General features: G+C 63.8%; 40 protein-coding genes, 1 tRNA gene and 2 pseudogenes. 22 read left to right on the top strand and 21 right to left on the bottom strand.

Features of this window, described 5'->3' with window-relative positions; genetic code table 11:
- The 3 genes and pseudogenes from G1E_RS08015 to bglX form a co-directional block, all read right to left on the bottom strand.
- A pseudogene (locus tag G1E_RS08015) lies at positions 1-1049 on the bottom strand (sigma-54-dependent transcriptional regulator); the annotation flags it as partial.
- Positions 1034-2800 (bottom strand): ATP-binding protein, encoded by a 1767-nt coding sequence (locus G1E_RS08010; RefSeq protein WP_047149745.1) that lies wholly within the window; start codon positions 2798-2800, stop codon positions 1034-1036. The gene G1E_RS08010 and the pseudogene G1E_RS08015, both read right to left, overlap by 16 nt.
- A gap of 122 nt (positions 2801-2922) precedes the next feature.
- Positions 2923-5214 (bottom strand): beta-glucosidase BglX, encoded by a 2292-nt coding sequence (gene bglX / locus G1E_RS08005; protein ID WP_047149744.1) that lies wholly within the window; start codon positions 5212-5214, stop codon positions 2923-2925.
- A gap of 185 nt (positions 5215-5399) precedes the next feature.
- On the opposite strand from bglX, the gene G1E_RS08000 reads away from it, so the two are divergent.
- The 4 genes and pseudogenes from G1E_RS08000 (at position 5400) to G1E_RS07990 (ending at position 8555) form a co-directional block, all read left to right on the top strand.
- On the top strand, positions 5400-6017 hold the full coding sequence (locus G1E_RS08000; RefSeq protein WP_009683078.1) for a TPM domain-containing protein: 618 nt from the start codon (positions 5400-5402) through the stop codon (positions 6015-6017).
- 341 nt (positions 6018-6358) lie between these two features.
- On the top strand, positions 6359-7573 hold the full coding sequence (locus G1E_RS07995) for an SAM-dependent methyltransferase (RefSeq protein ID WP_009683077.1): 1215 nt from the start codon (positions 6359-6361) through the stop codon (positions 7571-7573).
- A 193-nt stretch (positions 7574-7766) separates the two neighbouring features.
- Positions 7767-8006: pseudogene (locus G1E_RS29320) on the top strand (hypothetical protein); the annotation flags it as partial.
- 30 nt (positions 8007-8036) lie between these two features.
- Positions 8037-8555 (top strand): AlpA family transcriptional regulator, encoded by a 519-nt coding sequence (locus G1E_RS07990; protein ID WP_009683076.1) that lies wholly within the window; start codon positions 8037-8039, stop codon positions 8553-8555.
- An 8-nt stretch (positions 8556-8563) separates the two neighbouring features.
- On the opposite strand, the gene G1E_RS07985 is transcribed toward G1E_RS07990, so the two are convergent.
- Positions 8564-9574 carry a DUF4917 family protein gene (locus G1E_RS07985; protein WP_009683075.1) on the bottom strand — a complete coding sequence of 337 codons (1011 nt, stop codon included), beginning with the start codon at positions 9572-9574 and terminating at the stop codon, positions 8564-8566.
- 63 nt (positions 9575-9637) lie between these two features.
- Complete coding sequence (locus G1E_RS07980; protein ID WP_009683074.1) at positions 9638-11344, bottom strand: SulP family inorganic anion transporter; 1707 nt, start codon at positions 11342-11344, stop codon at positions 9638-9640.
- Between G1E_RS07980 and G1E_RS07975 the strand changes: the two genes are divergently transcribed.
- On the top strand, positions 11343-11525 hold the full coding sequence (locus G1E_RS07975) for a hypothetical protein (protein ID WP_009683073.1): 183 nt from the start codon (positions 11343-11345) through the stop codon (positions 11523-11525). The two genes, G1E_RS07980 and G1E_RS07975, sit on opposite strands and share 2 nt — an antisense overlap.
- A gap of 2 nt (positions 11526-11527) precedes the next feature.
- On the opposite strand, the gene G1E_RS07970 is transcribed toward G1E_RS07975, so the two are convergent.
- The 5 genes from G1E_RS07970 to G1E_RS07950 form a co-directional block, all read right to left on the bottom strand.
- Positions 11528-11601: transfer RNA gene (locus G1E_RS07970), tRNA-Gly, on the bottom strand.
- Between the two features lie 110 nt (positions 11602-11711).
- Positions 11712-12599 carry an alpha/beta fold hydrolase gene (locus G1E_RS07965; protein ID WP_009683072.1) on the bottom strand — a complete coding sequence of 296 codons (888 nt, stop codon included), beginning with the start codon at positions 12597-12599 and terminating at the stop codon, positions 11712-11714.
- 459 nt (positions 12600-13058) lie between these two features.
- Positions 13059-13751, bottom strand: coding sequence for a pseudouridine synthase (locus G1E_RS07960; RefSeq protein WP_009683071.1), 693 nt, complete (start codon positions 13749-13751; stop codon positions 13059-13061).
- Between the two features lie 9 nt (positions 13752-13760).
- Positions 13761-13973 carry a cysteine-rich CWC family protein gene (locus tag G1E_RS07955; RefSeq protein ID WP_009683070.1) on the bottom strand — a complete coding sequence of 71 codons (213 nt, stop codon included), beginning with the start codon at positions 13971-13973 and terminating at the stop codon, positions 13761-13763.
- Entirely contained in the window at positions 13970-15445 is a 1476-nt protein-coding gene (locus G1E_RS07950; protein ID WP_047149743.1) for a sensor domain-containing diguanylate cyclase, read from the bottom strand. The genes G1E_RS07955 and G1E_RS07950 overlap by 4 nt, the downstream gene beginning before the upstream one ends.
- Positions 15446-15657: 212 nt before the next feature.
- Here G1E_RS07950 and G1E_RS07945 point away from each other — a divergent pair, with 212 nt between their 5' ends.
- Complete coding sequence (locus G1E_RS07945) at positions 15658-16116, top strand: hypothetical protein (protein WP_009683068.1); 459 nt, start codon at positions 15658-15660, stop codon at positions 16114-16116.
- Positions 16117-16128: 12 nt separating this feature from the next.
- On the opposite strand, the gene G1E_RS07940 is transcribed toward G1E_RS07945, so the two are convergent.
- Entirely contained in the window at positions 16129-17235 is a 1107-nt protein-coding gene (locus G1E_RS07940; RefSeq protein ID WP_009683067.1) for an enoyl-CoA hydratase/isomerase family protein, read from the bottom strand.
- A gap of 126 nt (positions 17236-17361) precedes the next feature.
- Here G1E_RS07940 and ung point away from each other — a divergent pair, with 126 nt between their 5' ends.
- Positions 17362-18054: a uracil-DNA glycosylase gene (ung, locus tag G1E_RS07935; protein WP_009683066.1), complete on the top strand. Its 693-nt coding sequence runs from the start codon at positions 17362-17364 to the stop codon at positions 18052-18054.
- Positions 18055-18111: 57 nt separating this feature from the next.
- Here the strand turns inward: ung and G1E_RS07930 are convergent, their stop codons facing one another.
- The 5 genes from G1E_RS07930 to G1E_RS07910 all read right to left on the bottom strand — a co-directional run bounded on the left by G1E_RS07930 (position 18112) and on the right by G1E_RS07910 (position 23612).
- Positions 18112-19143 carry an AbrB family transcriptional regulator gene (locus G1E_RS07930; RefSeq protein ID WP_047149748.1) on the bottom strand — a complete coding sequence of 344 codons (1032 nt, stop codon included), beginning with the start codon at positions 19141-19143 and terminating at the stop codon, positions 18112-18114.
- Positions 19136-20650, bottom strand: a complete 1515-nt coding sequence (locus G1E_RS07925) for a tripartite tricarboxylate transporter permease (RefSeq protein WP_009683064.1) — start codon at positions 20648-20650, stop codon at positions 19136-19138. The genes G1E_RS07930 and G1E_RS07925 overlap by 8 nt, the downstream gene beginning before the upstream one ends.
- A gap of 3 nt (positions 20651-20653) precedes the next feature.
- Positions 20654-21112, bottom strand: coding sequence for a tripartite tricarboxylate transporter TctB family protein (locus tag G1E_RS07920; RefSeq protein ID WP_009683063.1), 459 nt, complete (start codon positions 21110-21112; stop codon positions 20654-20656).
- Between the two features lie 184 nt (positions 21113-21296).
- Positions 21297-22277 carry a tripartite tricarboxylate transporter substrate binding protein gene (locus G1E_RS07915; RefSeq protein ID WP_009684776.1) on the bottom strand — a complete coding sequence of 327 codons (981 nt, stop codon included), beginning with the start codon at positions 22275-22277 and terminating at the stop codon, positions 21297-21299.
- A 45-nt stretch (positions 22278-22322) separates the two neighbouring features.
- Positions 22323-23612 (bottom strand): OprD family porin, encoded by a 1290-nt coding sequence (locus G1E_RS07910; protein WP_009684775.1) that lies wholly within the window; start codon positions 23610-23612, stop codon positions 22323-22325.
- Positions 23613-23809: 197 nt separating this feature from the next.
- Between G1E_RS07910 and G1E_RS07905 the strand changes: the two genes are divergently transcribed.
- Together G1E_RS07905 and G1E_RS07900 are read left to right on the top strand one after the other, a co-directional pair.
- On the top strand, positions 23810-24481 hold the full coding sequence (locus G1E_RS07905) for a response regulator (RefSeq protein ID WP_009684774.1): 672 nt from the start codon (positions 23810-23812) through the stop codon (positions 24479-24481).
- Complete coding sequence (locus G1E_RS07900) at positions 24474-25853, top strand: sensor histidine kinase (RefSeq protein ID WP_009684773.1); 1380 nt, start codon at positions 24474-24476, stop codon at positions 25851-25853. The genes G1E_RS07905 and G1E_RS07900 overlap by 8 nt, the downstream gene beginning before the upstream one ends.
- A 48-nt stretch (positions 25854-25901) precedes the next feature.
- On the opposite strand, the gene G1E_RS07895 is transcribed toward G1E_RS07900, so the two are convergent.
- Positions 25902-26708 carry an HDOD domain-containing protein gene (locus tag G1E_RS07895; RefSeq protein WP_009684772.1) on the bottom strand — a complete coding sequence of 269 codons (807 nt, stop codon included), beginning with the start codon at positions 26706-26708 and terminating at the stop codon, positions 25902-25904.
- A gap of 55 nt (positions 26709-26763) precedes the next feature.
- Positions 26764-27705 (bottom strand): folate-binding protein YgfZ, encoded by a 942-nt coding sequence (locus tag G1E_RS07890; protein WP_009684771.1) that lies wholly within the window; start codon positions 27703-27705, stop codon positions 26764-26766.
- 133 nt (positions 27706-27838) lie between these two features.
- Between G1E_RS07890 and G1E_RS07885 the strand changes: the two genes are divergently transcribed.
- Positions 27839-28093, top strand: coding sequence for a succinate dehydrogenase assembly factor 2 (locus G1E_RS07885; protein ID WP_009684770.1), 255 nt, complete (start codon positions 27839-27841; stop codon positions 28091-28093).
- Entirely contained in the window at positions 28077-28541 is a 465-nt protein-coding gene (locus tag G1E_RS07880) for a protein YgfX (protein ID WP_047149742.1), read from the top strand. The genes G1E_RS07885 and G1E_RS07880 overlap by 17 nt, the downstream gene beginning before the upstream one ends.
- On the opposite strand, the gene nadB is transcribed toward G1E_RS07880, so the two are convergent.
- Positions 28528-30132, bottom strand: a complete 1605-nt coding sequence (nadB, locus tag G1E_RS07875) for an L-aspartate oxidase (protein WP_047149741.1) — start codon at positions 30130-30132, stop codon at positions 28528-28530. The genes G1E_RS07880 and nadB overlap by 14 nt on opposite strands.
- Positions 30133-30564: 432 nt before the next feature.
- On the opposite strand from nadB, the gene rpoE reads away from it, so the two are divergent.
- From rpoE to pdxJ, 10 genes are all read left to right on the top strand, one after another.
- Entirely contained in the window at positions 30565-31146 is a 582-nt protein-coding gene (rpoE, locus tag G1E_RS07870; protein WP_003252049.1) for an RNA polymerase sigma factor RpoE, read from the top strand.
- Positions 31147-31177: 31 nt separating this feature from the next.
- Positions 31178-31768 carry a sigma-E factor negative regulatory protein gene (locus G1E_RS07865; RefSeq protein WP_009684766.1) on the top strand — a complete coding sequence of 197 codons (591 nt, stop codon included), beginning with the start codon at positions 31178-31180 and terminating at the stop codon, positions 31766-31768.
- Between the two features lie 12 nt (positions 31769-31780).
- A complete protein-coding gene (locus G1E_RS07860; RefSeq protein ID WP_009684765.1) occupies positions 31781-32746 on the top strand; it encodes a MucB/RseB C-terminal domain-containing protein in 966 nt (321 codons plus the stop codon).
- Positions 32747-32922: 176 nt separating this feature from the next.
- The gene (locus G1E_RS07855) at positions 32923-34356 is read left to right on the top strand and encodes a DegQ family serine endoprotease (protein ID WP_029886109.1); all 1434 of its coding nucleotides are present in this window, start codon (positions 32923-32925) and stop codon (positions 34354-34356) included.
- A 181-nt stretch (positions 34357-34537) separates the two neighbouring features.
- Positions 34538-36337, top strand: coding sequence for a translation elongation factor 4 (gene lepA / locus G1E_RS07850; protein ID WP_029886108.1), 1800 nt, complete (start codon positions 34538-34540; stop codon positions 36335-36337).
- Positions 36338-36342: 5 nt separating this feature from the next.
- Positions 36343-37197 (top strand): signal peptidase I, encoded by an 855-nt coding sequence (gene lepB / locus G1E_RS07845; RefSeq protein WP_009684762.1) that lies wholly within the window; start codon positions 36343-36345, stop codon positions 37195-37197.
- Positions 37198-37360: 163 nt separating this feature from the next.
- Positions 37361-38050 carry a ribonuclease III gene (gene rnc, locus G1E_RS07840; protein ID WP_009684761.1) on the top strand — a complete coding sequence of 230 codons (690 nt, stop codon included), beginning with the start codon at positions 37361-37363 and terminating at the stop codon, positions 38048-38050.
- Positions 38043-38945: a GTPase Era gene (gene era, locus G1E_RS07835; RefSeq protein ID WP_003252061.1), complete on the top strand. Its 903-nt coding sequence runs from the start codon at positions 38043-38045 to the stop codon at positions 38943-38945. The genes rnc and era overlap by 8 nt, the downstream gene beginning before the upstream one ends.
- 165 nt (positions 38946-39110) lie before the next feature.
- Positions 39111-39794 carry a DNA repair protein RecO gene (gene recO, locus G1E_RS07830; RefSeq protein WP_009684760.1) on the top strand — a complete coding sequence of 228 codons (684 nt, stop codon included), beginning with the start codon at positions 39111-39113 and terminating at the stop codon, positions 39792-39794.
- 61 nt (positions 39795-39855) lie between these two features.
- Positions 39856-40578 carry a pyridoxine 5'-phosphate synthase gene (gene pdxJ, locus G1E_RS07825; protein ID WP_220460431.1) on the top strand — a complete coding sequence of 241 codons (723 nt, stop codon included), beginning with the start codon at positions 39856-39858 and terminating at the stop codon, positions 40576-40578.
- 46 nt (positions 40579-40624) lie between these two features.
- Here the strand turns inward: pdxJ and G1E_RS07820 are convergent, their stop codons facing one another.
- The gene (locus G1E_RS07820; protein WP_009684758.1) at positions 40625-42007 is read right to left on the bottom strand and encodes a heavy metal sensor histidine kinase; all 1383 of its coding nucleotides are present in this window, start codon (positions 42005-42007) and stop codon (positions 40625-40627) included.
- Positions 42004-42678: a heavy metal response regulator transcription factor gene (locus G1E_RS07815; protein WP_009684757.1), complete on the bottom strand. Its 675-nt coding sequence runs from the start codon at positions 42676-42678 to the stop codon at positions 42004-42006. The genes G1E_RS07820 and G1E_RS07815 overlap by 4 nt, the downstream gene beginning before the upstream one ends.
- A gap of 261 nt (positions 42679-42939) precedes the next feature.
- Between G1E_RS07815 and G1E_RS07810 the strand changes: the two genes are divergently transcribed.
- Positions 42940-43143, top strand: a complete 204-nt coding sequence (locus tag G1E_RS07810) for a hypothetical protein (RefSeq protein ID WP_009684756.1) — start codon at positions 42940-42942, stop codon at positions 43141-43143.
- The last annotated feature ends 146 nt before the right edge of the window (positions 43144-43289 follow it).

The raw sequence follows: 43289 nt of genomic DNA, 5'->3' as shown, positions 1-43289 counted from the left end.
GGCGGCGCGGCGCGGCCAAGCCGGTCGGCAGCAGCGCGAGCGAAGTGGTCGAACAGCAGCGGAATGTCTTCGCGTCGTTCGCGCAAAGGCGCCAGGCGCAACTCGGCAACGTTCAGGCGGTAGGCAAGGTCTTCACGGAAGCGCCCGGCACGGGCCTCCTCCAGCAAGTCGGGCTTGGTTGCGGCGATGATGCGCAGGTCAACGTTGATACTCTGGTTCGCCCCCAGGCGCTCGAGCTTCTGCTCCTGGATCACCCGCAGCAGTTTGGCCTGCTGGGCCAGCGGCATGCTTTCGATTTCATCGAGAAACACCGTGCCGCCGTTGGCATATTCCAGCTTGCCGACGCGCTTGCCCTGGGCACCGGTGAAGGCGCCGCTCTCATGGCCGAACAGCTCGGCCTCGAACAATGCCTCAGGAATGGCCGCGCAATTGAGCGCCACGAATGGCTTGGCCGCGCGTGGCCCGAAATCGTGGAGGCAGCGGGCTACACGTTCTTTGCCGCTGCCTGTCTCACCGCGGATCAGCACATTGACCGGCAGGCTGGGGGGGNNGACCGGCGGGCTGGCCGGGTCCAGCCCCTGCCGCCGCAGCAGTTGCAGGCCCTGGGACATGCCCAGCAGCGTGCCTTCCAGGCGTGACTTGAGGTCGGCCTGCTCGTGCAGGCGGCGGTTCTCAAGCACCAACTGGCGTTTTTCCAGAGCCCGCCGCAGGCTGCCCAGCAGATGTTGCGGGGTGAAGGGTTTTTCCAGGAAGTCGTAGGCCCCGTTGCGCATGGCCTCCACGGCCATGGGGACATCGCCGTGGCCGGTCAGCAGGATCACAGGCAGGTCGGGGTCGTCCGCCTGCAGGCGTTCGAGCAGCTGCAGGCCACCCATGCCGGGCATGCGCACATCGCTGATGATCACACCCGGGAAATGCTTCGGCAACTGGCTCAGGCAGTCTTCGGCGCGGGCAAACAGCTGCACGTTGAAACCCGACAGGCTCAGCCATTGCTCGACCGCTGTGCGGATACTGGCTTCATCGTCGATGACGATCACTGAATTGAACATGCAGGCTCCAGATCTTGGGGCAGGGTAAGGCTCAGGCGCGCACCGCCAGACAGGTTCTCGGCCTGCAGCTGGCCGCCGACCTCATGGACGATACCGTAGGAGATCGCCAGGCCAAGGCCCAGCCCTTCGCCCACGGGCTTGGTGGTGAAGAAGGGGTCGAAGACCTTGGCCAGGTCGGCCTCGGCTATGCCGCCACCGGAGTCGAGCACACTCAGGCGCCACCGTGCGCCATCGGCTTCGATGCGGATCTCCAGGCGCTTGTAGCGTTTGTCGGCCATGGCGTCGAGGGCGTTGCGCAACAGGTTGATCAGCACCTGTTCCAGGCGGATGGCATCGCCCCGTACCCAGGCCGGGCGTGCGAGGTACAGCGCGACCTCGACCTCTTCGCTGCGGATACGCGTTTCCAGCAGGTGCAGTGCCTGATCGACCACGGTGGCCAGGTCCAGGCGCTCGCGCAAGCCCATCGGGCTGTTACGGGCGAAGGTCTTGAGGTGACTGGTGAGCGCGGCCATGCGCGTGAGCATCTGCTCCAGCGGCTCGAGTGCCTGCCGCGCTTCGGCAGGCCGGCCATTGTCGAGCAGCAGGCGCACGGTTTCCAGTTGCATGCGCTGGGTTGTCAGCGGTTGGTTGATTTCGTGGGCCATGGCCGCCGACATCTGGCCCAGCGCGGCCAGTTTGGCGGATTGCACCAGGCCCTCCTGGGCGGTACGCAGCTCGCGGGTACGTTCCTCGACCTGGCGCTTGAGCTCTTCCCGGCTGCGCTGGCGCAGCCGTGCCAGGCGCAGGCGCTGGCTGATGAACAACGCCGCGAACACCAGGCTCAACCATACGGCAGCAGCGCCGAGGGCGGCATTGCGGCCGTCTGCCGCCACCTGCGGCTTGCGCAGCAGGTGCAAGGTCCAGCCTTCGCCTGCCAGCGGCAGGCTTTCCCACAGGTACTCGGCGCTGCCGTCGGGGCCTTGCACGCGGCTGAGGGTGCTGTTGGCAGCGAAGCGCGTGAGCACCTGATGGTGCAGCGGCACCAGCGGCTGCTTGTCGTACTGGCGTGTTTCGGCGAGTTCGGCACGGTCGGCGCCGCTCAGTGGCTGCAGCTCGCGGTAGCGCCAGCCGTCCTGGTTGGCAATGAAGGTGATGCCGCGGGCATCGCTGACCAGCAGGATATCGCTGCCCTGGCGCCATTCGCGTTCCAGCTCCGGGAACTCCAGCTTGACCACCATGGCGCCGAGAAAACGGCCATGTTCGTCGTTGACTGCGCTGGCCAGAAAGTACCCCGGTACCCCGCTGGTCACGCCAACGGCATAGAAGCGGCCCGTACCCTGGCTGCGGGTTTGCTTGAAGTAGGGGCGAAAGCCGTAGTTGGAGCCGACGTAGGTGCTGGGTAGCCGCCAGTTGCTGGCTGCCACGGCCAGGCCGGTGTGGTCGAGCAGTTCGAGGGTCGAAGAGTTGGCCGCACCGTTGATACGTTCGAGCTTGCGGTTCAAGGCGCCTTGCACCGTCTCGCTGACCGGGCCGCGCAGGGCGTCGATCAGTTCCGGGTCCAGCGCCAGCACGGCTGGCAGGGCCCGGTAGCGGTCGATCAGCGTATGCAGGCTATTGGCGTACAAGCCCAGTTGCTGGTGGGCACGTTGTGCGTCGTTTTCCATGGCCTGGCGCTTGGCCTGGTGCATCGCCCAACCGGCACTGAGGGCAGTGCCTAGCAGGATCAGCAGGGTAATCAGCCCCAGCCGCAGGGCGCGAAAGGAAAAGGGCATGGCGCGGATCCGGGTCATTGGGGCATCGGGGCTGGCCCTTACCCGGGCTTGCCCGCCCCCACGTGTGAGTACCTGTGGGAGCGGGCAAGCCCGCGAAAGGGCCGGTACAGGCGACCGTTCAGTTACAGCAATTCAAAACTCTGCTGCTGCACCGCCTGGGAGTCGAGCCCGACCTGGACATTGAACTCCCCGGGCTCGGCAACCCGCTGCAACTGGCCATTGTAGAACTTCAGGTCTTCCTCGCTGATGCGGAAGCTCAAGGTGCGCGTCTCACCGGGCTTGAGCATCAGTTTCTGGAAGTTCTTCAGCTCTTTGACCGGGCGGCTCATCGATGCCGAGACATCCTGCAGGTACAACTGCACCACGGTCTCGCCTGCCAGCTTGCCGGTGTTCTTCACCGTGACCTTGGCTTGCAGCGTATCGCCGCGCTTGAGGTTGTTGGCCGACAGCGTCAGGCCCGACAGCTCGAAGCTGCTGTAGCTCAGGCCGTAGCCGAACGGGTACAGCGGGCCGTTGGGCTCTTCGAAGTACTGCGAGGTGTAGTTGCCGGGTTTGCCTGGCGTGAACGGCCGGCCGATACGGGTGTGGTTGTAGTACATCGGGATCTGCCCGACCGACCTCGGGAAGGTGATGGCCAGCTTGCCGGACGGGTTGTAGTCACCGAACAGCACGTCGGCAATGGCATTGCCGCCTTCGGTACCGGCGAACCAGGTTTCGAGAATGGCATCGGCCTGTTCACGTTCCCAACTGATCGACAGCGGGCGGCCGTTCATCAGCACCAGTACCAGTGGCTTGCCGGTCGCCTTCAAGGCCTTGATCAGTTCACGCTGGCTGGCAGGAATCTCCAGGGTGGTGCGGCTCGACGATTCGTGGGACATGCCGCGGGACTCGCCAACCACGGCCACTACCACATCGGCTTGTTGCGCTGCCTTGACCGCTTCATCGATGAGCACCGCAGGGGGGCGCGGGTCGTCGACGATTTCCGGGGCATCGAAGTTGAGGAAGTTCAGGTAGTCGAGGATGGCCTTGTCGCCGGTGATGTTGGAGCCTTTGGCGTAGACCAGTTTGGCCTTGCCTTCCACGGCGCGGCGCAGGCCTTCGCGCACGGTGACCGAATGCGCCGGTTTGCCGTCGGCGGCCCAGCTGCCCATCATGTCGATCGGGGCATCGGCCAGGGGCCCGACCAGCGCGAGGGTGCCGGTTTTTTTCAGTGGTAGGGTCTGGTTGTGGTTTTCCAGCAGCACCAGGCTACGACGCGCCACGTCACGGGCGGCTTCGCGGTGCAGGCGGTCGCTGCCGTAGTAGTCTTTCAGGTCGGTTTCGGCCTTGCCGATGCGCACGTACGGGTCCTTGAACAGGCCCATGTCGTATTTGGCCCCCAGCACTTCGCGCACGGCCTGGTCCAGTTCGTGCTGGCTCACCTCGCCAGACTTCAGCAGGCCTGGCAGTTCCTGGCCGTACAGGGTGTCGTTCATGCTCATGTCGATGCCGGCCTTGATAGCCAGCTTGGCGGCTTCGCGGCCGTCGCGGGCGACGCCATGGCGGATCAGCTCCTGGATGGCGCCATGGTCGCTGATGGTCACCCCCTTGAAGCCCCACTCCTTGCGCAGCAGGTCGTTCATCAGCCAGGTGTTGGAGGTGGCCGGCACACCGTTGATCGAGTTCAGCGCCACCATGACGCCCCCGGCACCGGCATCGAGTGCGGCGCGGTAGGGCGGCAGGTAATCGTTGTACATTTTCGGCAGGCTCATATCGACCGTGTTGTAGTCGCGCCCGCCCTCTACTGCACCGTACAAGGCAAAGTGCTTGACGATGGCCATGATGCTGTCGGGGTTGGCCGGGCTGCTGCCCTGGAACGAGCGCACCATGACCTGGCCGATCTTCGAGGTCAGGTAGGTATCCTCGCCGAAACCTTCACTGGTGCGGCCCCAGCGGGGGTCGCGGGCAATATCGACCATCGGGGCGAAGGTCATGTCCAGGGCGTCGGCCGAGGCTTCGATGGCGGCGGTGCGGCCCACTTTGGCCACCGCGTCCATGTCCCAGGTGGCGGCCATGCCCAGGCCGATCGGGAAGATCGTGCGCTCGCCGTGGACGGTATCGTAGGCGAAGAACATCGGGATCTTCAGGCGGCTGCGCATGGCCGCATCCTGCATCGGCCGGTTTTCCGGCGCGGTGCGGGAATTGAAGGTACCGCCAATGCGGCCAGCGGCGATTTCCTCGCGAATCTTGTCGCGCGGCATTTCCGGGCCGATGCTGATCAGGCGCAGTTGGCCGATTTTCTCGGCTTCGGTCATCTGGCTGACCAGATGGTCGATGAAGGCCTGCTTGTCTTGCAGGGGCGGGGCGGAGGTGGCGGCGAGGGCCGCCTGACTGGCAAGGCCCATGGCCAGGCCCAGCAAAGACAGTTTCATCATCAGTTCCGTTGTGGGGCCTCTGCCGTATCCAGGGTGGTACGCGCGCGGCCGAAGTTTTCAGGCGGCTATTGTTGTACGATTTGCAGGCAATGCTTCCAGCGGCCGATTATGCCTGAATATGTCACCCGCGGACGAAGCCCCGTATGCCGGGACAACAACTATAAGAAAGCGCAGAGACCGACGGCATGACCCCTTTTGACGAGTATGATCAGCGGCAGATTGCCGAAGCCATAGCCCGTGCCGAGCGGCACACCGACGCCGAACTGGTGACGGTACTGGCGCGGCGTGCCGACGACTATGCGTATTGGCCGCTGCTCTGGGCTGCCGTGCTGGCACTGGCCGTGCCGGGCCTGCTGCAGTGGCTGCTGGGCTGGCCGGGCGTGCGTGGCTTGTTGGTGGCCAACATGCTGCTGTTTGTCGGCTTGTGCCTGCTGCTGCGTAGCCCGCGCCTGGCCGGCTGGCTGATCCCCCGGGTGCTGCGCCGCTGGCGTGCTTCGCGCCTGGCGCACCAGCAATTTCGCGAGCTGAACCTGCAGCGTACGGCGGCTGGCACGGGGGTGCTGATTTTTGTCAGCGAGGCGGAGCGGCATGTGGAAATACTGGTTGACCGCGGCATCGAGCACTGCCTGGATGCCAGCGCTCGGGCGGCACTCGTCAGCCGGCTTGCCGAACAGGTGCGCCAGGGGCGGACCCTGCAGGGTTTTGTCGAATGCATCGAGGCCTGCGGCGAGTTACTGAGCGAGCAGGTGCCACCGACCCATGCGCGTAACGAACTGCCAAACCGCCTGGTGATTCTCGACTGAGGCAGCATGCAGGCGCGCACTTGGATAAGGGCAGGCAGTTAGGGGCTGCTGTGCAGCCCATCGCCAGCTCCTATTGAACAATCCATAACTTGTTGATTCAGCCGGGCCCATGTGAGAGCGGGCGCGCCCGCGAACACCGGCGTAGCCGGTGCCAGCCACCGCGTTGGGTTCTTCGCGGGCTCACCCGCTCCCACACAGGCCGCGTCGCGCTTGCGGCAGGTGTTTGCCACAAGCTATGCAGCGCCTGGCCTGGGCGTGACGCGGCCGTGGGTGGCCAAGGTATGCCTGGCCGCACGGCACACGGTAGAATGAGCGTTCCGCTACCCAAGGCCCCTTTGTCCATGCCCGCCAGTCATTCCGCTTCCGCCGCGCCGGACGCACTCGCCCAGTTCCTCGACCTGCTGAACGCTGCCCTGCAGGGCGGCACGTTAAGCAAGCTGGTGCTGGCACGCCATGTCGGTGCCGACCAGACCCTGCAACGAATCATCGCCAAGCCGCTGCAGGTCAAGGGCCAGCCCTGCCTGTCGCTGGTCTACCGTCACCAGGCCCGAGACATCACCCGCAACCTGGCCCTGGACGATGCCTTGACGCTGGTGGCCGAGTTGCTGCCGGGCAGCTTCCGTAACGCCCACCTCTTCGATGCCGACGGCGAAGTACAGCTGACCTTCAGCAAGAAGGGCAAGCCGATGCTTCAGCGCCATGGCGCACAGGCCCCGCGCGAGGCCGCGCCCGCCAGTGGCCATGACCGTGAGAAAAAACGCTACCTGGAGCTGTCGCGCCCATTCCTGCGCGATCTTGGCGTGACCGACGCGCAGGGGGCACTGATCCCGTCCATGTCGCGCAAGTGGAAGCAGATCAACAAGTTCATCGAGGTCTTCGACCACGCCCTGGCCAGCGCCCCGGTGCCGACACAGCAGGTACTGCGGGTGGCCGACTTTGGCTCGGGCAAGGGCTACCTGACCTTCGCCATGCATGATTACCTGCGCAATACGTTGGGCCGCGAAGCGCAGGTGACCGGGGTTGAACTGCGCCAGGACATGGTCGACCTGTGCAACGCCGCCGCGGTGCGGCTGCAGCATGCAGGCCTGGAGTTCCAGTGTGGTGACGTGCGCAGCGTGGTGCCCGACGCCATCGAGGTGATGATCGCCCTGCATGCCTGTGACATCGCCACCGACTATGCCATCCATACCGGTATCCGCAGCAATGCCGCGATCATCATGTGTTCGCCGTGCTGCCACAAGCAGATCCGCCCGCAACTGCACAGCCCGGGCCTGCTGCAGCCAATGCTGCAATACGGCCTGCACCTGGGCCAGCAGGCCGAAATGCTCACGGACAGCTTGCGGGCGCTGTACCTGGAGGCCTGTGGTTATGAGACCAAGGTATTCGAGTTCATCTCCCTGGAGCACACCAACAAGAACAAGATGATTCTTGCGGTGAAGCGGCGCCAGCCGGGCGACAACCGTGCGCTGCTGGAGAAAATCGCCCAGCTCAAGGCGTTCTATGGGGTGCAGGAGCATTGCCTGGAGACGCTGTTGCGGTGCGACGGGCTGCTCTGAGCGGGCGCGTATCCCTACCATCCCTACAGAATTCCTTTGCCCTTGATCGGTAATGCTTGTAGGGCATTTCCTAGCCGTGCCTTTCAAGGAGTTCTCTGATCAGCGTTTCAGTAGTGTGACGTGCTCAGTAGTCGGTTAGCCGGGTTGTCATTTGACAACCCATGAGCAGTAAGTCCACACTGGAGAAAAGCTGATGGCCCGCCCCAGTCATGCCAGGAAAGAGGTCGAACTGGCCTTGAGGCACGCGGAATCAAAGGGATGGAGAGTTGCGGTAGGCGGGGGACATTGTTGGGGAAAAATGTATTGCCCTTTCAACGATGCCGACTGTCGATGCGGGGAGTATTGCATTACCAGCATATGGAGCACGCCACGTAACGCCGGTAATTTAGCGCGACAGTTGAGGCGTGTGGTTGATCACTGTTCGGCTGACAGGCTGGCAATGTGTACCCAAGGAGGAGTAGCGATGGAGTATGAGTTCACTCTCAGGTATCAGCTGAGCGGGAACGAAGATATCGATGCGTTGCTGGAGCGCCTGGCTCAGTACGGATGTGATGATGCATTGGCTGGTGTAGGTCAACCTGGGCGTCTGGCATTGGCATTCACTCGCCAGGCGACATCTGCCAGGCAGGCCATCGAGAGCGCATTAAGTGATGTTGCCAGAGCGGTTCCAGGCGCTCGCCTGATCGAAGCGACCCCCGATCTGGTCGGGCTCAGCGATGTGGCGGAACTCATCGGTGTATCTCGGCAGAACATGCGCAAATTGATGCTCGCCCGTGCAGGTAGCTTCCCAGTACCCGTGCATGATGGCAGCACCGCTCTGTGGCACCTGGCCGATGTGTTGCCATGGCTGCAGGCGCGAGGGAGCTACCCGATCGGCAAGAGCACGTTGGAGCTTGCGCGCATGGCAATGGCCGTTAACGTGTCCAAAGCATACGAACGCGTGCTCGGCGAGCCAGACCTGGCCCCTTCAACAGGCGCCTGAGGCTGGCCTCAACCTCGGGTGGCCACGGCTTCGATAGACAGCGATGCCTGCCCCAGCGGATGGGTCGTGGCGTCGAAGAAGTGCAGTGACGTGCCCGGCATGGCGCCCAGGCGATCGACGAAATGCTGCTTCTGGTTGATCACCGACGCTTCACTCAACGGCCGAATGGCGATCGCCAGGTGCTTGGGCCCGGCCATTCGAATGGCGTCGAGCAGGTGCTGGTCAGTGCTGTCCAGGTGCTGCCCGAACAGGCACAGGCCACGGTGTTCCTGGGCCAGCTGCCCCAGGCACCAGCTCAGGTAGTCCGAGTGGCGGATGGCGCGCAGTTTCTCGTCGCTGCGGTCTTCATTGACGAACAGCGGCACCTCACCGGGAATGTTCACGGCAAAACCTTCCAGCAGCTCGGCGCTCTCGGCGCTGCGTTGACGGGTGGTGCCGTCGGGTTGCTTGAGCAGGTGCAAGCCCCCGTGCAGGTGCATCACCCGGGTACCCTCGCTGCTGCGCCGGCGCACATCGAAGTAACCCTGCTCGTCGAACAGGTCGGCGAAGCCCTGCGGGGCATGTTGCAGGGCCCAAGGTAGCAGCAGGTCGTAGTTGCTGGTGTAGACGCTGCGATAGCCACGCAAGGCCTGATTGAGCACGGCCAGGGTTGCCGGGGGCATCAGCCGCCAGGGCAGATGCACGGTGCGCACGGCGTGGATCAGCGCTTCCTTGATCGAGTAATAGCGGTTGAGCGGCGCAGTGGAGTTGATGGCGAGCGCAGCATTGGCGCGCACGGTGGTGTTGAGCGCGCTGAGCACCGGTTCGAACAGCTCCGTGCCCAAGGACTTGAACAGGGCCTGGTCGCTGATCGCCAGGCCTTTCTTGCGACCGGCGCGTTGCGCCTCCTCGAACAGCGAGAAATAGCCGAACGGCTTCCACACTGCGCGGCTGGCGCCGTTACCCAGCAGCAGGGCATCGCAGGGGTGGCGGGCGGCAAGTTCCGGCCAGGGCAGGAGTGGGGCGTCGAGTGCAGGCATGCTGGGTCCATTGGTGGTGCGGGCGCGGGGCGACTTTAGCATGTCAGGCGGGGGCAAGGGGCATCAACCCTGCCTGGCGGCCGGCACGCTGCGCTTGCGGTTACGCCATACCCGGTAGGCCCGGATGCCGGCGCGCACCGAACCGAACAGCAATTTGTCCTCCATCTCGCGCGCCATGCCCGAGCGCACCAGCATGCGCAGAAAGCTGCCGCGGGCACGGGCGATGGCGAAGAAAATGCCCTGCGCGGCCAGGGTGTCGCGCACTTCACGCAATGCGGCCATGCCGCTGACATCGATACTGGTCACGGCCTCGGCATCGAACAACACGGCCTTGGGCTGGGCCTCGCCTTGCACCGCCTCGAGAAGGCGCATCTTGAAGTAGTCGGCATTGAAGAACAGGATTGCGTCGTCAAAACGGTAGACCACCAGGCCGGGCACCGTCCGCGCATCCTTGAACTTGCGAATGTCGACCTGGCCTTCGGTGCCCGGCAGCCAGCCGAGCACGGCGTCGGTAGGCTGGTAGATGCTGTACAGCAGGCGCAGTATCGCCAAGGTCACGGCAAACACGATGCCGGGCAGCACGCCCAGCCCCAGCACCCCCACGGTGGTCAGCAGGCACAGCCAGAATTCGAAACGGCTCAGGCGCCGAATGTGGCCCAGTGACTTGATATCGATCAGCCCCCAGCCAGCCATCAGCAGCACCGCGCCCAGCGCCGCCTGAGGGATCCACGCCATGGGCGCGGTGAAAAACAAAAGGATCAAGGCGATCACCAGGGCGGCGACGATGCCGACCAGCTGGCTTTTGCCCCCGACCATGTCGTTGACGGCGGTGCGCGAATCGGCACCGCTGATGGCAAAACCCTGGGAAACCCCGGCGGCCAGATTGCTCACGCCCAACGCCACGAACTCGTGGTTGGCGTTGATGGCGTAGCCATGCCGGGCAGCGAAACTGCGCGCGGTGAGCATGGCGCTGCAGAAACTGACCGTGGCGATACCCAGGGCGTCGCGCAGCAGGCTTTTCATTTCTGCCAGGTTGCTGTGTGGCCAGGCCAGTTGCGGGATGCCGGCCGGCACCGGGCCGAGTATGGCGACGCCGAAGCGGTCGAGGCCGAACAGACCCGCCAGCAGCATGAACAGCGCCACCACCGTTAGCGCGGCCGGCAGGCGCGGGTAGCGGCGTGGCAGCCAGATCAGCAGGCCTAGGGCGGCCAGGCCGATGCACAACGTCAACCCGTGAATTTCGCCCAGGCGTTGGAGGAAGTTGATCAGGCTGAGGATGAAACCGTCGCCCTCGATGCTGAACCCCACCACCTTGGACAACTGCCCGGCGATCAGGCTCAGGCCGATACCGTTGAGGTAGCCGATCAGAATCGGGCGCGAGAAGAAGCTGGCGATGAACCCGGCCCGCGCCAGGCCAGCGGCAATCAGCATGACCCCGACCAGTACGGTGACGATGACCGACAGCTCGGCAGTGCGTTGCGGGTCGCCCAAGGCCAGCGGCGCCACGGCCCCGGCAATCATGGCGCAGGTAGCCGCGTCGGGGCCGACCATCAACTGGCGCGAGCTCCCGATCAGCGCGTAGACCATCATCGGCAGCACACAGGCGTACAGGCCGTACTGCGGCGGCAAGCCCACGATCTGGGCGTAGGCGATGGCAGTCGGGATCTGGATGGCTGCCACCGACAGCCCTGCCTGCAGGTCGGCGTGCAGCCATTCGCGGCGGTAGTGCAGCAGGTTGGCAAGGCCCGGTAGCCAGCGGGAGAGCAACATGCGTCGTCCTTTCGAAATGTTTCACGAAACCCTGGGCGCATTGAAACGGATCGACAGGCAATTGGCCATGCTGCTGATCATCGAAAGCAGCAGATCGAAGCGATTGGCAGAAACGAAAAAAGGAGCGAACGCTCCTTTTGACAGCGATGACGTTGCCGGAACGCCATGCGGGGGAATGTAATGTGGAGCGGGTAGAGGGAATCGAACCCTCAACTAAAGCTTGGGAAGCTTTCGTTTTACCACTAAACTATACCCGCCTTACGCCGCACTTTTTACCAGAACCCTGCGCGAAATAGAAGCCCACGTTATAAAAAAAGCGTGTCGGCGCCCCATGCCGGCGGGTATCCGCACCAAGGCGCCGAGTTGCTCAGATAGCCAGTGCATGCTGCCCCTGTTGCAGCGGCTGGTATCGTTGCCGGGCTTCACGCAGGGTTGGCTTGAGGAAGCCCAACATGGCATTGCGGGTGTCCTCGCAGGCGGCCTTGGTCTCCATGTCCAGAAAGTGTCCTGCACCGCGGATAACCCCAAACTGGCTGCGCCCCACGTGTTTGCCGAACTGCCGTGCATCTGCGGCCGTGGTGTACTCGTCGCGTTCACCATTGATGAACAACACCGGAATATCGATAGCGCGCGCGCCATCCAGTGCCCGTGCCAGGTCATGTTGCAGCACCTGGTTGATGTGGAAGTGCATCTGCGCGTATTCGTGGCTGTCCAGGCTGCTGACGTGCCGGTAGTTGAACCGCTTGAACAGCGACGGCAGGTACTTGCCGATGGTGTCGTTGATCAGGTTGCCGACTTGATAGCGGTCGCAGGCGGCCAGGTACTGGCAACCGCGCGCCAGGTAGTCGCGCATTGGTTCATTGATCACCGGCGAGAACGAACTCACCACGGCCTTCTTCACATACCGCGGCTGGTGCGCCAGTGCCAGTAGCGTGCTGGCACCGCCCCACGAGAACGACATCACGTGGTCGGCCTGGAAGTGATCGATCAGTTCAAGGAGGATATGCGCCTCGGTCTCCTTGCTGATCAGCCGTTCGTGGCGGTTGTGCGGTTTGGATTTGCCCGCGTAGGGCTGGTCGAACAGGACGACATTGAACTGCGGGTGCAGGTTGCGCACCGTCTGGGCGAACGAGGCTGTGGTGGCCAGCGAGCCGTTGATCAGGATGATCGTATTCTCAGCCGCATCCGCGCGATAGAACTCCGTGTAAACCCGATACTGACCTTGAATATCAAGTACAGCGATTTCTGGCCTCATGTCATCGACTCCTGGCGCAAAAAGGGTATTCGCGTCACCTGGTGGCTTGTCGCGGCAACGGGTCGTTCACTTTTGGCGGCGGCTTGGCCGAACACTCAAGCCACTGGCCCAAAGAGAGCGCATTCCCGAAACAGGACATCAGGGTGCACGTTCTTTATGACAGGTAGGCATTCGCCTGAAGAGTAACCGGGGCCCTGTGTCGATCCTTGGCACTTGCGTCGACGGTGTTGTTGTATGGCGGGCAATCTGCCGTGCCCCAAGGCATCTAGGCCCTGGGTGGCCGACAAAAAGTGTCTGGGTCTACGATCGTGACTTAGCGGTCACATGCAGACTGACGATTGGGATTCAAGCAGGGGGGCGGGGATCCTGCAAGTGCCGTTCGGGCTTAATTGTGACGTTTGGCGCTGAGCGGTCGTATGGCGAGCGCTCAGCGGTAGGTTGCGCGAGTTCGCGGGCGGGCTAGACGGTGCCTATTTCTTCCGGCGTGAGTTGCCGAAAGGCCCCGGGCGCCAACCCCGGGTCGAGCCGGATCGCCCCCATGCTCTCCCGGTGCAGCCCCACGACCTTGTTGTCGAAAAACCCGAACATGCGTTTGACCTGGTGATAGCGCCCTTCGACAATCGCCAGCCGCGCCTGGCGCGGCCCTAGAATGTCCAGCTGGGCGGGCTGGGTGGTGAGGTTCTCAAAGGCGAAGTAGAAGCCTTCACGGAACTTGGCCACATAGTGCTCGGCAATCTCGTCCTCGGTTTCCACCAGGTACTGCTTGGGCAGCTTGGTCGCTGGCTGGGTCAGGCGTCGTGACCATTGGCCATCGTTGGTCAGGATCATCAGGCCGGTGGTGTTGAAGTCCAGGCGCCCGGCGATGTGCAGGTCTGCACGCAGCGCCGCCGGCAACAGCTCGAGCACAGTGGGGTGCTGTGGGTCGTGGGTCGCGCTCACGCAGCCGGCCGGCTTGTGCAGCATCAGGTAGCGCGCCGGGCGGCCAGCCTGCAGCAACTGCTCGTCCAGTTGCACCCGGCTGAACTCCCGCACCTCGGCCAGCGGGTCGCTGATGACCTGGCCATCCAGGCGTACACGGCGCTGGGCCAGCATCAGCCGGGCTTGCTGGCGGTTGCAGTGGGGCAGGTTGGCAAGGAAACGATCGAGGCGCATGGCTTGGCGTCAGCTGGAAGGGCGTGATTGGAGTTGGTCTTCAACGGCGGCGCAGCGCGGGCACAGGCAGGCTTTGTCCCGCAGCGCGGCGGGCAGTGCCTGGAGCACGCTCGGGTCGATGGTGACACCGTAGCACCAGCAGGCCTGGGTGGCGCGGCGTGGGTCGGCCAGGCTGCAGTGGTTGAGCGCGCCGCAAGCGGGGCAGTGTTGCTGATCAGTCATGGGGTTTCGCTACAGACACGGTTGCGGCCAGCCTGTTTGGCACGATAAAGGGCACGGTCGGCGCGGGTCAGCAGGGTGTGCAGGGTATCCCCCGGTCGCAGGCTGCTCAGGCCGATGCTGGTGGTCAGGCGCAGTGGCTGGTCGTCGTAGCTGAAGGTCAGCTGTTCGGTGCGCTGGCGGATCTTTTCGGCCACCTCGATGGCGTGCCGACCCTCGGCTTCACGCAGCAGCACGATGAATTCCTCGCCACCCCAGCGGCACAGTATATCCGACTGGCGCAGGCTGCTTTGCAGCACATTGGCGAACTGGCGCAGCACTTCGTCGCCTGCCAGGTGGCCATGGGTATCGTTCAGCGCCTTGAAGTGGTCCAGGTCGAACAGCAACGCCACCAGTGGGCCACTGTCGCGCTGGGCTTCGCGCAGGGCCTGGGCAGCCAGCAGGTCGAAGCTGCGCCGGTTGAGCAGGCCGGTGAGGCTGTCGAGGGTCGCCAGGGCCTCTGTGCTGGCCTGATGGCGGCGGACCATGGCGTGTACCAGTGCCAGTACCACCAGGGTGATCATGGTGCAGATCGCCAGGTTCAGGTACAGCGAGTGACGAATGCGATCGAGCGCGCCGGTTTCCCGTTTGTCCACCAGCAGGTACCAGTCCAGCTCAGGCAACTGGCGCACGTTGAGGAAGTGGCTGTGCTGGTCGCTGTCACGGTACTCGTGGCTGCCTTCACTGGGTACAGGCCGTTCGGCCAGCAGGTCCTGCAGTTCGGGGTTGGCACTGAGCTGCTGGCCCACCTGTAGGCCATGCGGGCCGCCTGCCGAGCCGGTCAGCAGCACCTTGCCCTTGGCGTCGGTGAATAGCACCGCGCGCTGGTAGCGTTGTTGATAGCGGTCGATCAGCTTGACCACCGACGATACGCTCAGGCCGACACCGGCGGCGCCGATGAAGCGTTGCTGATAGTCATGCACCTGATAGTTGATGAATACGGTCAGGCTGTCATGGTTGGCCATGTCGAGGTCGACGTTGATCTCATAAGGCGCCTTGAGGTCACGCAGGCGGAAGTACCAGGCGTCGCGCCAGGCGCCAGGGTCGACATGCTTGAGCACCCCCTTGGCCTGGTAGTAGGTCAGGGTGCGGTCGGACACGAAAAATGAGGTGAAGGTGTCCTGCTTGCCCATGACCTCCCCCAGGTAGCGGGTCATGCGTGCGGTGTCCTGCTCGCCGGACAGCACCCAGTCGCGCAGGAAGGTGTCCTGGGCCATCATCGAGGCGATCAGTACCGGGCGAATCAGGTCTTTCTGGATTTCCGAGTAGACCGTGTCGGAGGTTAGCGGCAACTCGGTATTGATGATGCCGTCACGGATAGCGCTGCGCGAAGCGAAGTAACTGAGCAGCGAGGTGGCGAGAAAGCCGCAGGCCAGCAGCAACAGGAGGGTGAAGATCAGCGAACGCTGCGAAAACAGGGTGGAACGTAAAGGCATGATCTTCCCATGATGTGTGCCGAGCCGCCCATTCTAGTGAGGTGGCCCTGAAATGACTGCAAGTTTTTCGGTGCCCGGGCAGCTGTATCAAATTATTGCAGGAATGGCACTGCACCTTGTTACCGGTGTCTTATTCAATGTCGATGAACACATTTCGCATCGACGCCCGACAGCGCCGCTGTGCGGGCACTCCAGCGGTCCAGGAGGCCGCCATGTCCTATCGAATCCTGTTGATCGCCCTGCTGGGGTCGATGACTTCCGCCTGCGCGCCTTACTACGAGAGTGGCAGCTACTACCGCTCCGACTATTACACCAGCGACCGCTATGCAGCGCCCGGGTACTATCGTTATGACCGTTACTACGTGGCGCCGCAGCCACGCTACTACTACCAGCCGGCACCACGCTACTACTACCAGCCCGCCCCGCGTTACCGCTATCAGCCCGCACCCAACTACCGGCCGCAGCCACGCCCGCCGGTGACCCAGTGGCACGGAAAGCCGCGCCATGACTATGGCAACCGCCAGCGTGATGACTACCGGGGTGACCGGGACCGGCACGACTACCGCGATGGCAGCCAGCGCTACCCGCGGGGCGGCTGGCAATCCAATGGGCCAGGCAATGGCGGTGGGCCAGGTGATGGGCCGCGCGGGCAGGGGCAATGGCAGCGCTAGGCAGCCACTGCACTAACCCAGGTCCGCCAGCGGGTGACTGCCCTCCCACACCTTGGCGAAGTGCGCCTCAACCACCGCTGCCGGCACCTGCGCCACATCCGGCCAGTGCCAGCGCGGCTGGTTGTCCTTGTCCAGCAGTCGGGCGCGTACCCCTTCACTGAACTCCGGGTGGCGGCAGCAGTTCAGGCTCATGCAGTACTCCATCTGCAACACTTGCGCCAGTGACAGGTGTCGCGCCCGGCGAATCTGCTCCCAAACCAGATGGGCGGTCAGCGGGCAGCCTTGCTGCAGCCGTTGGCCGGCGTCGGCCAGCAATGGGTCGTCATGGTGCTTCAGGTTTTCCAGCGCGCGCCATGCGGCAGCCGCATCGGCAACATCGAGCAACGCGTCGATCACTGCCCGGCGCGGCAACCATTGAGCGGCCGGTAATTCGGCACACACGCGGTGCTGTTCGGCCTTGAGCAGGCTGTTGAGCTGCAACGCGGTGTGTTCCTGCCAGTTCAGTTGCAGCAGCTCATCGACCAGGGTTTCTTGCTGGTGCTCACCCAGGAAGCGGTCGGCCAAACCCAGGTCCAGGGCATCGCGGGCGTTGAGCGGGGCGCCGGTCAGGCCAAGGAACAGCCCCAGTTTGCCTGGCAGCCGGGCCAGGAACCAGCTGGCGCCCACGTCCGGGTAGAAGCCGATGCTGACCTCCGGCATGGCCAGACGGCTGCTGGGTGTGACAATGCGCACGTTGGCGCCTTGCAGCAACCCCATGCCGCCGCCCAGAACATGGCCATGCCCCCAGCACAGCAACGGTTTGGGGTAGGTGTGCAGGCTGTAGTCCAGGCGGTATTCGGCGGCGAAGAAGGTGGCGGCCAGCGGTGGCACGCTGCCAGGTTGATCGCGGCAAGCCTGGGCCAGCGCGCGCACATCACCTCCCGCACAGAATGCCTTGGCGCCGCTGCCACGCAACAGCACGCAGACCACCCCGGGGTCGCGCGCCCACGCCTGCAGCTGGTCGCCCAGCGCCTCGATCATGGGCAGGGTCAGGGCATTGAGCGCCATGGGCGCATCGAGGGTGGCGATGCCCATGCGGGCGCCATCGGCGCCGGTAAGCACCTCGCAATGAATGGTCATGGACTACCTCGCGCAAGTCATGGCCCAAGTATGGCTTGCCTGGCCAATCATGCCGGTCGTCGGTCGGATCGTTTGACAAGCGGGTAGGGCTTACCTAGTGTCGCGCCATTGTTTATGGAAGGCCCCATGACTGACGACGACCGTATCAAACTCGAACCCAGCTGGAAGGCCGCGTTGCGCGGTGAGTTCGACCAGCCCTACATGCATCAGCTGCGCGAGTTCCTGCGTAGCGAGTACGCTGCCGGCAAGCAGATCTACCCGCCAGGGCCGCTGATCTTCAACGCGCTCAACTCGACACCGCTGCAACAGGTGAAAGTGGTGATCCTCGGCCAGGACCCTTACCACGGGCCTGGCCAGGCGCACGGCTTGTGCTTCTCGGTGCAGCCCGGGGTGGCCACGCCGCCGTCGCTGGTCAATATCTACAAAGAGTTGCAGCGGGACCTGAACATCCCGATCGCCAGCCACGGCTACCTGCAAAGCTGGGCCGAGCAAGGCGTGCTGCTGCTCAACACCACCATGACGGTCGAGCGCGCGAATGCGGCCTCGCATGCCAAGAAAGGCTGGGAGCACTTTACCGACCGGATCATCCAGGTCGTCAGCGAGCAGTGCCCGCACGTGGTGTTCCTGCTGTGGGGCGCCCATGCGCAGAGCAAGCAGAAGCTGATCGATGGCACCAAGCACCTGGTGCTGAAGTCGGTGCACCCGTCACCGTTGTCGGCTTACCGCGGCTTTCTCGGCTGCGGGCACTTCAGCCGCACCAACAGCTTCCTCGAGCAGCGCGGGCTGGCGCCGATCAACTGGGCGTTGCCGCCGTTGTAGTCATGTGGACTGGCGCAGCGCCTGGCCAGCGGGTTCGCCGCTCGCCGGGCGCCGCGTTCATCGAGGCCTGGCGTTCCACGCGCGGAACAACGGCTCGGCCAGAAACAGCACCAGCAGCAGCCGCATCACCTGCAGTGCCGTCACCAGCGGCACCGACAGCTGCAGTGTCTCTGCGGTCAAGCTCATTTCGGCAATCCCGCCTGGCATCATGCCCAGTGTCAGCGAGCGCAAGTCCAGTGCCGTCAGGACGCTCAGTGCCCAGGCGGCCAGGGCGGCAACGGCCATGCACAATGCCGTGGCCAGCAGGGTGCGGGCGAGAAACGATGGGGCGCGGCGGAAGAATTCGCGGTTGAAGTGGCAGGCCAGGGCGCTGCCAATCAACCATTGGCCGATCTGGCTGGCGCCGTTGGGCAGGGCGATCTGCAGGTTGGTGGCCAGGCTCACCGAGGCCGCCACCAGCAGTGGCCCGAACAGCCATGGGTTGGGCTGGCGCAAGCGCTGCCACAGCAGGGCCACGGCAATGCCCAGCGGGGCAATCAGGGCCAACCAGCTCCAACTTACGCTGCCTGCGTGGTTGAGCGCGACGCCGTCGCCCAGCAGGTACTTGAATACTGCCGGTACGCACAACACCACAGCCAGCACCCGCAGGCTCTGGGCGGCCGCCACCTGGCTGAGCACCGCGCCGTTGCGCGCGCCAAGGTTGACCATCTCTCCCGAACCGCCGGGCATGCTGGCGAAGAACGCAGTGGCGCGGTCCTCGCCGCTGCGCCTGAGCAGCCACACGCTGATCACGCTGGTCACGGTAGTGAACACCGCGCTGAAGAAAATCAGGACGAAGTGGCTGGCGACCTGCTCGATCACCGCCGGGGTGAAGTGCAGGCCAATGCCGATGCCGATGACCCACTGCCCGCATTTGCGGCCATTGGGTATTTCCGGCAATTGCCAGGGCGTCAGGCAGCGCACCAGGATGATCGCCAGCAGCGAGCCGATCATCCACGGCAAAGGCCAGCCGACCTTGCTGGCGGCAAAACCCCCAGCAAGGCCGACCAGCCCGGTTGCAACGTACAGCGGCAGTGACCGGTCAGGCATCGGCCATGGCCCGACGCTGCTGCGCACGTTTGCGCCAGATGCGCAGCAGCGGCAGGGTCAGCATGCACAGGGTCAGCACCCATACCGACAGGCTGATGGGGCTTGACCAGAGGATGCCCAGTTCACCGTTGGAAATCGACAGCGCCCGGCGCAGGTTCTGTTCCATCAGGCCGCCGAGGATGAAGCCCAGCAGGATCGGCGACAGCGGGAAGTCCAGCTTGCGCAGGATGTAGCCCATGATACCGATGCCGACCATCAGGAACAGGTCGAAGGTGGTGGCATGCACGGCGTACACGCCGATTGCGGTGATGATGGCGATCACCGGCACCAGCGCCCAGTTTGGTACGGCCAGGATGCGGGTGAAGATGCGGATCATCGGGATGTTGAGGATCACCAGCATGATGTTGGCGATGAACAGCGAGGCGATCAGGCCCCAGACGATGTCTGGCTGCTGCTCGAACAGCAGGGGGCCTGGGGTGATGTTGTACAGGGTCAGTGCACCGATCATCACCGCGGTGGTACCGGAGCCCGGTACGCCCAGCGTCAGCATGGGCACCAGGGCGCCACAGCAGGAAGCACCAATGGCGGTTTCGGGTGCCGCCAGGCCACGGGCGTCGCCCTTGCCGAACTTGCCGCTGGTGCCGGCGAGGCGTTTTTCGGTCATGTAGGCCACGGCGCTGGCCAGCGTGGCGCCAGCGCCCGGCAGCACGCCCATGATGAAACCGAGCAGGCCGCAGCGGATATTCACCACGAACACCGAAGCCGCCTCCTTGAAGTTGAACAGCATGCGCCCGGTGGCCTTGACCGCCTGGTGGCCATGGTGGGTCTTTTCCAGCAGCAGGAGGATTTCGCTGATCGAGAACAGGCCCAGTACCAACACCACGAACTGGATGCCATCGGCCAGGTGCACGCTGTCGCCGGTGAAGCGGTAGACGCCGCTGTTGGCGTCGATACCGACCGCCGACAGGAACAGCCCGATCAATGCGGCAATGAAGGTTTTCAGCGGTTTGTCACCGGCCATGCCGCCCAGGCAGACGATGGCGAACACCATCAGCACGAAGTACTCGGCGGGGCCGAAGGCAATCGCCCATTTGGCCAGCAGGGGGGCGAACAGCACCATGCCGCAGGTGGCGATGAGCGCACCGATGAACGAACTCCAGGCCGACAGCGACAGGGCAACGCCAGCCAGGCCCTGGCGGGCCATCGGGTAACCGTCGAGGGTGGTCATCACGGTCGAAGCCTCGCCCGGGATGTTCAGCAGAATCGAGCTGATACGCCCGCCGTATTCGCAGCCCAGGTACACCGCTGCCAGCAGGATCAGCGCCGATTCTGGCGGCAGGCCGAGGGCGAAGGCAATCGGGATCAGCAGGGCCACGCCGTTGATCGGGCCCAGGCCTGGCAGCAGGCCGACCACGGTGCCGATCAAGGTGCCGGACAGGGCGGTGACCAGGTTATAGGGGGACAGGGCAACGCCGAAGCCCTGGCCCAGGTAGCTCAAGGTATCCATGTGTCAGTTCTCCAGTACGCTCAGCAGGCCAAGGGGCAGTGGCACGTCCATCACGCGGTCGAACAGCCAGTAGAGGAAGATGCTCATGCCCACCACCACCATGGCGCTGTGCAGCCAGCGGCCGCCATACAGGCGCGCCATGGGCAGGCCCACCAGGATGGCACTGAGAATGAAGCCCAAGGGTTCGAAGGTGGCGGCGAAAACCAGCAGCAGGCCGACACACGCGGCGATTTTGAAAAGGGTCGCGCGGTCCAGTTCTGGTTCGTCGTCCTTGCGCACGATCGGCGTCGGGCGGATAGCCAGGTACAGCAGGCCCAGGCCCATCAGGCCGAGCATCAGCAGTGGGTAGGCACGCGGGCCCACCGGCTCATAGGAAAACGCCGCCTGGTAGGGCCAGGCCATTATGGCAAGCACGGCGCACACCGCCAGCAAGACCAGGGCGAAGAGGCGTTGCAGGATCATGAAAAAATCCTCGTTGAGATTGCTTGTAGGAGCGGCCTTGCGTCGCGATCGGGCCGCGAAGCGCCCGCAAAGCCTGCCACTGCGATCTGTCTGCAGCATCGCAAGGCAGTTCCAGGGGCCGCTTCGCGACCCGATCGCGACGCAAGGCCGCTCCTACACAGGGATTGTGGTGGATCCGGCAGGCTTACTGGATCAGGCCAAATTCCTTGGCCAGCGTCTTGTAGTCAGCCACTTGCTTCTTCACATAGCTGTCCAGTTCTTCGCCGGTCATGGCGAACGGGAACAGCTCGCGCTGGTCACGCAGTTTGGCGAAGTCTTGCGAAGCCAGCATCTTGTCGAACGACTGCTTCCACCAGGCGTAGTCCTCGTCGCTGACCTTTGGCCCCAGGTAGAAACCGCGCACCACCGGCCAGACGATGTCATAGCCCTGCTCCTTGGCAGTCGGGATGTCTTTCATCTCCGGCTCGTCCAGGCGGTTTTCCGAGAACACCGCGAGGATGCGCATGTTGCCGCTCTGAATGTGCGGCATGGAGTCTGAAATATCGGTCGAGCCCACCTGGATGTGGCCGCCCAGCAGGGCCGTGGCAATTTCGCCGCCGCCTTCCAGGGCCACGTAGCGCAGGTCACGCGGGTTGATCCCGGCGGCCTTGGCGATCAGGGCGGTCTGCATCCAGTCCTGGCTGCCGACGGTGCCGCCAGAGCCGATCACCACTTTGCTCGGGTCTTTCTTCAGTGCTGCGACCAGGTCGTCGAGGGTCTTGTAGGGCGAGTCGCTCTTCACCGCGATTGCGCCGTAGCTGGTACCGACCGCGGCCAGCCATTTCACGGCGTTTTCGTCGAAGCGGCCGAACTTGCCCTGGGCCAGGTTCAGCAACGAACCGCTGGACCAGGCCACCAGTGTGCCGGCATCAGCCGGGCGTTGGGCGACCACGGCGTTGTACGCTACCGCGCCGACACCGCCGGGCATGTAGGTGACGCGCATGGGTTTGCTGAGGATCTTTTCCTGCACCAGGGCGCTTTGCACCAGCTTGCAGGTCAGGTCGAAACCACCGCCCGGCGAGGCGGGGGCAATACATTCGGGGCGTTTCGGTTCGGCAGCGAGGGCGTTGCCGGCCAACAGCAGGCAGCCGGTAGCGAGGACGAGGCGGCGCAGTGAAAAGGTCATCGTCGATCTCCGTGAGTGTTGTTGTTATCGGGTTAGGCTAGCGGCTTACCACAGCGCCACGCTGTAGCTCACCAGCAGCCGTACTTCGTCGGCATCGCGGGCGAGGTTGGAGCGGAATGTGGCGTTGCGCAAACGCACGGCCACGTTCTTCAACGGGCCGCTTTGTACGACGTACTTCATTTCGGTGTCGCGTTCCCACTCTTTGCCTTCGCCACCGGCGGCGCGGCTGACATTGTCGCCGCTGATGTAGCGGGTCATGAAGGTCAGGCCGGGCACGCCCAGGGCGGCGAAGTTGTAGTCGTAGCGCGCCTGCCAGGAGCGCTCGTCCTTGCCTGCGAAGTCGTTGATCTGCACGAAGTTGACCAGGTAGGGGTCGGCGCCATCCACATAAGGGAACGCGCTGTCGCCCGACAATTGCTGCCACGCGCCACTGACCTTGTGCCCACCCAGGGCGTAGCTGAGCATGCCGTTGAACGTGGTGTTGTCGATGTTGCCGGCCTTGGCGGCACCGGCGTCGTCGCTGATGGCCAGGCGCAGGTCGGCACCGAGGGTGCCTGGGCCCCACGGCTGGGTGGCGACCATGCCGATGAAGTGCTGGCGGTAGATATCGTCGAGCTGGGCGAAGTGATAGCTGCCGGTGATACGGTCGGTGAACTGGTAGTCAAGCCCACCCAGGGCCAGGTGATCGGCGCTGAACGAACCACCGAAGCGGCCATTCTTGTTGTTCAGGGCCAGATCTTCCCAATTGGTGTCGTTACGGTCCTTGGCTTTGTCCAGGCGCCCGCCAGTGAACGTCAGGCCCTTTATTTCCTTCGAGGTGAGCAGGCCGCCTTCGAAGGTTTGCGGCAGGATCCGGCCGTCGTTCGGTTGCAGGGTCGGCAGCTCGGGGATCAGCGTGCCGATCTTCAGTTCGGTCTGGGAGACCTTGACCTTGCCGGTCAGGCCCAGCTTGGAATATTCGTCGGCAGCCTTGCCGTCATCGTGGGTCGGCAGCAGGCCGGTATCGGTGCGGTCCGGGCTGGAGTCGAGCTTGATACCGAGCATGCCCAGCGCGTCCACGCCGAAGCCTACGGTGCCATCGGTGTAGCCGGACTCGAAGTTGAGCATGAAGCCCTGGGCCCATTCATCGCGCTTGGATTGTTGCGCGCTGGTGCCGTCGCGGAAATCGCGGTTGAAGTACATGTTGCGGGTTTCGAAGGTGGCCGTGCTGTCTTCGAAGAAGGCGGCCTGGCTCAGCGGGGCGACACCGGCGAGCGCCAGGGCGCTGGCGAGGGTGCTGGGGCGTGAGGCAAAGGAACGGGTAGGCGCAAACGCCTGCGGCTGTGCTGACAGCATCGTCGGTGACTCCGTTTTTGTTCTTATTCGTTGCACCTTGCTGGTGCTTTTTTCGGTGCGAGGCGCGACCGTAGGGCGATGCTAGGCAACGAACCTTTCGCTAACCTTTCAACCTGAAAGGTTGCCACATGGGGCTTCACAGGCCCGGCGACAGCGGTACACTCCGCGCCATTGCCCCAGCCGAGAGGGAGAAACCGATGCGTGTGCTGCTGGTCGAAGACCACCTGCAACTGGCCGAAAGCGTGGCCTTGGCCTTGAAAAGCCTGGGCCTGACCGTGGATGTGCTGCATGACGGCGTGGCCGCCGACCTGGCCCTGGCCAGCGAAGAATACGCAGTGGCCGTGCTGGATGTCGGCTTGCCGCGCATGGATGGCTTTGAAGTGCTGGCGCGTTTGCGTGGGCGCGGCAAGACCCTGCCGGTGTTGATGCTGACCGCCCGCAGCGACGTCAAGGACCGGGTCCACGGCCTGAATCTGGGGGCCGATGACTACCTGGCCAAGCCGTTCGAGCTGACCGAGCTGGAAGCCCGGGTCAAAGCCCTGCTGCGGCGCAGCGTGCTCGGTGGGGAGCGCCAGCAGCGCTGCGGGCCGTTGGTGTACGACCTTGATACCCGGCGTTTTGCCCTTGGCGACGACAACCTGACCCTGACCTCCCGTGAGCAGAGTGTGCTGGAGGCGCTGATCGCCCGCCCGGGCCGGGTGATGAGCAAGGAGCAGCTGGCCGCCCAGGTCTTCGGCCTGGACGAGGAGGCCAGCCCCGATGCCATCGAAATCTACATCCACCGCTTGCGCAAGAAGCTCGACGGCCAGCCGGTAGCCATCGTCACCTTCCGTGGCCTGGGCTACCTGCTAGAGCATCGCGATGCGTGACAATGGCAGCCTGCGCGGGCGCTTGATGGGCAACCTGGCGTTGCTGCTGGTGGTGCTGATGCTGGCCAGCGGCCTGAGCGCCTACTGGAATGGTCGCGAGGCTGCCGATACCGCCTACGACCGTACCCTGCTGGCCTCGGCACGGACCATCGCCGCGGGGCTGTCGCAGCGCGATGGCTCGCTGAGCGCCGACGTGCCTTACGTGGCGCTGGACACCTTCGCCTACGACAGCGCCGGGCGCATTTACTACACCGTGCTCGATATCCAGCAGCGGCTGATTTCCGGTTACGAGAACCTGCCGCCACCGCCGCCAGGCACGCCCCGCACCGACGATTACCCGGCGCTGGCGCGGTTCTACAACGCCACCTACCTGGGCCAGGACGTGCGCGTGGTCAGTTTGCTCAAGGCGGTGAGCGAGCCGAACATGAATGGCATGGCGGAAATCCGTGTGGCCGAGACCGAGGAGGCGCGGGTGAGCATGGCCCGCGGCTTGATGGCCGATACCTTGCTGCGCCTGGGCATGCTGGCGCTGGCGGCGCTGGTGATGGTGTGGTTCGCCGTCAGTGCGGCGCTGCGGCCGCTGGAGCGCCTGCGCACAGCGGTGGAGGAGCGCCAGCCCGACGACCTGCGGGCGCTGCCGGTGGTGCAGGTGCAGCGTGAGTTGGGCCCATTGGTGCGTGCCTTGAACCATTTCACTGAACGCCTGCGTGGCCAGTTCGAGCGCCAGGCCCAGTTCATTGCCGATGCCGCGCACGAACTGCGCACGCCGCTGGCGGCCTTGAAGGCGCGCGTCGAGTTGGGCCTGCGCTCGCCAGAGCCGCAGGCGTGGCGGGAAACGTTGGAGTCTGCCGCCCAGGGCACCGACAGGTTGACCCACCTGGCCAACCAGTTGCTGTCATTGGCACGGGTGGAGAACGGCGCGCGGGCGATTGCCGAGGGCGGTGCGCAGCGCCTGGACTTGAGCCAACTGGCCCGGGAGCTGGGCATGGCCATGGCGCCCCTGGCGCACAAGCGCGGCGTTGCGCTGGCGCTGGAGGCCGAGGCGCCGGTTTGGCTGAAGGGCGAGCCGACGTTGCTCAACGAGCTGTTGAGCAACCTGGTGGACAATGCCCTGGCGCATACACCGCAGGGCGGCAATGTGATCATTCGCGTGCTGGCCCCGGCCGTGCTGGAAGTGGAAGACGACGGGCCTGGCATTCCCGAGGCTGAGCGCGAGCGGGTCTTCGAGCGGTTCTACCGGCGCAGTGCGCAGGGCAGCGGGTTGGGGCTGGCCATCGTGGGCGAGATCTGCCGGGCGCACCTGGCGCAGGTGAGCCTGCATGATGGCGCGAAGGGCGGGTTGCGGGTACGGGTGAGTTTTATCGCGGACTGACGCGGTGCCTGTGCTGGCCCACCGCCGGCCAGCGCAGGTTTGAGCGGGTCAGCGCAACATGCTCCGCGCCTCAAGCAGCTCTTCCACCTCAAGCTCGGTACCGAACGGCAAGCCCAGGTGGCGGTACGCCGGCAGCGCCGCCAACGGCCGCTGGCGCCCACGTTGGCTGATGCAACGCGCGATCTGCACGATGTCGATGTAGTCGACCTTGTCAGTCTGGCGGTCCAGGTCCTGAACCTGCGAGGGCAGGTTGACCAATTGCTCCGGAAACTCCCACGCCTTGAGAATCTTGTCACCCAGCGCCGGCTGGATCTGCTCGATCACATAATGCAGGCACACCGGGTCGGACAGCAGTTCGTTGTGCTCTTCGGCGTAGATCAGCACGGGCAGCGCGCCAATCTGGTTGACCAGCCCACCCAGGGTCGCCTGCTCAGGTTTGAGCTGGGTGTAGCGGCGCGTGATTTCGTAACTGATGCCCGCCACTTCCAGGCTGTTGGCCCAGATTTCCCGCAATTTTTGTTCCACGGCCGACGAGCGGGCGTGGAAAATCTGCTCGATGACCAGACCGATGGCGAGGTTGCAGCTGTAGTTGATGCCCAGCCGCGTGATGGCGGTGTGGAGGTCGGTCACTTCTACCGCCGCGCGCAGCAGTGGGCTGTTGACGACCTTGATCAGGCGCGCCGAAAGCGCCGCATCACGGCCGATCACCTTGCTCAGGGCCGCTACGCTGATCTCGCTGTCTTCTGCCGCCTCACGGATGCTCAAGGCAACTTCGGGCAGGGTCGGCAGGACCAGGTCATCCTTTTCGATGGCATCGAGCAACTGTGCTTGAACCATCTCGGCCAGCTTGTTCATGGGCGTGTCTACCGCAGTGGTGGTGCGGCCCCGCCACGCGGGCGGGGCAGGCTGGTCAGCGCTGGATTTCCCGGTCGCGGTCCAGTTCGTAAGGCAGGGTCAGCACCTGCAGGCGCGGGCCTTCCAGGCTGCCCAGGTGCAGGTTGTCGTCTTCTACCGCCTCGGCACTCAGCACGGCGAGCAATTCGCAGCCGGCACCGTTGCTGGCGGCCAGCACCACTTCACCGACCGACGAGCCGTGGGTGGGCGAGAAGATTTCCGCCCCCGGCGCCGGAACGGCGGCCTGGTCCAGCGCCAGGCGGTACTGACGGCGCTTGAGCTTGCCCAGGTACTGCATGCGCGCGACGATCTCCTGGCCGGTGTAGCAGCCCTTCTTGAAGCTGACGCCATCGACAGCTTGCAGGTTGATCATCTGGGGAATGAACAGCTCGCGGGTCGGCCCCATGACCTGACCGATGCCGGCGCGGACCTGGCCGAGCAGCCAGTCGTTGAGGCTGCCTTCGGGCAGGGCGGCGGCGAGGGCCTGGCGCACGGGCTCGGCGTTGTCCGCCGCTACCCACAGCTCTACGCGGCCGGCGGACACGGTGACCGCGATCAGCCCGGCCTGGCGCACGGTGCTGCCCGCGGCGCTGGGCAGGTCGATCCCCAGTGCTTGCAGTGCCGCTTCGCCCCCTTGCAGGCCGAAGCGTGCCCAGGCGCTGCTCTCATCGGTGAGCGTGGCCTTAGAAAACACGGCGTACTTCTTCAGGTCGGCCAATTGCGCCTCGAGCAGCTCGCTGGCCATGGCCAGCAGGTAGCCGTTGCCTTCGGGCAGGATACGGAAGCTCGACTGCATGCGCCCCTTGACCATGCAGCGGGCGCCGAGGCCGGCATGTTCCTGGCTGAGATAGTTGATGTTGCAGGTCAGCTGGCCTTGCAGGAACTTGCCTGCATCGGAGCCGCGGACGGCGAGGATGCCCTCGTGGGACAGGGGGCAGAAGAAAGCGGAATCGGCCATGGGTCATCGCGGTGGCTAAAGACTGGCGGCCATCATAGAACGCCGGTAACAAAATAGGTAGGTGAGTAGACCAACGCCCGGTGCCGCTGCGCTCGCCTGGCTGTATACTGGCGGGCCATTCGAGGAGGGCCCCATGGTCGAACAAACTGAACTCAACCGGCTGTTCTGGCACAGCCGCCGCGGCATGCTGGAACTGGACGTGCTGCTGGTGCCTTTCACCCAGGAAGTCTACCCCACCCTCAACGAGGCCGACCGCGAACTGTACGTGCGCCTGTTGAGCTGCGAGGATCAGGACATGTTCGGCTGGTTCATGGAGCGCACCGAGTCTGAAGACCCGGAGTTGCAGCGCATGGTCCGCATCATTCTGGACCGTGTCCAGCCCAAGTGAGTGTTATGAGTGCCGCTGGCAGGGCTCGCGCCGGCTGCTGGCGGTCTACCTGGCATGCCAGGGGGTAGCCTGGCTTGCCGCGTGGGCAAGCGCGCTGCCAGCCTGGCTGGCGTTTACCCTCATCATTGCCTGCCTTGCCCACGCTGCCTGGGCGCTTCCCCGCCGTATTCTGTTGACCCATGAACAGGCCGTTACCGGCTTGCGCCGTGATGTGCGCGGCTGGCAGGTGTACACCCGTGGTGGTGGCTGGCAGCCGGTGCGGCTGTGCCGGGACAGCATGGCCCTGCCTGGGTTGGTGGTGGTGCGCATTGAGCGCGCCGGGCGCTGGTTGGGGCAAAGCCAGTGTGTACCGCCGGATGCCCTGGGCGCGGATGAGCATCGGCGGTTGCGGGTGCGGTTGAAATTCAGCCGGCGGCGCTGGGGCGCTGCAGCGCTCAGGTCGGGCTGAGCACCGTGTCCTTTGCTTCGTCCAGCATGCCCGGGTAGTCCAGGGTGTAATGCAAGCCGCGGCTCTCCTTGCGCTGCATCGCCGACAGGATCATCAGCTCGGCCACCTGTGCCAGGTTGCGCAGTTCGATCAGGTCGCGGCTGACCTTGTAGTTACTGTAGAACTCGTCGATTTCATCCAGCAGCAACCGAATGCGGTGCTGCGCCCGCTGCAGGCGCTTGCTGGTGCGCACGATCCCCACGTAGTCCCACATGAACCGCCGCAACTCGTCCCAGTTGTGCGCGATGATCACGTCCTCGTCCGAATCGGTCACCTGGCTGGCGTCCCAACCCGGCAGAGCCCTTGGCATGCTCACCTGCTGCAGGTTGGCCTCGATGTCGGCAGCCGCGGCGCGGCCATACACAAAGCACTCCAGCAGTGAGTTGCTGGCCATGCGGTTGGCGCCATGCAGGCCCGTGAAACTGGTTTCGCCAATCGCGTACAAGCCCGGCACATCGGTGTGGCCGCGGTCGTCGACCATTACCCCGCCGCAGGTGTAGTGCGCGGCAGGCACCACCGGAATCGGCTGGCGGGTGATGTCGATGCCAAACGCCAGGCACCGCTCGTACACGGTGGGGAAGTGGCCCTTGATGAACTCGGCTGGCTTGTGGGTGATGTCCAGGTACACGCAGTCCACACCCAGGCGCTTCATTTCGTGGTCGATGGCGCGGGCGACGATATCGCGGGGCGCCAGTTCCTCGCGCGGGTCGAAACGTGGCATGAAACGCTCGCCATTGGGCAGGCGCAGCAGGGCGCCCTCGCCACGCAGGGCCTCGGTGATCAGGAAGCTCTTGGCCTGCGGGTGATACAGGCAGGTCGGGTGGAACTGGTTGAACTCCAGGTTCGCCACCCGGCAACCGGCCCGCCAGGCCATGGCAATGCCATCGCCACACGCGCCGTCGGGGTTGCTGGTGTACAGGTAGACCTTGGCCGCGCCGCCAGTGGCCAGCACGGTGAAGCGTGCCCCGAAGGTGTCGACCTCACCAGTGTTGCGGTTGAGCACATAGGCGCCCAGGCAGCGCTCGCCAGGCAGGCCCAGGCGCCGCTCGGTGATCAGGTCGACTGCCACGCGCTGTTCCAGCAGCTCGATATTCGGGCGCGAGCGGGCCTGCTTGAGCAGCGTGGTGAAAATGGCGGCACCGGTCGCATCGGCGGCGTGGATGATCCGCCGGTGGCTATGGCCGCCCTCACGGGTAAGGTGGAACTCGAAGCCGCCATCGTCGACGCTGTAGTGCTCGTCGCGGGTAAACGGTACGCCTTGTTCGATCAGCCACTGTATGGCCTCGCGGCTGTGTTCGACCGTGAAGCGTACGGCGTCTTCATGGCACAGGCCGCCGCCGGCATTGAGGGTATCCTCCACATGCGACTGCACTGTGTCGGTATTGTCCAGCACCGCAGCGACACCGCCCTGGGCCCAGAAGGTCGAGCCATTGGCCAGGTCGCCCTTGCTCAGCACGGCGATGCGCAGGTGGCTGGGGAGGTTGAGTGCCAGGCTGAGACCGGCGGCACCGCTGCCGATCACCAGGACATCATGTTGGAATTGTTGGCTCATGTCGGGACACTAGTAATCTTTGGAGGGGGCGCGGCACAATAGCCACGCGCAGGTGGCATAGTGAAACTATTGTTCGCTCGACCGGGCTGCCTTTATAGCAGCCCCCGGTGGCCAATTTCCATGCCAGCTGCCAGCGTGGCCAACCTTTGTGGGAACTTTCCGACATGGCCGGAAATCCTATGAAGGTTGCCCGCACGCCACAAATTGCCGCGGCGACGCAGGGCGGCAGGCCTGTCCCGGCTGTCCCTGCGTACACGTAACCTGATTATCGACGAAGCCGGCGATGACCGTGCCTCGTCTTCCGTGCAAGCCGACCAAGGGCTGCAGGAAACTTGCTTGGAGGGGAGAACTTTTGCGAAAAGCCCGAGTCTATGGTTGCAAGCCTGAGCGATGGCTGTTGCAACGCTCCTTCGAGTTCACTGAGGAGTGTTCATGCTAACCCAGGAAGAGGATCAGCAACTTGTCGAGCGCGTGCAGCGCGGCGACAGGCGAGCGTTCGATCTGTTGGTGCTGAAGTATCAGCACAAGATTCTCGGGTTGATCGTGCGGTTCGTTCACGATACCCACGAGGCCCAGGATGTTGCGCAGGAAGCCTTTATCAAGGCCTACCGTGCACTTGGCAATTTCCGCGGCGACAGTGCGTTTTACACGTGGCTGTACCGCATCGCCATCAACACGGCGAAGAACTACCTGGTGTCCCGTGGAAGACGGCCGCCAGACAGCGATGTCAGCTCCGAGGATGCGGAGTTTTACGACGGCGATCATGGCCTCAAGGATCTTGAGTCTCCAGAGCGCTCGTTGTTGCGGGATGAGATCGAAGGCACCGTCCATCGCACCATCCAGCAACTGCCCGAAGACCTGCGCACGGCGCTTACCCTGCGTGAGTTCGATGGCCTGAGTTACGAAGACATTGCCAGTGTCATGCAATGTCCGGTGGGTACCGTGCGCTCTCGAATCTTCCGCGCTCGGGAGGCCATAGACAAAGCCCTGCAACCGTTGTTGCAGGAAACCTGAGACAGCGGCGACAGCCAAGAGAGGAACCGCCATGAGTCGTGAAGCTTTGCAGGAATCGCTGTCCGCGGTAATGGATAACGAAGCGGACGAACTGGAATTGCGTCGGGTGTTGAACGCCGTCGACGAAGCCGAAACCCGTGCCACCTGGTCCCGTTACCAGGTAGCCCGCGCAGCCATGCACAAGGAGTTGCTGCTGCCCAACCTGGATATCGCCTCGGCGGTGTCTGCGGCGCTGGCCGATGAAGCCGTGCCGGCCAAGGCCAACAAGGGCCCGTGGCGCAGCATCGGCCGCCTGGCTGTGGCTGCTTCGGTCACCGTGGCCGTGCTGGCGGGTGTGCGCATGTACAACCAGGACGAGATCACCGGTGCCGAGCTGGCTGCCCAGCAGCCGGTCCAGCAGGGCGTGAGCGTGCCACAAGCACAGGGCCCTGCAGTATTGGCAGGTTACACCGAGAGCAGCGAGCAACCGACCGGGCCAATGGCCAACGGTGTGCTGCAGAACCAGGCCGGCTGGGACCAGCGTCTGCCAGGTTACCTGCGCCAGCATGCTCAGGAGTCTGCGCTCAAGGGTACTGAAACTGCACTGCCGTATGCCCGCGCTGCCAGCCTGGAAAACCGTTAAGTAAGGAGGCTCATGCGCGCGCTACCTCTCCTGACGCTGCTGGTTGGCAGCTGCATGACGGTGCCAGCGTTGGCAGCCAATTCTTCGCCCGAGGCGAGTGAATGGCTGAACAAGCTGGCACAGGCCGAGCAAAAACAGAGCTACCAAGGCGCTTTCGTCTACGAACGCAACGGTAGTTTTTCTTCCCACGATATCTGGCACAGGGTAGAAGGCGGCAAGGTCAGCGAGCGGCTATTGCAGCTCGACGGCGCAGCCGAGGAAATCGTGCGCGTGGATGGCAAGGTGGCGTGTGTCAGCGGCGCCTTGGCCAGCGGGGTTACCAGCCCTCCAGATACTGCACCGCGTGTGCTTGATCCCCTTAAGCTCATGGGTTGGTACGACCTGAGCGTGGCGGGCAAGTCACGCGTGGCCGGGCGTGACGCGGTGATTGTGACGCTCACGCCGCGCGACCAGCACCGCTATGCCTTCGAATTGCACCTGGACCGCAAGACCGGCCTGCCGCTGCGCTCCTTGATGCTCAACGACAAGGGGCAGTTGCTGGAACGCTTCCAGATGACCCGTCTCGATACCGATGACCTGCCCAGCGACAGCGACCTGCAGCCAAGCGCCGCCTGCAAGCCTGTGCAGCATGTGGCCTCGGTCAGCAGTGACAACATCGCCGCCTGGCGTTCGGACTGGTTGCCGCCGGGCTTCGAACTGGTCAACAGCACCGTGCACCGCGACCCCAAGCTTGGCAGCTCGGTCAGTAGCCTGATGTACGACGATGGCCTGGCGCGCTTCTCGGTGTTCCTCGAGCCGGTCAAGGATGACGGTGGTAACGATGTGCGCACCCAGCTTGGGCCGACGTCGGCGGTTTCGCGTCGCCTGAATACGCCCAAGGGCAAGGTCATGGTGACGGTCGTCGGTGAAATCCCCCTGGGTACGGCAGAGCGTGTTGCCCTGTCCATGCGACCTCAGGATGCCCAGGCACGCCAGTAATGGTGCCCGTTTGCGGGCCGTGCCAAAGGCAGCCGGGCATGCGCCTGAAATGAAATTAAAGCATTGTCATTTGCAATCCTGCGGCAAATTTTCTATAGGTCAGGCTTTCAGGAGCCTGGCCTTTCCTGTTTTGTGCAGGGGCCTTTCTAACTACCGCTCGTTGTGACGGGAGCCGTATGTCAATACCACGCTTGAAATCCTACCTAATGATGGTCGCCACCGTGCTGATGCTCGGCCAGGCGCTCACCGCCCAGGCCGACGAAGCCCTGCCGGACTTCACCACGCTGGTCGAGCAGGCCTCGCCCGCGGTGGTCAACATCAGCACCAAGCAGAAGCTGCCGGACCGCCGCGTCGCCCAGGGCCAGATGCCGGACCTGGAAGGCCTGCCGCCGATGTTCCGCGAATTCTTCGAGCGCAACATGCCGCAACAGCCGCGCTCGCCCCGTGGCGATCGCCAGCGTGAGGCCATGTCGCTGGGCTCTGGCTTCATCATTTCCAGCGATGGCTATGTGTTGACCAACAACCATGTGGTCGCCGATGCCGACGAGATCATCGTCCGCCTGTCGGACCGCAGTGAGCTGCAGGCCAAGCTGATCGGCACCGATCCCCGTACCGACGTGGCCTTGCTCAAGGTCGATGGCAAGAACCTGCCCACCGTGAAACTGGGTGACTCCGAGAAGCTCAAGGTGGGCGAGTGGGTATTGGCCATCGGTTCGCCGTTCGGCTTCGACCATTCGGTGACCAAGGGCATCGTCAGCGCCAAGGGCCGCACCCTGCCCAACGATACCTATGTGCCGTTCATCCAGACCGACGTGGCCATCAACCCGGGTAACTCCGGTGGTCCGCTGTTCAACATGAAGGGCGAAGTGGTGGGTATCAACTCGCAGATCTTCACCCGTTCGGGCGGCTTCATGGGCCTGTCGTTCGCCATCCCGATCGATGTGGCGCTCGACGTTTCCAACCAGTTGAAGAAAGACGGCAAAGTCAGCCGCGGCTGGCTGGGCGTGGTGATTCAGGAGGTCAACAAGGACCTGGCCGAATCCTTCGGCCTCGACAAGCCGGCCGGCGCCCTGGTAGCCCAGGTGCTGGAAAACGGCCCGGCCGCCAAGGGTGGCTTGCAGGTGGGTGACGTGATCCTGAGCATGAACGGCCAGCCGATCGTCATGTCGGCCGACCTGCCGCACCTGGTCGGCAGCCTCAAGGATGGCGAGAAAGCCAAGCTGGAAATCATCCGCAACGGCAAGCGCCAGACCCTGGACGTGGCCGTGGGCGCCATGCCGGACGACGACGCCGACATCACCGCCGGTGCCGACGGCAGCACCGAGCGCAGCAGCAACCGCCTGGGTGTCGCGGTCGCCGACCTGACCGCCGAGCAGAAAAAATCCCTCGAGCTCAAGGGCGGCGTGGTGATCAAGGAAGTCCAGGATGGTCCGGCAGCGCTCATCGGCCTGCGCCCGGGTGACGTCATCAGCCACCTGAACAACCAGGCCATCGGCTCGGCCAAGGAATTCACCGAAATCGCCAAGGAACTGCCGAAGAACCGCTCGGTGTCGATGCGCGTGCTGCGTCAGGGCCGTGCCAGCTTCATCACCTTCAAGCTCGCTGAATAAGCGGCCAGGTGGGGCGAAAAGGGCAGCTTCGGCTGCCCTTTTTCATGAATATTCACAATTGACTGGCGGGTAGTTGTGTACAGTCGGGCAGAGGAATCTCCCATCTGCGAACAGCTTAAGGTACAATGCCCGGCTATTTTTCGGCGGGCGTCCGGCTCGCAGCCTTTTCGAGTGTTGACCCGTGAGTGATTTGAGTCATATCCGCAATTTCTCCATCATCGCCCACATCGACCATGGCAAGTCGACGCTGGCCGACCGTTTCATCCAGATGTGCGGTGGCCTGACGGCTCGCGAAATGGAAGCCCAGGTACTGGACTCCATGGACCTGGAGCGCGAACGCGGTATTACCATCAAGGCCCACAGCGTCACGCTGCACTACAAGGCGCAGGACGGCAAGATCTACCAGCTGAACTTCATCGACACCCCCGGCCACGTCGACTTCACCTACGAAGTCTCGCGCTCGCTGGCAGCCTGTGAAGGCGCACTGCTGGTGGTCGACGCCGGCCAGGGTGTAGAGGCCCAGTCGGTAGCCAACTGCTACACCGCCATCGAGCAGGGCCTGGAGGTCATGCCGGTCCTCAACAAGATGGACCTGCCCCAGGCCGACCCGGACCGCGTCAAGGACGAAATCGAGAAAATCATCGGTATCGACGCCACTGACGCCGTGGCCTGCAGTGCCAAGAGCGGCATGGGCGTGGACGAGGTGCTCGAGCGCCTGGTGCACTCGATCCCGGCGCCCGTGGGCGAAATCGATGCGCCGCTGCAAGCGCTGATCATCGACTCCTGGTTCGACAACTACCTGGGCGTGGTCTCGCTGGTGCGCGTGCGCCAGGGGCGCGTCAAGAAGGGCGACAAGATCCTGGTCAAGTCCACCGGCAAGGTGCATCTGGTCGACAGCGTGGGGGTGTTCACCCCGAAACACACCCAGACCGCCGACCTGAAAGCCGGTGAAGTGGGCTTCATCATCGCCAGCATCAAGGACATTCACGGTGCCCCGGTAGGCGACACCCTGACCTTGTCCTCGACCCCCGAGGTCGAAGTGCTCCCAGGCTTCAAGAAAATCCAGCCGCAGGTCTACGCAGGCCTGTTCCCGGTCAGCTCCGACGACTTCGAAGACTTCCGCGATGCCCTGCAGAAGCTCACCCTGAACGATTCGTCGCTGCAGTACATGCCGGAAAGCTCCGATGCACTGGGCTTCGGTTTCCGTTGCGGCTTCCTCGGCATGCTGCACATGGAGATCATCCAGGAGCGCCTGGAGCGCGAGTACGACCTGGACCTGATCACCACCGCACCCAGCGTGATCTACGAGCTGGAGTTGAAAACCGGCGAAACTATTGTCGTCGACAACCCGTCCAAGCTCCCGGATGTTTCAGCCGTGGCCGACTTCCGCGAGCCGATCGTGACCGCGACCATTCTGGTGCCGCAGGAGCACCTGGGTAACGTGATCACCTTGTGCATCGAGAAGCGTGGTGTGCAGCGCGACATGCAGTTCCTCGGCAGCCAGGTGCAGGTGCGCTATGACATGCCGATGAACGAAGTGGTGCTGGACTTCTTCGACCGCCTCAAATCCACCAGCCGCGGCTATGCTTCGCTGGATTACCATTTTGATCGCTACCAGTCGGCCAACCTGGTCAAGCTGGACGTGCTGATCAACGGCGACAAGGTCGATGCCCTGGCATTGATCGTGCACCGCGACAACGCGGCCTACAAAGGCCGTGCGTTGACCGAGAAGATGAAGGAACTGATCCCTCGGCAGATGTTCGACGTGGCGATCCAGGCAGCCATTGGCGGCCAGATCATTGCCCGGACAACCGTCAAGGCGCTCAGAAAGAACGTACTGGCCAAGTGCTACGGTGGTGACGTCAGCCGTAAGAAGAAACTGCTGGAGAAGCAGAAGGCCGGTAAGAAACGCATGAAACAGGTGGGCAACGTGGAAATTCCACAGGAAGCCTTCCTCGCCGTGCTCAGGTTGGATAGCTAGGTCCTATGTCGCTAAATTTCCCGCTGTTGCTGGTCATTGCCGTATTCGTCTGCGGTTTGCTGGGCTTGATCGACTTGCTGTTCCTGGCCCCGCGCCGGCGTGCGGCAATTGCCAACTATCAGGGCAGCGTAAGCCAGCCTGAAATGGCGGTGGTCGAGCGCCTGAACAAGGAACCGTTGCTGGTCGAGTACGGCAAGTCGTTCTTCCCGGTGCTGTTCATCGTACTGGTACTGCGCTCGTTCCTGGTCGAGCCGTTCCAGATCCCTTCGGGGTCGATGAAACCCACTCTGGAAGTGGGCGATTTCATCCTGGTGAACAAGTTCTCCTATGGCATTCGCCTGCCGGTGATCGACAAGAAGGTCATCGAAGTGGGTGACCCGCAGCGCGGCGACGTCATGGTGTTCCGTTACCCGAGCGACCCGAACGTCAACTACATCAAGCGGGTGGTCGGCCTGCCAGGCGATGTGGTGCGTTATACCAACGACAAGCGCCTGTTCGTCAACGGCCAGCCGGTTGCCGAACAGCTGGTAGGTAGCGAGCCGGGCACCTTGGGCAGCGCCACGCTGTACAAGGAAAAGCTGGGCGAGACCGAACACCTGATCCGCAAGGAAATGAGCCGCTATCGCATGCCGCCGGACCAGCAATGGACCGTGCCGGCAGGCCACTACTTCATGATGGGCGACAACCGCGACAACTCCAACGACAGCCGTTTCTGGGATGACCCGAACATTCCCAAGGAGCTGCACGGCATGGTTCCGGACCGGAACATCGTCGGCAAGGCCTTCGCGGTATGGATGAGCTGGCCGGAACCCAAGCTCAGCCACCTGCCCAACCTGTCGCGGGTCGGTTTGATCCATTGATACCCATCGGCGCTGTTCAGCAGACAGCGCCGAATGCATTTCTGACATAGGCTGTGTTCTCAGGGATCGGGAGATTCGCCGCACATCGCGCGGCGGGCCACAGCCAAACAGTCTTTCAGGATGTTGATTTGAACAACGCGTTAAATAACCAACGGGTGGCCGCATGAGTGCTTCCCTTGCCCGTCTGGAGCGAAAGCTCGGCTACACCTTCAAGAACCAGGACCAGATGCTCCTGGCGCTGACCCATCGCAGTTACGCCGGGCGCAACAACGAGCGCCTGGAGTTCCTGGGTGACGCCATTCTCAACTTCGTCGCCGGTGAAGCGCTGTTCGAGCGTTTTCCGCAGGCCCGCGAAGGCCAGCTGTCGCGCCTGCGGGCGCGGCTGGTCAAGGGCGAAACCCTGGCCCGCCTGGCCCGTGGCTTCGACCTTGGTGAGTACCTGCGCCTGGGGTCCGGCGAGCTCAAGAGCGGTGGTTTTCGCCGCGAGTCGATCCTTGCCGATGCGCTGGAAGCACTGATTGGCGCCATTTACCTGGACGCCGACATGGAAACCGCCCGCGAGCGCGTGCTGGCCTGGCTGGCCAATGAGTTCGAGGGCCTGACCCTGGTCGACACCAACAAGGACCCGAAAACCCGCCTGCAAGAGTTCCTGCAGTCGCGCAGCTGCGAGCTGCCGCGCTACGAAGTGGTGGATATCCAGGGCGAGCCGCACTGCCGCACCTTTTTCGTCGAATGCGAAGTGGTGCTGCTGAACAACAAGAGCCGTGGCCAAGGCGTTAGCCGGCGTATTGCCGAGCAAGTTGCCGCTGCGTCTGCACTGATCGCCCTGGGCGTGGAGAATGGCAATGACTGATAGCAACCCGACCCGCTGCGGCTATGTAGCCATTGTCGGCCGCCCGAACGTGGGCAAGTCGACCCTGCTCAACCACATCCTCGGCCAGAAGCTGGCGATTACCTCGCGCAAGCCGCAGACCACCCGCCACAACATGCTCGGCATCAAGACCGAAGGTGATGTGCAGGCGATCTACGTCGATACCCCTGGCATGCACAAGGCCAACGACAAGGCCCTGAACCGCTACATGAACCGCAATGCTTCGGCGGCCTTGAAAGACGTCGATGTGGTGATCTTCGTGGTCGACCGTACCAAGTGGACCGACGAGGACCAACTGGTGCTGGAGCGCGTGCAGTACGTGACCGGGCCGCTGATCATCGCGGTCAACAAGACCGACCGCATGGAAGAGAAGGCCGAGCTGATCCCGCACTTGCAATGGCTGCAGGAGCAATTGCCGAACGCCGAGGTGATGCCGATTTCTGCGCAGCAGGGCCATAACCTCGAGGCGCTGGAAGCGCAGATCGCCAAGCACCTGCCGGAAAATGACCATTTCTTCCCGGAAGACCAGATCACCGACCGCAGCAGCCGTTTCCTGGCGGCCGAACTGGTGCGCGAGAAGATCATGCGCCAGCTGGGGGCCGAGTTGCCTTACCAGATCACCGTGGAGATCGAGGAATTCAAGCAGCAGGGGCACGTGCTGCACATCCACGCGCTGATCCTGGTTGAGCGCGATGGCCAGAAAAAGATCATCATTGGCGACAAGGGCGAGCGCATCAAGCGCATCGGCTCCGAGGCGCGCAAAGACATGGAAGTGCTGTTCGACTCCAAGGTCATGCTCAACCTGTGGGTCAAGGTGAAAGGTGGCTGGTCCGACGATGAGCGCGCGTTGCGTTCGCTGGGTTACGGCGACCTGTAAGCCATACTGTTGGGGCCGCGGTGCGGCCCATCGCCGGCAAGCCAGTTGCCACAGGTGCTGCACAAGCCCTGGGTGCGATGCGGTCGGTGTGTGGCTTGCCGGCGATGGGCTGCACAGCCGCCCCACTGTGCGGTTTTCCTGGCTACAGGGAACGAGTGATCTCCCATGGAACAACCTGTCGGCCAGCCAGCCTATGTGCTGCACAGCCGCGCCTACAAGGAAACCAGTGCGCTGGTGGACTTTTTTACCCCGCAGGGCCGCATGCGCGCGGTACTGCGCCGTGCGCGCGGCAAGGGTGGCAGCCTGGTACGGCCGTTCGTGCCGCTGGAGCTCGAACTGCGCGGGCGTGGCGAGCTGAAGAATGTCGGGCGCATGGACAGCGCCGGCATCGCCGCCTGGTTGCATGGCGATGCACTGTTCAGCGGGCTGTACCTCAACGAGTTGCTGATGCGCCTGCTGCCTGCCGAGGCGCCATTCGTGGCCCTTTTCGAGCACTACGCACTCACCCTGCAGGCCTTGGCCGAGGGGCGCCCGCTGGAGCCGCTGCTGCGTTCGTTCGAATGGCGGCTGCTCGATGAGCTTGGTTACGCGTTTTCCCTGAGCCAGGACGTCAACGACTACCCCATTGCCGCCGATGGCCTGTACCGCTTGCGCGTGGACGCAGGCCTGGAACGGGTCGAGCTGGTGCAACCCGGCTTGTTCCGCGGCACCGAGCTGCTGGCCCTGGCGCAAGCCGATTGGAGCGCGGACGGTGCCTTGCTCGCCGCCAAGCGCCTGATGCGCCAGGCCCTGGCCGTTCACCTGGGCGGCAAGCCACTGGTCAGCCGGGAACTGTTTCGCAAGCGCTGATCACGACGTATGCTGTGGGCCTCAATCTTCAGGAGAGCCTTTCGTGACTCACAGCAACCGCATGCTTCTTGGCGTCAACATCGACCACGTGGCAACCCTGCGCCAGGCCCGCGGCACGCGTTACCCTGACCCGGTCAAGGCTGCCCTGGATGCCGAGGAAGCAGGCGCCGATGGCATTACCGTGCACCTGCGCGAAGATCGCCGGCACATTCAGGAGCGCGACGTGGTGCTGCTCAAGGACGTGCTGCAGACGCGCATGAACTTCGAAATGGGCGTCACCGAAGAGATGATGGCCTTTGCCGAGAAAATTCGCCCGGCGCACATTTGCCTGGTGCCTGAAACCCGTCAGGAGCTGACCACCGAAGGTGGCCTGGACGTGGCCGGGCAGGAGGCACGGATCAAGGCGGCGGTGGAACGCCTGGCACGCACTGGCGCCGAAGTGTCGCTGTTCATCGATGCTGACGAGCGGCAGATCGAGGCCTCACGCCGGGTCGGCGCCCCCGCCATCGAGCTGCACACCGGGCGCTATGCCGACGCGCAAACCCCAGCCGAGGTGGCCGATGAGCTGCGGCGCATTGTCGACGGTGTGGCGTTTGGCGTGGGTCAGGGGCTGATCGTCAATGCCGGCCATGGCCTGCATTACCACAACGTCGAGGCTGTGGCGGCGATCAAGGGTATCAATGAGCTGAACATTGGCCACGCATTGGTGGCGCATGCCCTGTTCGTGGGCTTCAAGGCTGCAGTGGCCGAGATGAAGGCGTTGATCGTCGCGGCTTCGCGCTGATCTGTCAGTTGCCTGTACCGGCCTATTCGCGGGTACAGGCGGCCGATCACTCGGCAGGAAACACCAGCGTGAAGCGGGTCGGCCCCAAGGGGCTGCTGCTCACCTCAACCCGCCCGCCGTGCAGTTGCATGATCGATTTGACGATCGCCAGCCCCAAGCCGGTCCCGCCCTCCAACCGCGAGCGCCCCGAACCTACCCGGTAAAAGCGTTCGAACAGCTGTGGCTGCTCAGCCGCAGCGATGCCTGGGCCACGGTTCTGCACAGATAGCCGTATTTCGTTGCCTGTACGCTGGATATGCAAGTCGACCGGTTCACCCTCAGGGCTGTGCCGTATGGCATTGCTCAACAGGTTCGACAGCGCCCGTTGAACCATCAACCGGTCGCCCAACGCCGTGCCCCAACCCTGCACCCGCAGCGCTACGCCTTTGAGCTCGGCACTGTAGGCGAACAGCTCGACTACCCGGGCAGTCTCGTCGGCCAACGCCAAGGGCTTGAGCGCCACCTGGGTTTGCGGTTGGCTGACCTGGGCAAGAAACAGCATGTCATTGATGATGCGGTTGAGCCGGGTCAGCTCCTCGATACTGTCTTCCAGCACCTCCCGGTAGTTGGCGTTCTCCCGTTCGCGCGCCAGGGTCACCTGGGCCTTGCCCATCAGGTTGCTCAAGGGGGTACGCAGTTCGTGCGCCAAGTCGTCGGAGAACTGCGCGAGCTGGCTGACACCCTGGTCAAGGCGGTCGAGCATCACGTTGATGCTGCGCGCGAGTTCAGCCAGTTCCAGTGGCAGGCCGCTGGCGGGCAGGCGATGCTGCAGGTCCTGGGCCGAAACCTGGCCAGCGATGCGCCGAAAATGTCGCAGGGGCTTGAGGCCGCGCTGCATCAGCCACCAGGCCCCCGCGCCAATCAGCAGCAGCAGCAGCGGCAGCGCCAGCAGGGTTGAGTGCAGGTACGCCTGCAACAGGGCGTTATCGTCGGCGCGGTTGAGCGACATCAGCACCTTGACCGGGGTGTTGTCACGCAGGCGCATCAACCGGCTGACGGTCAGGATCTGGTTGCCGCTGCTGTCGCGCCAGGCGTGAAAGGCCAGGCGTTCGTCGGTGGGCAGCTCAGCGACGCGCGAGTCCAGTGCCGGCCCCAGGCTGAGCAGGTGCGGGTGGCGGCTTTCCTGCGCCAGTACGCTGAGGCTGAGGTTGTCGTGCCCCATCACCAGGTCGAGCAGGGGGTGGACCCTGGTGCCCAAGTCCTCGCTGCGCAGATCGACGCGCAGGTTGTGCTCGACCTGCAGCATCTTGCGCGCCAGGTCCTTGCGTGCGCGGCTGTCCAGCTCGTGATCCAGGGCGAACACGGCCAGGCAGGCCAGCAACAGCACCAGTGCAGCGCCCATCAGCGTGACGCTAAGCCCCAGGCGCAAAGAAAGGCTGGTAGTCTTCAAAAACGCGCCTCCAGCACGTAGCCGACACCGCGCAGGGTATGGATCAGTTTGGTGTCGAACGGGTCGTCGATCTTGGCGCGCAGGCGCCGGATCGAGACCTCTACCACATTGGTGTCGCAATCGAAATTCATGTCCCACACCAGTGAGATGATCTGCGTGCGCGACAGCACTTCACCGGTCTGGCGCATCAGCAGGTGGAGCAGGGCGAATTCCTTGGCGGTCAGGTCGATGCGTTGCCCGGCGCGATAGGCGCGGTGGCGGCCCGGGTCCAGCTCAAGGTCGGCGACCCGCAGGGTACTGGGTTGCAGTTGCTGGTCGTTGCGGCGCAGCAGGCTGCGAATGCGCGCCAGCAGTTCAGGGAACTCAAAGGGTTTGAGCAGGTAGTCATCGGCGCCCAGGTCCAGGCCCTTTACCCGGTCGGCCAGGCGGCCATGGGCGGTCAGCATCATGATGCGCGTCGCCGATTCGGCACGCAGGCGCTGAAGCACGGTCCAGCCATCGAGCTCGGGCAGGTTGACGTCGAGGATGACCAGGTCGTACGGGTGCTGGCGTGCCAGGTGCAGGCCGTCGGTGCCGGTATGGGCGCAGTCGACCACATAGCCGTTTTCGCGCAGCCCTTGCTGCAGGTAATCGGCGGTACGCAGCTCGTCCTCGATGATCAGTAGGCGCATGGGTTGGCTCGGTGTGGTGAAAAGGGGGCGATTCTCGACCCTGTAGTGACATCAGGGTCAAGGCGCAGGATGTTACGGCATGCGTTAGCGGCCGAGGCGTAGATAACGGATTTGTAATGCGGGTGTTATCTGGCTGTCCGTTGCGGCGCCGGCATGGCGATTGCGCCGGCACATTGCAGGACTGTAATCCGCGCCTCACCTTGCTGTTAGCCAGCCCCTGCGACCATGGCCTGACTGATCGGCTACCACGAGGCAACCCCGATGAACCTGACCAAATACCTACTGTTGGCCACCCTTGCCCTGGGCAGCGCCAGTGTCTACGCCGAGGGCGGTGCGGAGCGCTCCAGGCAGTTCTGGCAAGCGTTCCGCGAAGACCAGCAGCGCCTGCACGGCGACAAGCAGCAGGCCGTGGCCGAGCGCGAGCGCAAGGCGCAAGAGAAGGCCCGTGAGGTGGCCAAGGATTGAGTCGCAGCAGCGGCGCCGGCACTGCTCCCCGGCGTTGCTGTCTTCAGGCGCCCGCATGGGTAATGCCTGTCAGTTAAGCGTTAATGGGGCTGCTTTGCAGCCCTTCGCGGGCACGCCCGCCCCCACAGGGCGCTGAACTCAAGAAA

This window comes from Pseudomonas sp. TJI-51, from assembly GCF_000190455.2.
Classification (GTDB): domain Bacteria; phylum Pseudomonadota; class Gammaproteobacteria; order Pseudomonadales; family Pseudomonadaceae; genus Aquipseudomonas; species Aquipseudomonas juntendi.
This window is presented reverse-complemented; position numbering and strand designations above follow the sequence as displayed.

What these genes read in the sequence shown, in the direction of transcription:
- G1E_RS07865 (WP_009684766.1), top strand. Translation starts at nt 31,178, where the DNA reads ATGAGTCGTGAAGCTTTGCAGGAATCGCTGTCCGCGGTAATGGATAAC.
- G1E_RS07945 (WP_009683068.1), top strand. Translation starts at nt 15,658, where the DNA reads ATGTCCTATCGAATCCTGTTGATCGCCCTGCTGGGGTCGATGACTTCC.
- G1E_RS07890 (WP_009684771.1), bottom strand. Translation starts at nt 27,705, where the DNA reads ATGGCCGATTCCGCTTTCTTCTGCCCCCTGTCCCACGAGGGCATCCTC.
- lepB (WP_009684762.1), top strand. Translation starts at nt 36,343, where the DNA reads ATGTCGCTAAATTTCCCGCTGTTGCTGGTCATTGCCGTATTCGTCTGC.
- era (WP_003252061.1), top strand. Translation starts at nt 38,043, where the DNA reads ATGACTGATAGCAACCCGACCCGCTGCGGCTATGTAGCCATTGTCGGC.
- G1E_RS07920 (WP_009683063.1), bottom strand. Translation starts at nt 21,112, where the DNA reads ATGATCCTGCAACGCCTCTTCGCCCTGGTCTTGCTGGCGGTGTGCGCC.
- G1E_RS07885 (WP_009684770.1), top strand. Translation starts at nt 27,839, where the DNA reads ATGGTCGAACAAACTGAACTCAACCGGCTGTTCTGGCACAGCCGCCGC.
- G1E_RS07995 (WP_009683077.1), top strand. Translation starts at nt 6,359, where the DNA reads ATGCCCGCCAGTCATTCCGCTTCCGCCGCGCCGGACGCACTCGCCCAG.
- G1E_RS07905 (WP_009684774.1), top strand. Translation starts at nt 23,810, where the DNA reads ATGCGTGTGCTGCTGGTCGAAGACCACCTGCAACTGGCCGAAAGCGTG.
- G1E_RS07925 (WP_009683064.1), bottom strand. Translation starts at nt 20,650, where the DNA reads ATGGATACCTTGAGCTACCTGGGCCAGGGCTTCGGCGTTGCCCTGTCC.
- G1E_RS07965 (WP_009683072.1), bottom strand. Translation starts at nt 12,599, where the DNA reads ATGAGGCCAGAAATCGCTGTACTTGATATTCAAGGTCAGTATCGGGTT.
- pdxJ (WP_220460431.1), top strand. Translation starts at nt 39,856, where the DNA reads ATGCTTCTTGGCGTCAACATCGACCACGTGGCAACCCTGCGCCAGGCC.
- G1E_RS07810 (WP_009684756.1), top strand. Translation starts at nt 42,940, where the DNA reads ATGAACCTGACCAAATACCTACTGTTGGCCACCCTTGCCCTGGGCAGC.
- G1E_RS07955 (WP_009683070.1), bottom strand. Translation starts at nt 13,973, where the DNA reads ATGACTGATCAGCAACACTGCCCCGCTTGCGGCGCGCTCAACCACTGC.
- G1E_RS07990 (WP_009683076.1), top strand. Translation starts at nt 8,037, where the DNA reads ATGGAGTATGAGTTCACTCTCAGGTATCAGCTGAGCGGGAACGAAGAT.
- G1E_RS07855 (WP_029886109.1), top strand. Translation starts at nt 32,923, where the DNA reads ATGTCAATACCACGCTTGAAATCCTACCTAATGATGGTCGCCACCGTG.
- G1E_RS08000 (WP_009683078.1), top strand. Translation starts at nt 5,400, where the DNA reads ATGACCCCTTTTGACGAGTATGATCAGCGGCAGATTGCCGAAGCCATA.
- G1E_RS07900 (WP_009684773.1), top strand. Translation starts at nt 24,474, where the DNA reads ATGCGTGACAATGGCAGCCTGCGCGGGCGCTTGATGGGCAACCTGGCG.
- G1E_RS07930 (WP_047149748.1), bottom strand. Translation starts at nt 19,143, where the DNA reads ATGCCTGACCGGTCACTGCCGCTGTACGTTGCAACCGGGCTGGTCGGC.
- G1E_RS08010 (WP_047149745.1), bottom strand. Translation starts at nt 2,800, where the DNA reads ATGCCCTTTTCCTTTCGCGCCCTGCGGCTGGGGCTGATTACCCTGCTG.
- G1E_RS07895 (WP_009684772.1), bottom strand. Translation starts at nt 26,708, where the DNA reads ATGAACAAGCTGGCCGAGATGGTTCAAGCACAGTTGCTCGATGCCATC.
- G1E_RS07975 (WP_009683073.1), top strand. Translation starts at nt 11,343, where the DNA reads ATGCGTCGTCCTTTCGAAATGTTTCACGAAACCCTGGGCGCATTGAAA.
- G1E_RS07815 (WP_009684757.1), bottom strand. Translation starts at nt 42,678, where the DNA reads ATGCGCCTACTGATCATCGAGGACGAGCTGCGTACCGCCGATTACCTG.
- ung (WP_009683066.1), top strand. Translation starts at nt 17,362, where the DNA reads ATGACTGACGACGACCGTATCAAACTCGAACCCAGCTGGAAGGCCGCG.
- G1E_RS07960 (WP_009683071.1), bottom strand. Translation starts at nt 13,751, where the DNA reads ATGCGCCTCGATCGTTTCCTTGCCAACCTGCCCCACTGCAACCGCCAG.
- recO (WP_009684760.1), top strand. Translation starts at nt 39,111, where the DNA reads ATGGAACAACCTGTCGGCCAGCCAGCCTATGTGCTGCACAGCCGCGCC.
- rpoE (WP_003252049.1), top strand. Translation starts at nt 30,565, where the DNA reads ATGCTAACCCAGGAAGAGGATCAGCAACTTGTCGAGCGCGTGCAGCGC.
- G1E_RS07985 (WP_009683075.1), bottom strand. Translation starts at nt 9,574, where the DNA reads ATGCCTGCACTCGACGCCCCACTCCTGCCCTGGCCGGAACTTGCCGCC.
- G1E_RS07910 (WP_009684775.1), bottom strand. Translation starts at nt 23,612, where the DNA reads ATGCTGTCAGCACAGCCGCAGGCGTTTGCGCCTACCCGTTCCTTTGCC.
- G1E_RS07950 (WP_047149743.1), bottom strand. Translation starts at nt 15,445, where the DNA reads ATGCCTTTACGTTCCACCCTGTTTTCGCAGCGTTCGCTGATCTTCACC.
- G1E_RS07915 (WP_009684776.1), bottom strand. Translation starts at nt 22,277, where the DNA reads ATGACCTTTTCACTGCGCCGCCTCGTCCTCGCTACCGGCTGCCTGCTG.
- rnc (WP_009684761.1), top strand. Translation starts at nt 37,361, where the DNA reads ATGAGTGCTTCCCTTGCCCGTCTGGAGCGAAAGCTCGGCTACACCTTC.
- G1E_RS07980 (WP_009683074.1), bottom strand. Translation starts at nt 11,344, where the DNA reads ATGTTGCTCTCCCGCTGGCTACCGGGCCTTGCCAACCTGCTGCACTAC.
- G1E_RS07940 (WP_009683067.1), bottom strand. Translation starts at nt 17,235, where the DNA reads ATGACCATTCATTGCGAGGTGCTTACCGGCGCCGATGGCGCCCGCATG.
- bglX (WP_047149744.1), bottom strand. Translation starts at nt 5,214, where the DNA reads ATGATGAAACTGTCTTTGCTGGGCCTGGCCATGGGCCTTGCCAGTCAG.
- nadB (WP_047149741.1), bottom strand. Translation starts at nt 30,132, where the DNA reads ATGAGCCAACAATTCCAACATGATGTCCTGGTGATCGGCAGCGGTGCC.
- G1E_RS07860 (WP_009684765.1), top strand. Translation starts at nt 31,781, where the DNA reads ATGCGCGCGCTACCTCTCCTGACGCTGCTGGTTGGCAGCTGCATGACG.